This is a genomic window from Leeuwenhoekiella sp. LLG6367-2.1 (assembly GCF_045055775.1).
GTDB lineage: Bacteria > Bacteroidota > Bacteroidia > Flavobacteriales > Flavobacteriaceae > Leeuwenhoekiella > Leeuwenhoekiella aequorea.
The window spans coordinates 827,699-885,369 of record NZ_CP159331.1 but is presented as its reverse complement, the minus strand read 5'-3'; the positions used below and the strand labels follow the sequence as shown (position 1 = coordinate 885,369).

General features: G+C 35.4%; 49 protein-coding genes and 1 tRNA gene (2 of these 50 running past the window's edge). 26 read left to right on the top strand and 24 right to left on the bottom strand.

What is annotated here, in order from left to right; all coding sequences use genetic code 11:
- Together ABVM53_RS04130 and ABVM53_RS04125 are read right to left on the bottom strand one after the other, a co-directional pair.
- Positions 1-431, bottom strand: the 5' portion of a protein-coding gene (locus tag ABVM53_RS04130; protein WP_405329781.1) for an EcsC family protein. It extends 421 nt beyond the left edge of the window; the window shows 431 of its 852 coding nt (coding positions 1-431); it begins with the start codon at positions 429-431; its stop codon lies beyond the left edge, outside the window.
- A 276-nt stretch (positions 432-707) separates the two neighbouring features.
- Positions 708-780, bottom strand: a tRNA-Phe gene (locus tag ABVM53_RS04125).
- A gap of 144 nt (positions 781-924) precedes the next feature.
- On the opposite strand from ABVM53_RS04125, the gene ABVM53_RS04120 reads away from it, so the two are divergent.
- From ABVM53_RS04120 to ABVM53_RS04095, 6 genes are all read left to right on the top strand, one after another.
- Entirely contained in the window at positions 925-1,656 is a 732-nt protein-coding gene (locus ABVM53_RS04120) for a type III pantothenate kinase (RefSeq protein WP_405329778.1), read from the top strand.
- Entirely contained in the window at positions 1,656-2,912 is a 1,257-nt protein-coding gene (locus ABVM53_RS04115; protein ID WP_371456840.1) for a hypothetical protein, read from the top strand. The genes ABVM53_RS04120 and ABVM53_RS04115 overlap by 1 nt, the downstream gene beginning before the upstream one ends.
- 32 nt (positions 2,913-2,944) lie before the next feature.
- Positions 2,945-4,318, top strand: coding sequence for a tetratricopeptide repeat protein (locus ABVM53_RS04110; protein WP_405329775.1), 1,374 nt, complete (start codon positions 2,945-2,947; stop codon positions 4,316-4,318).
- On the top strand, positions 4,319-4,909 hold the full coding sequence (gene lptC, locus ABVM53_RS04105) for an LPS export ABC transporter periplasmic protein LptC (protein ID WP_405329772.1): 591 nt from the start codon (positions 4,319-4,321) through the stop codon (positions 4,907-4,909).
- A 197-nt stretch (positions 4,910-5,106) separates the two neighbouring features.
- Complete coding sequence (locus tag ABVM53_RS04100) at positions 5,107-6,393, top strand: hemolysin family protein (RefSeq protein WP_405329769.1); 1,287 nt, start codon at positions 5,107-5,109, stop codon at positions 6,391-6,393.
- 95 nt (positions 6,394-6,488) lie between these two features.
- Positions 6,489-8,609, top strand: coding sequence for a peptidylprolyl isomerase (locus tag ABVM53_RS04095; RefSeq protein WP_405329760.1), 2,121 nt, complete (start codon positions 6,489-6,491; stop codon positions 8,607-8,609).
- A gap of 68 nt (positions 8,610-8,677) precedes the next feature.
- On the opposite strand, the gene ABVM53_RS04090 is transcribed toward ABVM53_RS04095, so the two are convergent.
- Genes ABVM53_RS04090 through ABVM53_RS04080 form a run of 3 tightly spaced genes read right to left on the bottom strand, consistent with a single transcriptional unit; the run spans position 8,678 to position 12,010 of the window.
- Positions 8,678-9,595 (bottom strand): GYDIA family GHMP kinase, encoded by a 918-nt coding sequence (locus tag ABVM53_RS04090; protein ID WP_405329757.1) that lies wholly within the window; start codon positions 9,593-9,595, stop codon positions 8,678-8,680.
- Position 9,596: 1 nt separating this feature from the next.
- Positions 9,597-10,685, bottom strand: a complete 1,089-nt coding sequence (locus tag ABVM53_RS04085) for a serine hydrolase domain-containing protein (protein ID WP_405329754.1) — start codon at positions 10,683-10,685, stop codon at positions 9,597-9,599.
- Positions 10,686-10,690: 5 nt separating this feature from the next.
- Positions 10,691-12,010 (bottom strand): hydroxymethylglutaryl-CoA reductase, degradative, encoded by a 1,320-nt coding sequence (locus tag ABVM53_RS04080; protein WP_405329751.1) that lies wholly within the window; start codon positions 12,008-12,010, stop codon positions 10,691-10,693.
- A gap of 238 nt (positions 12,011-12,248) precedes the next feature.
- Between ABVM53_RS04080 and ABVM53_RS04075 the strand changes: the two genes are divergently transcribed.
- From ABVM53_RS04075 to ABVM53_RS04060, 4 genes are read left to right on the top strand one after another with little or no spacing between them, the layout of a single operon-like run.
- Positions 12,249-14,420, top strand: coding sequence for a S9 family peptidase (locus tag ABVM53_RS04075; RefSeq protein WP_405329748.1), 2,172 nt, complete (start codon positions 12,249-12,251; stop codon positions 14,418-14,420).
- A gap of 9 nt (positions 14,421-14,429) precedes the next feature.
- Entirely contained in the window at positions 14,430-15,995 is a 1,566-nt protein-coding gene (locus ABVM53_RS04070) for a peptide MFS transporter (RefSeq protein ID WP_128757793.1), read from the top strand.
- 14 nt (positions 15,996-16,009) lie between these two features.
- Complete coding sequence (locus ABVM53_RS04065; RefSeq protein WP_405329745.1) at positions 16,010-17,752, top strand: peptide MFS transporter; 1,743 nt, start codon at positions 16,010-16,012, stop codon at positions 17,750-17,752.
- A 40-nt stretch (positions 17,753-17,792) separates the two neighbouring features.
- Positions 17,793-18,341, top strand: coding sequence for a thioredoxin family protein (locus tag ABVM53_RS04060; RefSeq protein WP_405329742.1), 549 nt, complete (start codon positions 17,793-17,795; stop codon positions 18,339-18,341).
- A 4-nt stretch (positions 18,342-18,345) separates the two neighbouring features.
- Here ABVM53_RS04060 and ABVM53_RS04055 read toward each other — a convergent pair whose 3' ends face one another.
- The 4 genes from ABVM53_RS04055 to surE form a co-directional block, all read right to left on the bottom strand.
- On the bottom strand, positions 18,346-20,382 hold the full coding sequence (locus tag ABVM53_RS04055; RefSeq protein WP_405329740.1) for a ComEC/Rec2 family competence protein: 2,037 nt from the start codon (positions 20,380-20,382) through the stop codon (positions 18,346-18,348).
- A 62-nt stretch (positions 20,383-20,444) separates the two neighbouring features.
- Positions 20,445-21,041 carry a C40 family peptidase gene (locus ABVM53_RS04050; protein ID WP_128757789.1) on the bottom strand — a complete coding sequence of 199 codons (597 nt, stop codon included), beginning with the start codon at positions 21,039-21,041 and terminating at the stop codon, positions 20,445-20,447.
- Positions 21,042-21,046: 5 nt separating this feature from the next.
- The gene (lpxB, locus tag ABVM53_RS04045) at positions 21,047-22,159 is read right to left on the bottom strand and encodes a lipid-A-disaccharide synthase (RefSeq protein WP_405329736.1); all 1,113 of its coding nucleotides are present in this window, start codon (positions 22,157-22,159) and stop codon (positions 21,047-21,049) included.
- Between the two features lie 33 nt (positions 22,160-22,192).
- Entirely contained in the window at positions 22,193-22,975 is a 783-nt protein-coding gene (gene surE, locus ABVM53_RS04040) for a 5'/3'-nucleotidase SurE (RefSeq protein WP_405329733.1), read from the bottom strand.
- A gap of 131 nt (positions 22,976-23,106) precedes the next feature.
- Between surE and ABVM53_RS04035 the strand changes: the two genes are divergently transcribed.
- Genes ABVM53_RS04035 through ABVM53_RS04025 form a run of 3 tightly spaced genes read left to right on the top strand, consistent with a single transcriptional unit; the run spans position 23,107 to position 27,185 of the window.
- Entirely contained in the window at positions 23,107-25,248 is a 2,142-nt protein-coding gene (locus tag ABVM53_RS04035; RefSeq protein WP_405329730.1) for a carboxy terminal-processing peptidase, read from the top strand.
- Positions 25,249-25,251: 3 nt separating this feature from the next.
- Positions 25,252-26,370, top strand: coding sequence for an ABC transporter permease (locus ABVM53_RS04030; RefSeq protein ID WP_405329727.1), 1,119 nt, complete (start codon positions 25,252-25,254; stop codon positions 26,368-26,370).
- 8 nt (positions 26,371-26,378) lie between these two features.
- Entirely contained in the window at positions 26,379-27,185 is an 807-nt protein-coding gene (locus ABVM53_RS04025; protein WP_405329724.1) for a DNA/RNA non-specific endonuclease, read from the top strand.
- 4 nt (positions 27,186-27,189) lie between these two features.
- Here ABVM53_RS04025 and rodA read toward each other — a convergent pair whose 3' ends face one another.
- The 6 genes from rodA to purH form a co-directional block, all read right to left on the bottom strand.
- Entirely contained in the window at positions 27,190-28,452 is a 1,263-nt protein-coding gene (rodA, locus tag ABVM53_RS04020) for a rod shape-determining protein RodA (protein WP_405329721.1), read from the bottom strand.
- Positions 28,452-30,365 carry a penicillin-binding protein 2 gene (mrdA, locus tag ABVM53_RS04015; RefSeq protein WP_405329719.1) on the bottom strand — a complete coding sequence of 638 codons (1,914 nt, stop codon included), beginning with the start codon at positions 30,363-30,365 and terminating at the stop codon, positions 28,452-28,454. The genes rodA and mrdA overlap by 1 nt, the downstream gene beginning before the upstream one ends.
- Positions 30,362-30,868, bottom strand: coding sequence for a rod shape-determining protein MreD (locus ABVM53_RS04010; protein ID WP_371456858.1), 507 nt, complete (start codon positions 30,866-30,868; stop codon positions 30,362-30,364). Before ABVM53_RS04010 ends, mrdA begins: the two co-directional genes overlap by 4 nt.
- Positions 30,858-31,682 carry a rod shape-determining protein MreC gene (gene mreC, locus ABVM53_RS04005; RefSeq protein ID WP_371456859.1) on the bottom strand — a complete coding sequence of 275 codons (825 nt, stop codon included), beginning with the start codon at positions 31,680-31,682 and terminating at the stop codon, positions 30,858-30,860. Before mreC ends, ABVM53_RS04010 begins: the two co-directional genes overlap by 11 nt.
- 14 nt (positions 31,683-31,696) lie before the next feature.
- Entirely contained in the window at positions 31,697-32,725 is a 1,029-nt protein-coding gene (locus tag ABVM53_RS04000; RefSeq protein WP_128757780.1) for a rod shape-determining protein, read from the bottom strand.
- A 67-nt stretch (positions 32,726-32,792) separates the two neighbouring features.
- Positions 32,793-34,319, bottom strand: coding sequence for a bifunctional phosphoribosylaminoimidazolecarboxamide formyltransferase/IMP cyclohydrolase (gene purH, locus ABVM53_RS03995; protein ID WP_405329714.1), 1,527 nt, complete (start codon positions 34,317-34,319; stop codon positions 32,793-32,795).
- 138 nt (positions 34,320-34,457) lie between these two features.
- Here purH and ABVM53_RS03990 point away from each other — a divergent pair, with 138 nt between their 5' ends.
- The gene (locus tag ABVM53_RS03990) at positions 34,458-35,711 is read left to right on the top strand and encodes an ABC transporter permease (RefSeq protein WP_128757778.1); all 1,254 of its coding nucleotides are present in this window, start codon (positions 34,458-34,460) and stop codon (positions 35,709-35,711) included.
- 85 nt (positions 35,712-35,796) lie between these two features.
- Here ABVM53_RS03990 and ABVM53_RS03985 read toward each other — a convergent pair whose 3' ends face one another.
- Positions 35,797-36,252: a GAF domain-containing protein gene (locus ABVM53_RS03985; protein WP_128757777.1), complete on the bottom strand. Its 456-nt coding sequence runs from the start codon at positions 36,250-36,252 to the stop codon at positions 35,797-35,799.
- Between the two features lie 39 nt (positions 36,253-36,291).
- On the opposite strand from ABVM53_RS03985, the gene xrtF reads away from it, so the two are divergent.
- From xrtF to ABVM53_RS03970, 3 genes are read left to right on the top strand one after another with little or no spacing between them, the layout of a single operon-like run.
- Positions 36,292-36,834 (top strand): exosortase family protein XrtF, encoded by a 543-nt coding sequence (xrtF, locus tag ABVM53_RS03980; protein ID WP_405329710.1) that lies wholly within the window; start codon positions 36,292-36,294, stop codon positions 36,832-36,834.
- A complete protein-coding gene (locus ABVM53_RS03975; RefSeq protein WP_405329707.1) occupies positions 36,831-37,265 on the top strand; it encodes an exosortase F system-associated membrane protein in 435 nt (144 codons plus the stop codon). The genes xrtF and ABVM53_RS03975 overlap by 4 nt, the downstream gene beginning before the upstream one ends.
- A 37-nt stretch (positions 37,266-37,302) precedes the next feature.
- Positions 37,303-37,842: a DUF3347 domain-containing protein gene (locus ABVM53_RS03970; protein ID WP_405329705.1), complete on the top strand. Its 540-nt coding sequence runs from the start codon at positions 37,303-37,305 to the stop codon at positions 37,840-37,842.
- A gap of 79 nt (positions 37,843-37,921) precedes the next feature.
- Here ABVM53_RS03970 and groL read toward each other — a convergent pair whose 3' ends face one another.
- From groL to miaB, 7 genes are all read right to left on the bottom strand, one after another.
- A complete protein-coding gene (gene groL / locus ABVM53_RS03965) occupies positions 37,922-39,559 on the bottom strand; it encodes a chaperonin GroEL (RefSeq protein ID WP_128757773.1) in 1,638 nt (545 codons plus the stop codon).
- A 79-nt stretch (positions 39,560-39,638) separates the two neighbouring features.
- Positions 39,639-39,914, bottom strand: coding sequence for a co-chaperone GroES (groES, locus tag ABVM53_RS03960; protein ID WP_128757772.1), 276 nt, complete (start codon positions 39,912-39,914; stop codon positions 39,639-39,641).
- Positions 39,915-40,058: 144 nt separating this feature from the next.
- On the bottom strand, positions 40,059-40,406 hold the full coding sequence (gene secG / locus ABVM53_RS03955) for a preprotein translocase subunit SecG (RefSeq protein WP_371456867.1): 348 nt from the start codon (positions 40,404-40,406) through the stop codon (positions 40,059-40,061).
- A gap of 51 nt (positions 40,407-40,457) precedes the next feature.
- A complete protein-coding gene (locus tag ABVM53_RS03950) occupies positions 40,458-41,393 on the bottom strand; it encodes a hypothetical protein (RefSeq protein WP_405329700.1) in 936 nt (311 codons plus the stop codon).
- On the bottom strand, positions 41,394-41,912 hold the full coding sequence (locus ABVM53_RS03945; RefSeq protein WP_128757769.1) for an LptE family protein: 519 nt from the start codon (positions 41,910-41,912) through the stop codon (positions 41,394-41,396).
- 19 nt (positions 41,913-41,931) lie between these two features.
- A complete protein-coding gene (locus ABVM53_RS03940; RefSeq protein ID WP_371456869.1) occupies positions 41,932-43,185 on the bottom strand; it encodes a sigma-54 interaction domain-containing protein in 1,254 nt (417 codons plus the stop codon).
- 7 nt (positions 43,186-43,192) lie between these two features.
- Complete coding sequence (gene miaB, locus ABVM53_RS03935) at positions 43,193-44,638, bottom strand: tRNA (N6-isopentenyl adenosine(37)-C2)-methylthiotransferase MiaB (protein WP_405329696.1); 1,446 nt, start codon at positions 44,636-44,638, stop codon at positions 43,193-43,195.
- Positions 44,639-44,912: 274 nt separating this feature from the next.
- Between miaB and topA the strand changes: the two genes are divergently transcribed.
- From topA to ABVM53_RS03900, 7 genes are all read left to right on the top strand, one after another.
- Complete coding sequence (gene topA / locus ABVM53_RS03930) at positions 44,913-47,462, top strand: type I DNA topoisomerase (RefSeq protein ID WP_371456871.1); 2,550 nt, start codon at positions 44,913-44,915, stop codon at positions 47,460-47,462.
- Positions 47,463-48,629, top strand: coding sequence for a formimidoylglutamase (locus ABVM53_RS03925; RefSeq protein ID WP_405329692.1), 1,167 nt, complete (start codon positions 47,463-47,465; stop codon positions 48,627-48,629). It begins immediately after the preceding gene.
- Positions 48,630-48,736: 107 nt separating this feature from the next.
- Positions 48,737-50,110 carry a gliding motility lipoprotein GldK gene (gldK, locus tag ABVM53_RS03920; protein ID WP_371456873.1) on the top strand — a complete coding sequence of 458 codons (1,374 nt, stop codon included), beginning with the start codon at positions 48,737-48,739 and terminating at the stop codon, positions 50,108-50,110.
- Positions 50,111-50,172: 62 nt separating this feature from the next.
- Positions 50,173-50,808, top strand: a complete 636-nt coding sequence (gldL, locus tag ABVM53_RS03915) for a gliding motility protein GldL (protein ID WP_405329688.1) — start codon at positions 50,173-50,175, stop codon at positions 50,806-50,808.
- Between the two features lie 43 nt (positions 50,809-50,851).
- Positions 50,852-52,384 (top strand): gliding motility protein GldM, encoded by a 1,533-nt coding sequence (gene gldM, locus ABVM53_RS03910; protein WP_405329685.1) that lies wholly within the window; start codon positions 50,852-50,854, stop codon positions 52,382-52,384.
- 12 nt (positions 52,385-52,396) lie between these two features.
- Positions 52,397-53,284 (top strand): gliding motility protein GldN, encoded by an 888-nt coding sequence (gldN, locus tag ABVM53_RS03905; RefSeq protein ID WP_128757761.1) that lies wholly within the window; start codon positions 52,397-52,399, stop codon positions 53,282-53,284.
- A gap of 69 nt (positions 53,285-53,353) precedes the next feature.
- Positions 53,354-54,412 carry an NAD(P)/FAD-dependent oxidoreductase gene (locus ABVM53_RS03900; RefSeq protein ID WP_405329682.1) on the top strand — a complete coding sequence of 353 codons (1,059 nt, stop codon included), beginning with the start codon at positions 53,354-53,356 and terminating at the stop codon, positions 54,410-54,412.
- On the opposite strand, the gene ABVM53_RS03895 is transcribed toward ABVM53_RS03900, so the two are convergent.
- Positions 54,396-54,800: a DUF983 domain-containing protein gene (locus ABVM53_RS03895; RefSeq protein ID WP_405329680.1), complete on the bottom strand. Its 405-nt coding sequence runs from the start codon at positions 54,798-54,800 to the stop codon at positions 54,396-54,398. The two genes, ABVM53_RS03900 and ABVM53_RS03895, sit on opposite strands and share 17 nt — an antisense overlap.
- A 118-nt stretch (positions 54,801-54,918) precedes the next feature.
- Here ABVM53_RS03895 and ABVM53_RS03890 point away from each other — a divergent pair, with 118 nt between their 5' ends.
- Positions 54,919-56,826: an ABC-F family ATP-binding cassette domain-containing protein gene (locus ABVM53_RS03890; RefSeq protein WP_405329677.1), complete on the top strand. Its 1,908-nt coding sequence runs from the start codon at positions 54,919-54,921 to the stop codon at positions 56,824-56,826.
- Positions 56,827-56,911: 85 nt separating this feature from the next.
- A protein-coding gene (locus ABVM53_RS03885) for an efflux RND transporter periplasmic adaptor subunit (protein ID WP_405329674.1) crosses the window boundary here: on the top strand, positions 56,912-57,671 show its 5' portion. 377 nt of this gene lie beyond the right edge of the window; 760 of the gene's 1,137 nt are visible here — the first part of the coding sequence; the start codon lies at positions 56,912-56,914; its stop codon lies off the right edge, out of view.

Below are 57,671 nucleotides of genomic sequence, written 5' to 3'. Positions count from 1 at the left end.
CAAGAAAGCTGTGTATTAATATCATGAATATCTTCACCTTGGCTGCGTGCTATATCCATTATAGAACGCATCATAAATTTAGTAGATAGTAGTAAATCTGCAGTAAAGCCTGCAACTCCAAAAAAACCTCCGGTTGCACCAGAAAGGCCGGTGACCACTTTATAAGTAATATTTGACGAAGGTGTAAATTGTTTTTCTTTATCCAGTGTTTTCAAATTAGCTTTTACAGATAATTGCAAGGCTTTTTGAATTGTACTACTAATTTTTCCTTGATATTTTTCTGGAAGTAATTCTAACCCGCTATCTATAGGTGTACCAATACTATTTAGAGCTCGCATTAAAAATGAGACTTCATCAAGATTTTTTTTAGATTTCTTGATGAGGGCTAGATCTTCTAATGAGATCTTATCTAATTGAACTAAATGTGTCATTGGTAATTTTAATTAATCTTGAATTAATACAAATTTAAAAATCTTTAAACGGTAATAGCTTTTCTATTGATTTACTTGTAACGTTTAATCTATTTCTTTGTTTTCTTCAGGATTGAATTTCTATAAATTATGATTTATAGTTAATTTAAATCGTTGAAAAATAGGTGGATATTCTTTCTGAAGAATTGAAATATGCACCGAAAAGAGATTTGAATATTTATAAGGAAAGGTTATAAAAACAAAAAACCCCGAAACGAAAGTTTCAGGGTTTTTTTGTGGTACCTCCAGGAATCGAACCAGGGACACACGGATTTTCAGTCCGTTGCTCTACCAACTGAGCTAAGGTACCTCGCCTAAGCGGCTGCAAATATAAAATCAATTTTTAGATTGCACAACATAAATTGAGGAAAATTATTGAATATTTTTTCAAGCTTTTGCTAAATACGTGAGCACGAGGCATTGAGTATTTGTATTATTGCAAAAAAAAATTCAAATGATAAATCTGGTAATAGATTTAGGAAATACACGGCTCAAATTTGGAGTCTATGAGAAAAATATACTGAGAAGCAATTGGGCAGGTGATATTGAATTAGCAAAAGATAAGCTAGAAGACTATCTCAAAGAATATCCTATAAATCATATTACAATTTGTGCGACAGGCAATTCAAAAGATTTTGTCACGTTTATAGAAAAAAAAGGTCTTTCATATGAACTAATAACATCAGATACCCCGATGCCTTTTATCAATGGTTATAAAACACCGCAGACATTAGGAATAGATAGAATGGTTCTTGTTGCAGCTAGTCAATTTTTATTCCCTAAAGAAAATGTTTTAGTTATTGATGCAGGTACTTGTATAACTTATGATTTTAAAGATTGTAAAGAGGTCTATCAAGGAGGTTCCATATCACCCGGCTTACAAATGCGTTACAAGGCTATGCATGAATTTACCGCAAAATTGCCTCATTTAAAAGCTATTGAAACTGAAGCTGCTGTTATAGGAAAAGACACAGAAGGAGCTATGCATTCTGGGGTTATTAATGGTATTACTCAAGAAATTGATGGTCTTATAGACTGGTATAAATCTGAATTTGAAGATTTAAAGATTATTTTAACAGGAGGAGACGGGCAATTTTTGTCTGGTAGGTTAAAAAATGGCATCTTTGCCAACTCAAATTTTCTTCTGGAAGGACTGAATTATATAACAGTATTTAATAAAAGTTAATGATAAAAAGATTTTTAGTAGTTGTTTTGGTTTTTATATCGGCTTCTGCAATTGCTCAGGAAGGTAACTCTTCACCTTATTCATTTTATGGTTTAGGTATTTCAAGCTTTAAGGGTTCGATCGAAAATCAAGCAATGGGTGGGTTGAGTATTTTAGGTGACAGTACGCATATCAATTTTAGAAATGCTGCAGGATATGGATCTTTAAAACTAACTAACTTCACAATCGCGGCAAGTCACAATGAGATTGATTTATCTGCAGATGGTAGAGAAGGGCATAATACTTCAACAACCATAGATTATTTAGCTCTTGCATTTCCTGTGTCAAAAAAAGTAGGTGTGGGTTTTGGTTTAATACCAGAAACATCTGTGGATTATGAAATTTTAAATGCTGGAGAAACAAGCTTAACTCAGTATTCAGGTAGAGGAGGGGTAAATCGAGCATTTTTAGCTGCAGGTGTTGAGTTGTTCAAAGGGTTTAGAATAGGAGCAGAGGGAAGTTATAATTTCGGAAATATCAGAAATGAGGTTATACAAGTTGATTCAGATCAACAATACAGTGTGAGAGAAATTGACAGATCTGATATAAAAGGACTTACCTATAATTTTGGAGCTCAGTTTGAAAAGGCTTTTGCTAAAAAATATAAATTATACTCTTCAGTAAGTTTTCAGCCAGAAAGAAGTTTAACATTAGAAAATGACAGGTCTTTACAATCTGTGGTTTATTCTCAAACAGATAATGCGGTTGTTAGTGTTATAGATTCTCAAGACTTTAGCCTAGAAGATACAGAGACAATTGTACCCAATATGTATTCGTTTGGATTAGGCTTAGGAGAGGTAAATAAATGGTTTGCAGGTGGGCAAGTAGAATATCTTGAAAGTAGTAAAATGACTAACCGAGCTTTTGTGACACCAGACGCTACCTACGATGATTCTTTTAAATATCGTCTAGGAGGATATTTTGTTCCCGATTATAATTCTATAACAAGCTATTGGAGTAGAGTAACTTATAGGTTAGGAGCTCGATTTGAAGAAACAGGTTTAATGATACAAAATGAATCAATTGATGAGTTTGGCATATCTTTTGGTCTTGGTTTACCGTTAGGACGTGGATTTAGTAATGCCAACATAACTTTTGAATATGGGCAGCGTGGTACAACCAATGCAGGCCTTGTAAAAGAAGATATTTTCAAAGTTGGTCTTAGTTTATCTTTAAACCCACTTAGACCGTGGTTTGTTCCTAACAAATACAACTAAAATTCTTAATATTGCTTTAAAACCATTTAATGATGAAAACTAAATTAACATTACTTTTTATAGCCCTTGTAGGAGCAGTAAATTTCGTTAGCGCACAAGCTACCGAAGAATGTGTTACCACAATGTCTATATTTTCTGAGCACGCTAAAGTAAAAAATTACGATGCAGCTTATGAACCATTTATGAAATTACGTAAAGAATGTCCTACTACATCTTTTGCTCTTTATCAATATGGTGAGCGTATCTTAAAACATAAGATCGATAATTCTACTGGAGCTGAGCAAGTGGCTTTTCTTGAAGATTTGAAAAAAATGTACCAAGAAAAGAAAACTCATTTTGCGGCTAAAACTAATGAAGGTGAAGATATCGCAGATGTTGCAACTATAATGTATGACAGCAAAATAGGAACTGCGTCAGAGCAATACGCGGAGTTTAATAAAGCTTGGGATACAGATAGAGCAACGTTTACAAATGCAAAAGGTTTATATGAGTATTTTGTAGTTGCCGTAGAATTACAAGAAGCTGGCGAAATTGAACTTCAAGAAGTTTTTGATATGTACGATAAAGTACAAGAAAAAATTACTGAAGAGCAAGATGGTTATGCTAAGCGTATGGAAACTATCTTAGAAAAGAAAGAAGCTGGTACAGATTTAACTGCTCAAGAAAAGAGATTAGAGCAAGTAGCAGAAGTTAACTTAGACAACTATTCTAAAGTTTCTGCTGGTATTAATCAAAAATTAGGAGTTTTAGCAGATTGTGATCGTTTAGTTCCTTTTTATGAGTCTGCTTGGGAAGCTAAGAAAAGTGATGTTGCTTGGGTAAAAGGTGCTGCAGGTCGTTTAGTTTCTAAAGAATGTACAGATAGTCCTTTATTTGTAAAACTAGTTGAGCAATTAAACACATTAGAACCATCTGCAGAGACCTCTTATTACTTAGGTCGTCTTGCTGAACAACGTGGTGAAAATGCAAATGCTTTAAAATATTACGAAGAGTCTGCAAATCGTCAAACAGATCCTGCAAAAAAAGCAAAGGTTTTCTATCAATTAGCTGAAAACTTTAGAAAAAAAGGAAGTTTAAGCAATGCACGTAGCTATTACCAAAAAGCAGTAGCTGCAAAACCATCTATGGGTATTGTGTACTTAAAAATAGCAGATATGTATGCAAGTAGCGCAAACAGCTGTGGAGATAGTGTATTCAACAAACGTGCGGTATACTGGTTAGCTGCAGATATGGCTTCTCGTGCAGGAAGAATAGACCCTTCATTATCTGGAGTAGCAGATAAAACTGCTGCAGCTTACAGAGGTTTAGCTCCAGATCGTACAATGATATTTAATGCAGGTAACGCTGGACAACGTATAAGCTTTAATTGCTGGATAGGTGGTAGTGTTACGGTACCTAATTTGTAAGTGAGTAAATCACATCAACATATAATTTTAAACGTAGTCACAGCAGTAGCTGTGACTTTGTTTTTTAGCTGTGGTAACAGTTCAGAAGATCTGCAGAAATTCACACAGCGCACAGATGGGCCTTCGGCAGAAGGAGAGGGCGTGCTTTTAAAATATACAGATTCTGGTAAAGTGGTGGCGACTTTAAAAACACCATTGCTTATTGATTACGGGTTGTTGAATTTTCCGTATCAAGAATTTCCTAATGGAGTCGAAGTTACTTTTATAGATGATGACCAAAAGGAAAACTACATAACTGCAGATTATGCAATTAGATATACACGCACAAGTCTTATCGATATGCGTAAAAATGTAGTTTTAATAACAAGTGATTCTACACGATTAGACGCATCTCAATTATTTTGGGATCAAAAAAATAAGTGGGTCTTCACAGATAAACCTTATACTATCAAATTTCCTGATAATTCTTTTAATGGAGGAGATTTATTTGATAGCAGTGAGGACTTCAAAAATTTTATATCTTTAGATAACCAAAGCCGAATGTACGTTAAAGAAAAACCGAATTCAGCACAAAACGATAGCATACAATAATGTCCAAATACTTTAAATACTTCGAATACGCTTACTTAATATTTGCTGCACTTTTTTTATTTGAAGCATATAGAATCTGGTCTGTAGAGCCAAGTAAGGCCTATGTTTTTTTATTTTTTGTAGTTATCGCTGTCGGAATGTACTTTTTTAAACGTCGTTTTAGGAAAAAGTATGAACAGCGCAATCAGAAATAATCTATGGAAACAGATATTCTGATAATTATAGCTTCCTTAATACTTTCCGCTTTTTTCTCAGGTATGGAGATCGCCTATGTATCTTCAAACAAGATTCATATAGAAATTGAAAAAAAACAAAATGACCTTATAGCAAAGGTTCTAACAAAACTTACCGAAAAACCTTCAAAATTTATAGCTACTATGCTGGTGGGTAATAATCTGGCTTTAGTAATTTATGCCTATTTTATGGGTGATTTACTTCAGACCTGGTTAGAAGGTGCAGATTTTGGATATCTCTGGTTAACTAATTTTTTTATAGAATTTAGCTTGCTTACACAAACTGTGATTTCTACACTTCTTGTGTTGTTTACTGCGGAATTTTTACCCAAAGTGTTTTTTCAGATTTATGCAAATTCGCTACTTAAGATTTTTGCGGTACCTGCTTATCTTTTTTATGTTGTTTTTAGTTTTCTTTCCTCGTTTATAATATGGATTTCCGATCTATTACTTAAGAAATTTTTTAAGACGGAAGGAGATGAAGTTCAATTGGCCTTCACTAAAGTTGAATTAGGAAATTATATAAATGAGCAAATAGACTCGTTTGAAACTAATGAAGAATTAGATTCAGAAATTCAGATTTTTCAAAATGCATTAGAATTTTCAGAAGTAAAATCCCGAGAAGTGATGATCCCACGTACCGAGATTGTAGCTGTTGAGAAAAATCAATCTCCATCAGATTTAAATAAGCAATTTACAGAAACCGGCCTCTCAAAAATTTTAGTGTATCAGGATTCTATAGATGACATCATTGGGTATGTGCATTCTTTTGAACTTTTTAAAAAGCCTGCTACAATTACAGATGTTTTAATGCCGGTAATATTTGTTCCAGAAACTATGCTTGTAAAAGATGTTTTAAGCATCTTGATAAAAAAGCGCAAAAGTATGGCAGTCGTAATTGATGAATATGGCGGTACCAGTGGTATGATGACGGTAGAAGATATTGTTGAAGAGCTTTTTGGGGAGATAGAAGATGAGCATGATAGTGTTGTTCTTATTGAAGAAAAGTTAGAAGAAGACACCTATAAATTTTCGGCACGACTAGAAGTTGACTACTTAAATGAAACTTATAAGCTCGAACTACCCGAAGACGAAAATTATGAAACATTAGGAGGTCTTATTGTGAATCATACAGAAGGTATCCCCGAAGAAGGCGATATCGTTGATATTGATGGATATCAATTTCATATTTTACAGACTTCAACTACTAAAATTGAGTTGGTAAAAGTTCGGGTTGTTGAAAACGATTAATACCTAACTTACTAAGCAGTTTTATTTTACATATTACATTTTATTTTTTCATTTAAAATGGTATTTTCGCCCACTATTTGACAAAAACATAAACAATGGCAGTTTTAAACAAGATTAGACAACGCTCGGTATTTTTAATTGCAATTATAGCTTTAGCTTTATTTGCATTTGTACTGGCAGACGTACTAAAAAATGGTGGTTTTTCTACAGAAAAGTCACAGCGTATCCTAGGTTCTGTAAATGATGAGGATATTGAGCAGCAAGAATTTGCTGGATTGGTAGATAGCCAGACTGCACGATATGGCGCAGGTATCACAACTACTCAGGCTGTAAATGCTGCTTGGGAACAAGAAGTGCGCCGTATTTTATTAGAAGAGCAATATGATGATTTAGGAATCACTGTAGAGCAGGATCGTATAAATGATCTTTTAAAAGAAGCTTTGCAGAACGATCCAAACTTCCAGAATGATGGTGTTTTTAGTGAACAAAAGTTACGCGAGTATGTAGCGACTCTTAAATCTACAAACCCTACGATGTATGCACAATGGGTAGATTATGAAAAGCAGTTAGCTAATAACGAGCAACAGCAGATCTATTTTAGTCTTGTTAAAGCTGGTTTAAATACAAGCTTTAAAGAAGGTCAAATGGCGTATGAGTTAGAAAATAATCTTAGAGATTTAGAATACGTTCAAATTCCTTATGCATCCATTTCAGATGATAAAGTGAGTGTTTCTAAAGAAGATATTTCTAACTACATTGAAAAGCATAAAGCAGATTTTAAATCTGAAGCAAGTAGAAATTTACGTTACGTTATGTTTTCAGAATCTGCATCTGCAACAGATGAAGATGCTTTAAAAGGAAGTGTTGCTTCTTTACTTAATAAACGAGTAGAATACACAGCAGCGACTAAAACTAATGATACAGTAAGCGGACTTGCAGCGACTACAAATCCTGAAGAGTTTGTGAATGAATATTCAGATATACGATTTACAGATTCTTATTTATTTAAGAATGAGTTGCCTGTAGCTGTTGCCGATTCACTTTTTGGACTTAATGAGGGAGCTATTTTTGGTCCTTATAAAGATAACGGTTACTATAAAATTTCAAAAGTTATAGGTGTAAGTCAAATTCCAGATTCAGTTAAAGCTTCTCATATTTTGCTTACCTATGAAGGTCTTGCAAATGCTGCAAGCCAAACCAGATCAAAAACTGAGGCAAAGAAATTGGCAGACAGTTTAGCTTCAGTTATTAAAGGAAGTGCTTCTAAACTTGCTGAATTAGCTCCAGAATTTTCAGCTGATGGCAGCAAAGAAAAAGGAGGAGATCTTGGCTACGCTACTAAAGGTAGATATGTAAAGCCTTTTAATGATTTCATATTTGACGGTAGTACGGGTGAAGTGGGAGTTGTTGAATCTCAATACGGCTACCACGTTATTAGAATTGATGATCAAAAAAATAAGCAACGTGCTATAAAATTAGCTACTGTTGCTAAAGGGATTGAGCCTTCTCAAGAAACAATTAATGAGGTTTTTAATGCGACTACCAAATTTCAAATGGCAGTTTCAGAAGACAAAAATTCATTTGAGAAAGTTGCAAAATCTGAAAACTATACAGTAAGACCTGTAAATAGTATTAAAGCTTTAGACGAGACTTTGCCAGGTCAAGGAAGTCAGCGTGAAATTATACGTTGGGCATTTAACGAAGACACTAAAACTGGAGATGTGCAGCGTTTTAATGTAGATGGTGGATATTTAGTAGTGCAACTTACTTCAAAAACTGAAAAAGGTTTAATGCCGGTAGATCAGGCATCACCACGTGTAACGCCAATTATACGTAACGAGAAAAAAGCAGAATTAATTAAAAAGCAAATCTCCGGAAAAGATTTAAATGCTATTGCTTCTGCAAACAATGTAAGTGTTCAAACTGCAAATGGTGTAAATCTTAAAAACCCAACATTAGCAGGTGCAGGGACAGAACCTAAAGTAATGGGTGTTGCTTTTGGTTTAGATAAAGGTGCTGTTTCAAACCCTATCGCCGGTGATAAAGGTGTATATGTGGTAAAAGTGACTAATGTTACTCCAGCACGTAAACTTGATAATTATGCAAGTTTTGCAATGCAAAAAAACAATGCAGATCGCGCAAATGTGAATGTAGTTTTACTACAAGCACTTAAAGATGCTGCAGATATTGAAGACAGACGTTCTGATTTTTATTAATCAGCATTCTTTATTAAAACAACAAAAGCCGCTAATAGCGGCTTTTATTGTTTTAAATCTATATTTTTCTAGTAAATCATTTCTGCAAAAGGGATGATCGTTGTATATCCTTTATTTGTAAAATAATCAAGATCATTAGTATTTGCCGCAGTAACCATTATAAAGTCTCCTCCCCAACCTCCAAGACTTTTTATACTACCAGAATAATCAGAAAATAATTCCTGTTTGATTGTACGTCTGTTTAATACGGAAGCTACAATACGCTCGTGGGCATCTAGGAGTGCTTTAAAGCTCATGATATCTTCACACGTGAGCAATGTTTCACTTATCCCAGAAACCTTCTCAATCGCGTTCTGTATATGCTCTGTGGGTTGCTCTCGATAATTAGCAATAGCATCTCGACTATTTTGCTTTTTATTGAGATGAACGAAGTATAGTTGATCTTTAAAAACCGGATCAAACTGAGTTTGTAAGATACGCGGTTTCTGATTTTTTAATTGATATAATATAGGTGTGTGATTACTTGCACACGCAATATCATATCCACTTCCTCCAAAGGTTATTTCTAAAAGTGCATATGCATCTACATCGGCCCATTTTGCCAAATTATAAATTAATGTAGATGAAGATCCAAGTCCCCAGTTGCTTTCAAATTCTAGAGTTGTTGTAACCTTAAGGGGATCTTCTTGTTCTAGGAAATGCGGGTTTAATTGCTGCGCTGCATTAATTAATTGAATCAATCTGTCCTTAGGATCTTTAGGTTGCTTAGGGAGCTCTTTTTTTAAATCATTGTAAGAAAGATGTGTCGAAAACCAGTTGGCACCATCCGATTTTAAACTCAGCCAGGAAATTCCTTGCTTTTCAGATTTTTCAACGACCAGACTTTGTCCTTTTTGAGTAGGTATAGCCAAAGCTAAAGCACCATCAAGAACCAGATATTCTCCGGTAATAAGAAGTTTGCCATGACCATAAAAACGTTGGCTCATATTAGTTTTTGATTTTTTGTGGCTGAGCTGTCATTGTTTTTTGAAGCTCATAAATAGCTTCTACAGCATTTGTAGATGCGGTATTCATCATAATCACAACTGCAATATTTTTAAGTGGTAGTATTACAGTGTGACAGTAATAGGTTCCTGCACTACCATCGTGAAAACTCATTTTATTTTTTTCCTTAATAACATTTCCCCAACCGTATGCGTACGGACTTTGACCAAAATGCAACCAATTATAATCATCTGCATTTAAGTAATTCGTTTTGCCTAGAAGCCCATTGAGGTGCAATTGTATAAATGTACTATAGTCTGTTATATTCATCGATATATCACCGGCACTTACCATATAATCTGGTAGTTTGTAATCGTGATCTGGCGATAAAGCTTCTAAAGCCCCTTTTTGATCCCAGTGTCCCCAGGGGAAGGTTAAATTTTCTTTATTCGGAAAACCTATAGCATAATCTAAATCTAGCGCGTTCATAGTTTGAGCTACTAGTTCACGGTAAGTTTTTCCCGATGCGCGTTCTAACATTAAAGCAGCTAAGACGTAACCTGCATTTGAGTAGGTGCCTTTTTTCACTGGTTTTTCAGCTAAAACACTTTTTGAAAATGCATACCCGTTTTCGCTTATTGTACCTTTTAAATTATTGAATTTTGAAAGTTCTATTCCAGTTGTGTAGGGGCGTATTTGTGCACTATGAGATAATAAATCACCTAATGTTATGTCGTGATATGTATTTCTACTATCGGAAATTAATTCAGGAAAAAGTCTAAAAAATTTTGTGCCCCAGTTTATCTCTCTTTCTTCTGTAAGACGCATCGCAATAAAAGAAGTGATTGCCTTTGTATTTGAGCCTAAATGAAATTTAGCATTTTGCGGTATAGGTTCTTTTTTATTGAATCTTGACTTACCGTTTACATAGCTAAATATAGAATCTGGTGTAATCAAACTCACAGCAATTGCAGGGATTTGATGTTCTTGCTGAAGTTGTCTTATTTTGTTTTTAAATTCTTCTGAAATTTGTTGTGCATTGCACCAAGAGCCAAATAACAATGAAATACTAAGAAATAGTAGCGCTCTCATATCGTTTAATTTTGACGCAAATTCTTAATAAATGAATCTACTGCACTATGGGTAACCTTATTAGATTTAAAGAAGTGTATAGCTTTACTTTTTTCTGTATCTGTAGCCTCTAATTGATTTAGCATATTCATTAAATGCATTTTCATATGCCCTTTTTGAATACCGGTTGTAGTAAGCGATTTTAAAGCTCCGAAGTTTTGAGCAAGACCAGCGACCGCTATTATTTCCATGAGTTGTGGTGCACTAGGGTTGCCTAGTATTTCAAGATTGAGTTTTACAAGTGGATGTAATTTAGTCAATCCACCTACTGTTCCCAATGCAAGAGGTATTTCAATCCAAAATCTAAATATTCCGTTCTCAATAGTTGCGTGTGTGAGGCTGGAGTAACTCCCGTTTCTGGCAGCATAAGCGTGAGCGCCTGCTTCTACAGCTCTAAAATCGTTGCCGGTAGCGAGAACTACCGCATCAATGCCATTCATAATCCCTTTGTTATGGGTTACCGCACGATAGGGTTCGACTTCAGCTATACATACAGCTTGTACAAATTTTGTGGCAAAAACTTCAGGATCAATACCATCTGCTTCTGTAAGTTCGCTTACGGCACAACAAACTTCAGCTCTTACTACACATTGCGGAACATAATTAGATAGGATGCTCATAATTACCACCATTTCTGCATTACTTTCAGAAAATACAGGGTAATTAGTATATTCTCGTTGCCAGCTTTCAGCAAGTTGCTCCAAACAAGAATTTATGAAATTTGCTCCCATTGCATCGAGCGTTTCAAAAGTTACATGTAGCTGAAAGTAATTTGCTAGTTGGTCATTTTTATTAATAAGTTCAATACTTGTGATCCCACCACCTCGCTTTTCCATCGAAGCGGTAAGGGTTTTGAGGTCGTTAAGCAAAATAGGTTTAGTTAACTCAAAAAATGATGAAAGTTTTTGAGCATCACCGGTGTAGCTAAAATGAACCTGACCTATTTTTTGAGTGCCTAAAATTTCAGCCTTAAAGCCACCACGGGACATCCAAAATTTTGCAGCTTTACTTGCTGCAGCAACTACAGAACTTTCTTCTATAGTCATAGGTATGGCAAACGTCTTGTTATTAATCACAAAATTGGGAGCGATGCCTAATGGTAAGTAATAATTTGTAACGGTATTCTCTATAAACTCATCGTGCAATTGCTGCAACTTCGCATCTGAATTCCAGTATTGTTTAAGTATAGAAGTAGCATTTTTAGAATCTGATAGAAAATTTGATGTAAGCCAGTCTATTTTTTCTTCTTTATTTAATCTGGAAAACCCTTGAATTGTTTGAGGCATAATTGATTCAAAATATTGAAAAGTAAAGATACTATTTTGGTGCATGTTAGCCAGCTCTTTGAAGAGCCTTCTGTTGTGTTATAGGGTAATTCTAATTTAAGGTTTGTTTTAAAGTATGAGTTTATTACAATGATACTAGCGTATTTAGCTAAAAGACTGCGTATTTAACAACGATAAGCAGTGTTTTTTGATTAATTTTTAGTAAAATTGGCGGTTCATTTTTAAGTTAAATTTCACAATGATTATAAAAAAAGTACTGGTTTTATTTCTGCTAATTGCTACTGCAGTAACAAATGCCCAACAAAAAAATATTAGTGTTGAAGAGATTTATAACGGCACATTTAGGATGCAATATCTTGATAGATTGCACCCTATGCAAAATGGAAAGGAATATGCGGTACTAAATACAAACCGTGAATCTGGCGTAAAAACACTTGATGTTTATAGCTATGAAACAGGTGAAAATGTAAGCACCTTAATTAACTCAAGTGAAATTGAAGGTCTCGATTATTTTATAGGATATACTTTAAGTAAAGATGAACGTAAAGTTTTATTGAGTACAAATTTACGTTCTATCTATCGTCGTTCTAGTTTAGGCGTTTACTATGTATATGATTTAGATACAAAAAAACTTACTCAAGTTTCAGAAAAATCTATTCAAGAACCCACCTTTTCACCAGACGCTTCTAAAGTAGCATATGGATTAGATAATAATTTATATATAAAAGATTTAGCTTCTGGAGCAACCACGCAACTTACTAGTGATGGAGAAACTAATAAAATTATTAATGGTATTACAGACTGGGTTTATGAAGAAGAATTTTCTTTTGTAAGAGCGTTTGACTGGAATGCTGATGGAACTAAAATTGCCTTCATACGATTTGATGAGACTAATGTTCCAGAATTTAGTATGGATGTATTTGGGAGTGAGTTATACCCTTCAAAAGATACTTTTAAATACCCAAAAGCTGGTGAGAATAATGCATCGGTAGGTCTTCATATTTACGATCTGGCAACTGCCGAAACTAAAGCTGTAGATTTAAGCGGTTTTCAAAATTATTACATTCCTAGACTAGAGTGGACGCCAGACGCTAATGTCTTGGCAGTACAAACTACAAGTCGTAAGCAGAACGATATAAATTTAATTTTTGTAGACGGTGTTTCTGGTAAAGCAAAACTAATCCTATCAGATAAGGATGATGCTTATGTAGATGTAACCGATAACTTGACATTTTTAGATAATAACGAGTTTTTATGGACCAGCGAAAAAGACGGTTGGAATCATATTTATCACTATGATAAAACGGGTAAATTAAAAAATCAAGTAACTAAAGGGGATTGGGAAGTAACAAGCTACTACGGCTATGATGCAAAAAACAAGCGTGTTTTTTATCAAAGCACCGAGAATGGCTCAATTAACCGCGGTGTTTATTCAGTTAAAATAGATGGAAAAAGTAAGAAGGAACTTTCAGTAAATGAGGGAACGAATTCTGCAGATTTTAGTGCAGATTTCACCTATTACATAAATAGTTTTTCTGACGCATCAACTCCATATGTATTTACATTGCATAGTGCAAAAGACGGAAAGCTAATACGTAAGATTAAGGACAATCAAGAGCTTAAAGATCAATTTTCTAATTATGTAATTTCAGAAAAAGAATTCTTTACACTTCCAGTTAATGGTGAAGAACTTAATGCGTACATGATCAAACCAAAGAATTTTGATGCATCTAAAAAATATCCTGTTTTTATGACGCAATACTCTGGGCCTGGTTCTCAAAGTGTGGCTAATAGTTGGGATGGTGGTAATGGATATTGGTTTCAAATGCTAGCTCAAGAAGGCTATATCATAGTTTGTGTAGATCCTCGGGGCACTGGTCTTAAGGGTAGGGATTTCAAAAAAATGACTCAAAAAGAATTGGGTAAATATGAAGTAGAAGATCAAATAGCTGCAGCACAAGCTTTAGGAGCTCGTGACTATGTAGATGCAGATCGTATAGGTATTTGGGGTTGGAGTTATGGAGGCTTTATGGCGTCTAACTGTATTTTTCAGGGTGCAGATACATTTAAAATGGCAATTGCAGTTGCTCCTGTTACAAGTTGGAGATTTTATGACTCCATATATACTGAGCGTTATATGACCACACCTCAGGAAAATGCAAGTGGCTACGATATGAATTCACCATTATCTCACGTAGATAAATTAAAAGGTAAATTCTTACTTGTACACGGTAGTGCAGATGATAATGTACACGTACAAAATACAATGCGATTAATAGAAGCATTAGTACAAGCTAACAAGCAATTTGATTGGGCTATTTATCCAGATAAAAACCACGGTATTTATGGTGGTAATACCCGATTACACTTGTACACTAAGATGACAAACTTCATTAAAGAAAATTTATAAAATAACCTAATGGCACAATCAGCACAGTTTACCAAACAGAAAGAATTGTTTGGACATCCGGTAGGACTATACATTTTATTTTTCACAGAGATGTGGGAGCGTTTTTCCTATTATGGGATGCGTGCACTTCTAGTACTTTATATGACTGCTTCCACTATTCAGGGAACAGATGCTAGAGGAACTGGTTTAGGCTGGACCGATCAAGAGGCATTAGCATTATATGGCTGGTACACTATGCTAGTTTACATCGCTTCTATACCCGGTGGAATGATAGCAGATAAACTAATAGGTCAGAAAAAGGCTGTTCTTTTAGGAGCTGTAATTTTATGTATAGGACATGGAGTTTTAGTACTTACTGATGTCTGGGCGTTTTACACCGGTCTGGGTCTTGTAATTGCAGGAGTAGGGTTATTAAAGCCTAATATATCTACCATGGTAGGTGGACTTTACAAAGAGGGAGACATTAGAAGAGATAAAGGATTTAGTATTTTTTATATAGGGATTAATACCGGTTCTTTAATTGCAACTTTAGTAATAGGTTTTGTAGTAGCAGAATATGGCTGGCACGCAGGATTTGGTCTTGCGGGTATTGCAATGGTTCTAGGATTAATTGTGTATTTATATGGTCAAAAGTATTTAAAGAATGTAGGTAGCTTATTGAAAGCTGAAAATAAAGACGATGAGATTTCCTACGGAAAACTTTATGGAGAATTATTTAGATCACCTATGCAACTTGCGGTTACAGGTATTTTAATAATACTTTCTATTGTAGGATGGTATTTTATGGACTGGGGATTTGGTCTGTTATTTTTATTTATAACAGCGATAGCCGCTTTAATGATGATGATCTACAAAGATCTTCCATCACGTATTTTTAAAGATCGCTTTATGGTTTTATTGCTTTCTTTCATTATGACAATTATATTCTGGGGAGCTTTTGAGCAAGCTGGAGGTCTAATGAATCTTTACACAGATTCTAAAACAGACCGAATGTTATTTGGATGGGAAGTGCCTACTGTAATGTTCCAGAGTTTAAATGCAGGATTTATTATAATTTTTGCAACGATAGTGGCGAATTTCTGGGCAAAGCGCAAACTTAAAGGAAAAGAGGCGAGTTCAATTTTAAAGATGGCTATGGGTATAATTATAATGGGCTTTGGCTTCTTATTTATGGTATTTGCTGTGATGGAGTTTGAGAAGTCTGGTACCTCGAGTATGCTGTGGTTAGTATTTGCTTATCTATTTCATACTATAGGTGAGCTATGTATTTCGCCGGTAACGCTTTCATTTATTACAAAGCTTGCTCCGGTAAAATATGCATCACTTTTAATGGGTGTTTATTTTGCTGCAACCGGCCTGGGGAATAAAGTTGCAGGTCTTATTGGAGAGTCGGCAAGTGAATTTGGTGAGTATTCGGTTTTCTTAGGAATTTTAATTTTTACAAGTGCAATTGGTATTGTCTTTATTTTGGCTTTAAAGCCACTAAAAAGATTAACTCATGGTGCAGAAGATAATGAGCGTGAAATTCTAGAGCAAGAAGACTACGAACTAGCAGATCCTAAGATTAATAATTAATGATATAGATTAAGATGGCTATATCTTCTACAGATCAATTTTTCAAAAATCCGGTGTTGGGACATCCCGCCGGATTATTTGTTTTATTTTTTACTGAAATGTGGGAGCGCTTTTCCTATTACGGAATGCGTGCACTTTTAGTATTATTTCTTACCTCATCTCTCTTTGATGAAGGCTGGGCTTGGCCCAGAGAACACGCGCTGGCTCTTTACGGTACGTATACCTCATTAGTCTATCTTACACCAATTTTAGGAGGTTACATAGCAGATAAGATTATTGGCTATAGAAAAGCAGTAGTTATTGGTGCTTTATTAATGACTTTAGGTCACGCTGCAATGGCGGTAGATACTAGTTTTGCATTATATCTAGGTTTATTTTTTCTAGTGATTGGGAATGGTTTTTTCAAGCCAACTATGACTTCTATTATTTCTCAAATGTATGAGAATCATCCTCATAAAAAAGATGGTGCTTATACCATTTATTATATGGGAGTAAATGCAGGTGCATTTCTGGGTATACTTCTCTGTGGATATACTGGAGAGCAGTGGGGATGGCATTGGGGCTTTGGTCTCGCCGGTGTTTTTATGTTTGCGGGAATGCTTCAGTTTTATTTTGCTCAAAATATATTTGGTGATGTAGGTAAGAAACCTTTAAAAAATGCAGAAAGTGATTTAAGTGATGATCCCACAATAAAATTAAATCCTTTTTTAACAATAGATAAAGTCTTTATTGCCATTAGTGCATTGATAGGATTAGTTTGGATTATTAATGACCCTATGTCTAAGATTGGCGGATCAGATTTATTTGATTTTGAAGTAGGTCCTCTTTCCGGCAGCAACTTTATGATCATATTTGCACTTATTGTATTTATCGTTTTACTTGTATCTAGGATTATAAGATATGCTCCCGTGGTACGAGATCGTATGATTGCGGTATCAATTTTTGCTTTCTTTACTGTATTCTTTTGGGCAGCCTTTGAGCAGGCTGGAGGGTCGATGACTATTTTTGCAAATGATTATACAGACCGTGTCTTAGAAGGTAGTGCGGGAACTATGTTTAGAATTGCAAATACACTTATTACAATTATTCCGCTGTGCGTAATAACCTGGGTTTTATGGATGCTCTTCAAACAAACATTTGGAAAATATAAATTAGCAAATCTTATTCTTGGAGGTAGTTTTGTTATTATTTGGGCTTTAGTAATCACTATGCTTTATGAGCAATATACAGCAGAAGCTCCAGAGGTACCTGCCTCTTGGTTTAGTGTTTTAAATTCTTTATTCATTATCATATTTGCTCCATTGTTTTCAAAATTATGGGAGAGTAAATACAATCCTAGTGTAGCGGTTAAATATGGTATAGGTCTTATTTTACTTGGAGTAGGTTTTGCTGCTCTGGCATATGGTGCCAGCGATATACCACAAGGCGCTAAAGTGGCTGCTGTGAGTATAATCTGGTTAGTTCTCGCTTATTTCTTTCATACAATGGGAGAACTTTGCTTGTCACCCGTAGGATTATCTTATGTAAGTAAATTGGTTCCGGGAAGAATGATTGCCATGATGTATGGAGTATGGTATCTGGCCATTGCGATAGGAAATAAATTAGCGGGAAGTAGCGGTGGTATGATCGATCAAATCACTGCAGAATATTCGTTATCTACTTTTTTTCTGTTGTTCTTTTTTATACCTGGGGGAGCAGGTATTCTTATAATACTCTTACACCCATTATTGAAAAAATTAATGCACGGAATTCATTAGAATGGCCTATTTTTTGAATTCCTTACTTAAAATTACAAGCATGCAAAAGTTACTTTTAGTCCTATTCCTATTTTTCATAGGATCAACAACTTTATTAAGTCAAGAAACTATAAAATGGATGTCTTTTAATGAAGCTTTAAAAGCTCAAAAAAAAGAACCTCGTAAAATTTTTATGGATGTTTATACAGATTGGTGCGGACCGTGTAAGCTGCTGGATAAAAATACATTTCAGAATAAAGATGTTGCAGCATATGTAAACGCAAATTATTACGCTGTGAAATTTAATGCTGAAGGAACAGAATCTATAAAGTATAAAGATTTCACGTATACAAATCCAGATTTTGACCCTAAGAGAGAAGGACGCAATAGTCAGCATCTATTTGCACACGCACTTAAAATCAATGCATATCCCAGTGTTGTGTTTTTTGATGAAAAAGGCAATTTAATTCAACCGTTACCGGGTTATAAAACTCCGCAGCAATTGGAAATATTTTTGAAAATGATTAAGACAGATGCTTATAAAAATATTACTACAGCTGAAGCTTGGCAAAAGTATCAGTCAGAATTTGAAAGTACTTTCAAAGGTTAATACTTTAATTAATCATATAAAATCCCTTTTCATATGTATTATGAAAAGGGATTTTTTGTTTAATGCAGGTAGCTTTCCATCGTGCGGTGTAACTCTTATAGTTTGTAGCATCAGAAATTATTTGAACATTGGGATATGTACTAATTAGCCGATCTAAATTGATTTTTGGCGAGTGAGTTAATAAAATATAATCAGGATTTAATTGAGGAAGATCGTAAAGTCCTAAACTGTCAACACGTAAAACTCTCCTCCCGTCGATGTGGTAGTAATCTTCAATTTCATCTTGACAAACAGTATTTACAAGCTGATTTTCTTTAAAATTGGCTACAATTGATTGAGGTATTACAGCGTCTTTTTCTGATTGAATGATGAGGTTTTGATTACGATCTTGTATAGCGATTAGACTTGAATTGTAGTTGTGAAGTATGTATAATCTATTTTTTGACTGATTGGATCTCGATATGATTAATGATAAAGGCAAAGCAATTAGTGCAAGTAGAAAAAAACAAAGTTTACTGTAATTCCATTTTTGAAGAAGACTGCCCCATGATATGATTATAGCATATCCTATAAATACGAGTGCGGCTGAGAAATAGATATTAGTAATTAGGAGTGATTCATATTGTGCTAAATAACGTATACAGTTGTTTAGCGTAATTAATATTGAATCGTAAATTGATATTATAAATAACGGAAGTATGTCTAGGCTTGCTAAGATGAGTATTATAATCCCTAATATTAAGAGTACACCTAATGCGGGTATGATAATCATATTTGCAATGAGAAAAATACCCGGAAATTGATGAAAATAATACAGGCTTAAGGGTAAAACGCCTACTTGAGCAGTAAAGCTTATTACTACTAGCTGCCAGTAGTATTTTAATATTTTGTTACGTGGTTGCCATACCTTTTCTAGTATGGGGTAGAGCCACATTATAAAAAATACAGCTGCATAGCTTAATTGAAAACCAACTTCAAAAATAATATTTGGATTAAATAAGGTTAGGAAAAATGCAGAAATAATTAATGCATTTATTGAGGCTTGGCGCTGGTTTAAAAGAATGCCAACTTGAATAAAGCTAAACATGGTTGCAGCTCGTAGAACTGAAGCAGATGAGCCTGTTAAAATTGCAAATAGCCATATACAAATAATTACGATTAACCCTCTTAGAATGCGACTTCGTTGATAATTACCAAGAGGTTTTAGAATCAATTGAAGTATAAGCATTAGAATCCCTACGTGTAAACCAGAGACAGCAAGTATATGTATAACACCTGCATTAATATAACTTTCTTGAAGTTCACTAGATAGATCATTTCTCTGACCAAGTAATAGGGCATTCATAACCGCTTTTGAATCTCTATGAAAGGGATAATTGTCTAGTTTATTTTTTAAATAATTTCTTGAATGGTGAGCATATCCCGATAAAGACTTTTTGTTTATTGAAAGCTTGAGAATTTGCACGTTGCGTGCTGTGATCTGAGCATAAATTTTCTGGCTTTTAAGGTATGCTGCATAATCAAATTGATACGGATTTTTGGCTTTTTTTAAATCTTCTATAGACTGATTTGTAAATAGGCGATCTCCAATTTGAAGTTTTAACTGAGAAGAATTAGAGGTGTCTTTTAAAATATTAAGTAAAACCAGACCATTAACAGAATGCGAATCTATTTGAGAAATTTGCGCAATATATTTTTGATCATAAAATCCAGGTTTTAATTCGTCTTTGATTGTCAGTATTAAATTCTTTGAATTCTTAGACTGGTTAACGTTTGAAAAGTGATCTGAACTTAATAATGGATCATTAAGGTTTGCGATGACAATCCCTAATCCTATAAATATTAAAAAAGGTAGAACTCCACTGAATATACTTTGGCTTCTTTTATAATAAAGTATACCGTGTATAAAAATGAAAATACATAGAGTTGTGAAAAGGAGTAGGTAGCCGCTAAACAGATTTATTGAAAAATAGCGGTAACACATAATACCGGCAATTAAGCCAGCAAGAAGTATAAGAATAGTGCTATTAAAACCTTTCACAAAACAAAAAATTCCTCATTAATATAAGGAATTTTTTACATAGTATACAGATATACAGTTTTTTACATATATTTTCTGGCTTCTTTGAAAGCGTTGTTCCAGTAGCCTTCATTTAATGAAGAAACAATTACTCCTTGTGATGTAGAAGAGTGTATAAATAGAACTTGCCCGGGTAATACGTCTACCACAAGACCTACATGATTAATGTGTTTGCTTTTTCTTCCTGTAACAAAAAATAATAAATCTCCGGGAGTCACATTATCTGCTGCCACACGTTCTCCTTCCTGAGCCATAGATCTGCTCACTCTTGGGATACTTACAGACTCTTGTAGAAATGCGGTATAAACTAGCCCGCTACAATCCATACCACTATCAGTTGTACCACCATACTTGTAGGGAGTACCTTCAAATTGTCTAGCGTTGTTTATGATGTTATAACGAAGTCTGTTTTCATCTGCAACTTCAATTTCAGAAAGATAAATTAATTCTCGTTTTTGCTTAGTTTCGGGACTACTTATTATAGGTTTTGTGTCCTGCTGTACGTAGCGTGTTTTTTTGTTTGTTTTTGAAATAGTACTAGTTGTAGTAATACTTTTGTGACTGCTTCCGCAGCTAATAAGTGCTAGACTTAACAATAGGGCAAAAAAGACTCTGATCATAAAGCTTAAGAAATACTGTTAAAAATTAATTTGGCTGTCTTATCGCTGGCTCCTTTACCGCCTAGTTTCTTTTCTAATTCATGATACTGATTAAAAAGATTCTGGCGATTTTCTTCCTGCAAGATAGAGGTCAACGCTGTTTTTAAAGTTTTAGTATTGAACTCAGATTGAATTAGTTCTTTTACTACTTCTTTATCCATTATTAAATTAACTAAAGATATGTAATTCAGTTTAATAACGCGTTTAGCAATTTCATAAGAAATTTTACCTCCTTTGTAACAAACGACCTCAGGCACCTTAAATAATGCTGTTTCTAAGGTAGCCGTTCCAGATGTGACAAGTGCAGCTGTCGCAACATCCAGAAGATTATAAGTTTGATTCATTATAATATGAACTCTATTTTTTTGTAAAAAAGGTTCGTAAAATTCTAAATCCTGACTAGGCGCACCGCCTATGACAAACTGATAGTCTTTAAACTCTGGAGTAATACTTAGCATTATCTCCAGCATTTTCTGAATCTCCTGCTTGCGGCTACCCGGTAATAAAGCAATTATTGGTCTTTCGTCTAAATTGTGTTCTGCTCTAAATTTTTCTGGAGAAATTGATGATCTGGAGCTTATCTCATCTATAAGTGGATGACCTACAAAATGTACTGGAAAATTATGTTTGTCTTCATAAAATGTTTTCTCAAACGGAAGAATAACATACATCTCATCGATATCATTTTTTATTGCTTTAATTCGGTTTTCTTTCCAAGCCCATATTTGTGGAGAGATATAAAAATGATTTTTGTAGCCCTTTTTACGAGCCCAAGATGCAATACGTAGATTGAAACCGGGATAATCAACATAAATAATGACATCTGGTTTAAATCTACTTATATCTTTTTTACAAAAGGAGAGATTTTTTGCAATAGTGCGGAGATTTAGAATCACTTCTAGAAAACCCATAAATGCAAGCTCTCTGTAATGTTTGACAAGGGTTCCGCCTACATTTTTCATTAAATCGCCTCCCCAAAACCTGAATTCGGCATTAGGATCTTCGGCAAGAAGTGATTTCATCAAATTTGCGGCGTGTAAATCACCACTTGCTTCACCGGCTATAATATAATACTTCACAAATTTTCAGATTTAATGTTTAGCCTTTCAGATTTAAGAATTAAAACTCCAGCTATTTAATGTATTTATAAATTGATGGGCTGTAAGATCAAATTGTACGGGAACAACAGACACATAACCATTCGCGAGTGCCCATTCATCGGTATCTTCACCTTTATCTTCATTCACAAATTCTCCGCTTAACCAATAATAATCTCTGCCCATAGGATTTGTACGTTTATCAAAATCTTCAACCCATTGTGCTTTGGCTTGTCTTCCTACTTTGATTCCTGCAATTTCGCCGGCTTTCAATTTTGGAATATTTACATTTAGAACAACACCTTTAGGCAACCCGTTTTTTAAAACTTCTTGTGTTATAGATTTTACAAAGGTATCACAATGTGAAAAATCTGCGTCTATAGAATAGTCAAGTAATGAAAAGCCTATTGCGGGTATTCCTTCTACACCTGCTTCTACAGCTGCACTCATTGTTCCTGAATAAATTACGTTTATCGACGAATTAGATCCGTGATTTATGCCACTTACACAAATGTCTGGTTTGCGATGCATAATTTCTTGCACCGCTATTTTTACACAATCTGCTGGTGTACCAGAACAAGTGTACTCTTTATGATTTTCATCTTGAAATTCCTTCACAGGATCACAATAAATTGTGTCATTTACAGTTATAGCGTGACCCATTCCACTTTGAGGGCGATCTGGAGCGACAACAACCACATCTCCAATTTCCTGCATAATGCTTATTAATTTGCGTATGCCGGGAGCGGTAATGCCATCATCGTTAGTTACGAGTATTAAAGGTTTTCGTTGAGTCATATAAGTTTTGCTTTCTAGCGCTAAAATACTAAATTACCAAGCCATTGCTAGGGCTAACGTTTAACAAATTATTGGCTCAGACTTAAGGTCATGGCACGGTTTTTAATGTAGATTGCTAGTAAAAGAAGAAAATGCAACGAATTATGATAAAAAATGTGAAAGTTCTGGTGTTAGCATTATTGTTTGGAGCTGCCTCTTGCAGTTTCACTACAAATAATGATGATCCCGGGAAAGATAAAGTTCTCATTAGCTTAATATCATATGTTCTTGAAAAAGGGCATTATGATGCAAAAGAATTTAACGATGAGTTTTCAGAACAAGTTTTTAAAGATTTTGTGACAGCTCTTGATCCGCTTAAGCGCTATTTCTTACTTAGTGATATTAAAGAATTTGAAGCTTATAAATTTCAAATTGATGATCAGATTCGTAAAGAGGATATAACTTTTTTTGATCTTGCTTACACGCGTTTAAGACAACGTATGGAGGAGTCTAAGGATGTTTATGTTGATATACTTGATAAGCCTTTTGATTTTAGCGAGGATGAAACGATTGATACAGATTATGAAAATCTGGAGTATGCAAAAAACCGAAAGGAACTTAAAGATCGTTGGAGAAGTCAACTTAAGTTTAGTACAATAGGTGTTTATTATGACCGTATTGAAGAAGAAGCTAAAAAAGCAAAAGACTCAACAGGATATAAATCTCTAAGCAATGCTGAAATTGAAAAAGAGGCTAGAGAAACAACTCGTAAATCATATATAGAATATTCTGAATTTACAGATGATTTTGATCGTGAAGATTATTTTTCAGTATATGTGAATGCGATTGTTGAAGAATTTGATCCGCACACATCTTATTTTGCTCCTGTAGACAAAGATCGTTTTGACATGCAAATGAGCGGACAGTTTCAAGGTATCGGCGCACGTCTTCAGAAGAAAAGTAATGAAATAAGTATTACTGAAGTTATTTCAGGAGGTCCTGCTTGGAGAGCTGAAGAGCTGGAGGAAGGTGATATTATTCTTAAAGTAAAGCAAGAAAACGAAGAGGTAGCTACAAGTATTGTAGGTATGCGTTTAGATGATGCAGTAGAGTTAATAAAGGGACCTAAGGGAACAGTGGTTACTTTGAATGTAAAGAAAAAGGATGGTACCATTAAAAACATTGCCATTACCAGAGATGTTGTCGAGCTTGAAGAAACCTACGCAAAATCTACTACAGTTAAGAAAAACGACCGCACTTATGGTGTTATAAATCTTCCGAAGTTTTACTTCGATATGCAAAATACCGAAGAACGTAACGCAGCTACAGATGTAAAAAAAGAAATTATACGACTTAATGAAGAAGGAGCAGACGGTCTTGTAATTGATTTACGTAATAATGGTGGAGGATCATTATCTACAGTTGTAGATATTGCGGGTCTATTTATCAAAGAAGGTCCTGTTGTTCAGGTGAAATCTAATGGTGCAGAAAGCGAAATTCTAAAAGATAAAGATGCTGAAATTGTTTGGGATAAGCCTTTAGTAATTTTGGTAAATGAAATCTCTGCTTCTGCGAGCGAGATTCTTGCTGCAGCTATGCAAGATTATAAACGTGCAGTTATTTTAGGAAGTAAGCAAACTTATGGAAAAGGTACCGTTCAAAATGTTTATGATTTAAACCGCTGGTTGCGTCAGAATGATTTGGGTGATATGGGTGCTTTAAAGATTACTACTCAAAAGTTCTATCGTATTAACGGAGGTTCTACACAATTAGAAGGTGTGAAGAGTGATGTGGTTGTTCCAGATAAATATAGCTATATAGATATAGGCGAAAAAGATCTTGAGAATCCATTGCCTTGGGATAAGATTGCAGCAGCTGATTATAAAGTTTGGGATGGTTATATAGATTATGATCAAACTATAAGCAGTAGTAAAAAACGGATGGCTCAAAATGAATATTTGAAACTCGTTGAAGAGAATGCAAAATGGATAAAAAGTAAGCAGGACGACTCGGTATGGCCACTTAATTTTGAGGCTTATAAAGCTAAAATGGAAGTGAATATAGCAGAGGCTAAGCGTTTTGACGGTTTAAAAGAATATAATTCTAACCTTACTTTTAATTCACTGCCTTACGAAAAGCAATTATTTGAATCTGATACTACTTTAGCTCAAAAACGGGAACGTTGGCACACTGAATTAGCTAAAGATGTATATATGGAGGAAGCAATTAATGTACTTGAAGACTTGAAAGTTAACAATATTAGAAGAAGCAAATTAGCTGACGTTAGGGAATAACCTATGGCAGATAATTCTAGTTCTTTATCTCAATTAGCGCTCCAGAAATTTTCAAAGAATTTCTGGGGCGTTTTGAGTTTTATATATATTGGGCTATGTGGTCTTGTAGCTATTTTTGCCTATATATTAGCCCCAGATGATACTCAGAATGCAAATCAAATGCATCTATCCATTCATTCTAAAAAGCCGGGGTTTACGGTCACGGTTTTAAAGGTTCCGGGAGCTCAAAATATTCAGGAAAGCTATTTCACTACGTCATTTAATGGCAAATCAAATACAGATACTGAAATTCCAATTCTAAGTTATAAAGTATTGGATAATGAGGTAGAGTATATGCCTTATTCAGATGATGGAATTACAGAGTTAACTAAAGTGATTCCTTTGTCAGAATTTAATTTAGATGGAAATAGGCGTACAGAGTTTGAAGATACCTTTATAAGTGAGAAAACATTTATTCTAGGAACAGATAAATATGGTAGAGATTTATTAAGCAGAATGCTAATAGGAACACGAATTTCTTTTAGTATTGGTTTTATTGCTGTATTTATATCACTCCTAATAGGCGTTTCTTTAGGTGCTATTGCAGGTTACTTTGGTGGGAAACTTGATGCACTGATTATGTGGATTATTAATGTGACTTGGTCAATACCCACTTTACTTTTAGTAATAGCTATTACATTAGCATTAGGTAAGGGTTTCTGGCAAGTATTTATTGCTGTAGGTCTTACCATGTGGGTCGAAGTTGCCCGAGTGGTAAGAGGGCAAGTACTAAGCGTAAAAGAAGCGCAATATGTTACGGCTGCTAGGGCACTAGGATATGGTGATATGCGCATTCTATTTAAACATATCTTACCCAATATTCTCGCTCCTGTTATAGTGATTAGCGCTGCAAATTTTGCAGGTGCAATTCTAATAGAAAGTGGTCTTAGTTTTTTAGGTATAGGAGCTCAACCACCTATACCCAGCTGGGGAGCTATGATTAAAGATCATTATTCTTATATAATTTTAGGTAAGGCTTATCTTGCTATAATTCCTGGTATAGCTATTATGAGTCTTGTAATGGCTTTTATGCTTATGGGCAATGCGCTACGGGATGCTCTCGATGTTAAGGGAGTAAATTAATCTACTTTATGCAAAGAAAATATACATATCCATTATTGATGATGCTGGCCATTGCTGCAATTTATGTAGGTGAACAATACCTTGAAAAGAGAGAGCAGCAAACTCTAGTGAATGCAGGAAGAACTATCAAGACAGATCGTTTAGATTTTTATCTACCTTCTTCTTCAGAAAGTACAACAGTACATCATAATTATTACAGTTTGGATTATAATGAAGAGGCAGAGCAGGCCTCGTGGGTAGCATATACTCTAAGTAAGGAACAATTAAATACCATCGAGGTATCACGTCCTTATTTTGACATTGATGCGGCTGTAAGTACTGGAGCTGCAGACTGGCGGAATTATAAGAACAGTGGTTACGATCGCGGACATTTATGTGCAGCAGGTGATCGTAAATTTAGTACCCAGGCCTATAATGAAACATTTTTAACCAGTAATATAAGTCCGCAGTTACACGACTTTAATAGTGGGATCTGGAATCGTTTAGAAAATCAAGTGCGGGATTGGGTACATAACTATAATGAAATAACTATAATTTCAGCGGGAGTATTAACTAATCCTATTGATAAAATAGGAGAAGAACAGGTGTATGTGCCAAGCTCTTTTTATAAAATTCTGATTCGGAAAACTAACACAGGTTATACGTGCCTTGCTTTTTTAATTCCGCATCAGGCAACAAATAAAAATCTCACGGAATTTGTAGTAACTGTAGATAAAATTGAAGCAATTACAGGAATAGATTTTTTTCCGAAGTTAGAGGATAGCTTAGAAGATGCTATTGAGAAAAACAGGAATTTGAAAGCGTGGAGTTTTTAGACTCTTACCACTGATTTATTCGGTCTGAATCTAGTTTTACGAATATAAAAAGTAAAATTGTAAATCCCCATAAGCCCGATCCTCCATAACTAAAGAAGGGCAATGGTATTCCAACAGTAGGAAAAACGCCAGTAACCATACCTATATTAATCAGAAAATGTATAAATAGAATTCCTGCAATACTGTAGCCGTAAATTCTACTAAACTGACTTTTTTGACGTTCGGCTAAAACAATTATACGTAGCATTAAACCAACAAACAAAGCGATTACGAGCGTGCTGCCCAGAAACCCCCATTCTTCACCCACGGTGCTAAAAATATAATCTGTATGCTGCTCAGGCACAAAGTCACCTTTAGTTTGAGTGCCTTTAAGAAAACCTTTTCCTGCTAGGCCCCCATTGCCTATAGCTATTTCAGATTGATAGGTGTTGTAGCCTATACTTTTCATATCAACATCTTTGCCTAAAACAACATTAAAGCGATCTCGGTGGCGCTGTTCAAAAACATTTTCAAAAATATAATTAACAGAAAAAACGAACAAAATGGATACAATAGGGAGAATGTAGTATAAACGCTTCCCAAACCTTTTTTTTCTATTTCTTATAAGTAAAGCAATTGCAATGATGACTATACCTGCAATTATATAGAGTGGACCAAAAGCTAGTGTAAGTACAAATAATGCAATTGTAACAGTCCCTATGATGAGGTAAACACCAGAAAGGCCTTCCCTATATAAAGGAAAGAAAAAAGCTGCATATACCAGCGCGCTTCCAGGATCTGGTTGAGGTACGATACAAATTGCCGGGAGTGCTATAATTACAAATGCTCGCAACTGATGCGTTAGAGACTTAACATCTGTTTGAATATCACTCAGATATTTTGCTAGGGCGAGGGCTGTCGCTGCTTTTGCAAATTCACTCGGCTGAATACCAAAACTTCCAAAAGAGTACCAGCTAGTCGCACCAGAGATATTTTTTCCGAATACAAAGAGACCCAGTAAGGATACTATAGATATTACATAAATAATACTTGCAAAACGCTCAAAAAACTTTGCGTCTAATGAAAGAATAAATATGACTATGAGAAAGCTTAACGCAATAAAAAGTAGCTGTCTGGTAAAAAGATTATCAAAATCAAAAAACTCAGCAACTCCGGTAGGATCAACAGAAGCGGAGTAAATATTTATCCATCCAATTGATACTAGCGCTAGAAATAGCGCAATTATTACCCAGTCAAAATTCCCGTAGGCTTTAGAAAAACTACTCATTAAAGCTCAGTCTTTTTAGGTACGCCACTTATTTTCTTACCATCATTAATCGGAAACGGTTTTCCGCTTAGAGGCTTAGCGTATTCATTTTCCAGGCTATTTGATAAAATATAATCTTCAATATCTGTACGGGTCACTTCTCCTTTAATATATTTTTCAATCATTAAACTGGCGATTTTACCGGCATAACGCGATCCCCAATATCCGTTTTCTACAAATACAGCAATGGCAATTTTAGGGTTGTCTTTTGGTGCAAATGCAACAAATATGGAGTGATCTGTTAATTGTGCTCTGTGTCCATCTATTCGGGTGTAGTTTTCGGCTGTTCCCGTTTTACCACAAATATCAATTCCAGGTATTTTTATACCAGCAGCAGTCCCATAATTATAGGCACCAAACATACCTTCAACCACAGGTTCAAAATTAGCTGGTGAAATTGTGGTTACGTTTCTTGTGCGATATTCTTCGGGAATTAGATCAGTTTGATTTTCTATACTTTTTAATATGTGTGGCGTATAAAACCAGCCTCTGTTTGCAATTGCGGCAGTAACATTTGCAAGTTGAATAGGTGTAAGACTTACTTCTCCCTGACCAATAGAATTAGAAATTGTAGCTGTGCTAAACCACTTGTACTTTGGATACTCGTACGCCCTGTTATAATATTTACTATCTGGGATAAATCCTGGTTGTCCTGTAGGTAAATCTGTACCCATATAACCGCCCAGTCCAAAACTTTCAAGATGATTTTTCCATACATCCATACCTTCTTGCGGTGAATTATACTTTTCAATAACCCTACGATAAACATTCGCAAAATAAGCATTACAAGAATTAGCAATCCCGGGAATCATACTCAACGGACTCGGATGATGGTGACATCCTAATTTGCGACCGTGAGATCCATAATAGTAACCACCGTGGCAGGCGAAAGCTTCTTCTGAGTCAACAACATTTTCTTCAAGTGCGATAAGGGCATTTAAAGTTTTAAATGGTGATCCTGGAGGATATTGAGCTTGAAGACCGCGATCAAATAATGGCTTTGCAATCGAATCGTAATACAACTTTGTGAAATTGCGGGAGCGTTCTCTACCTACTAAAAGAGCAGGATCAAAATTAGGTGCAGATATTAGCGCTAGTATCTCACCGGTTGCTGGCTCAAGTGCGACAATACCTCCGCGTTTGTTTACCATTAACTCTTCACCATATTTTTGTAATTCTGAATCTATAGTGAGTGTGAGATCTTTACCGGGCACGGGTAATGTGTCTAGCGTTCCATTTTTATAAGGACCAATGTCTCTGTTAAATCTATCTTTCTGAATGTATTTTACACCTTTGATACCTCGTAAAGTTTTCTCATACTGAGTCTCTACGCCTGTTCTCCCTTTTAAATCTCCAGATTGATAATAAGGATTGTCTTCAATATCTTTATAATTAACTTCGGCAATATACCCTAAGAAGTTAGCCCCAAAATCTATTTGATAATCCCGAAGCGATCGTTTTTGTATAAAAAATCCTTCATACTTACGCATCTTTTCTTGAAGGTAAGCATATTCAGATTTTGTAAGCTGTGGTATTACAATAGAAGGTAATCGAGGAGAATAAACCCGTGCTTTTTTTAATCTGTTAATGAGCATCTCTTTATCCATTTTAAGTAAGCCACAAAATTCTAACGTGTCAAATGGCTTTACCTCACGCGGAATTACCATAACATCGTAAGAAGGCTGGTTACTTACCAGTAGATTGCCATTACGATCATAAATATGACCTCGCTGCGGATAGTCAAAGAAGCGTTTAATGGCATTATTTTCAGATAAGCTGGCGTATGAAGTATCTAGTATTTGGAGATAAAATAAGCGTCCCGTGAGCAGGACACCAGATATAAGTACAATAGAAAAAAGTAAAATTCTTCTCATTTTCGCTTTAAGCTAAATAGAGTTATGAAGAGCATGCAGAGTAGCACACTAAATATACCACTAAACAACGTCTTCTTTAGTATATAGATTATATCTGAGAAGTTAAAACTTTCGGCAAAAAATAAGATTAGATGATGCGTAAAGACTAAAATTGATATATAAAGTAAACGTTCTCCAAAATCGGCTTTTGCTACTTTAATGGCATTATATTCATAGGCTATACCAAAAATTGATTGCAATATCCAAGGTCTTAAGTAAGCAATTGTAACACTAGCTGCAGCATGCATTCCTCCACTATTACTAAACATATCTAAAGTAAGACCTAGTAAAAAACTCGTAAAAATTAAAAGAGCTCTGTTGTCGCCAACGGGAAATAATAAGATGAATAGAATGTAGGGATATGGATTTATATAACCCAGAAAATTGATATTATTAAAAATGGCAACCTGTAGCAGAATCAAAAGTACAAATCGCAGGATGTTTTTGAATATACTACTGTTCATCTACGGTTTGTTGTTCTAGAGTTTTTATTTCATCGCCATTCATATTCTCAATAACATACACATAACCTACATTGGTCATATCATTAAAGAGCTTGATTTTAATCGTATAAAAATTTTCACTTGGATCAAGTTTAAAATTATTGATCGTTCCTATTCCTATACCTTCTGGAAATATTGTTGATTTACCGCCTGTAACTATAGTATCACCTAAAGCAACTGGTGCTTTTGATTGTACATCTACGAGATCAACGATATTAGGATCTCCTCCTTTCCAAACTAAAATTCCGAAGTGATTACTTTTTTTAAGCTTTGCATTTATTTGAGAATTACTATTTAAAATGCTTAGCACCGTAGCATAATTTGTAGAAACACGATCTACAATTCCTACCAGCCCTTTGCTGGTAATAACACCAAGGTCTTGTTTAATTCCTTTTTTTGAACCACCCCGCAACGTGATAAAATTGTCTTTGAGGTTATAATTATTATTAATCACTTTAGCTGTAGTAAATCTATAAAGTGAATTAAATGCCAGTGTATCTAATTTTTGATCCTTTTTATCGGTAAGATTGTATAAACGCGATCTTAACCTATTGTTCTCTTCAACAAGTTGCGCATTATGAATTTTTAGATCAAAATACTCTGAAATATCATCAAGACCACCATAAATCCCTCCGCTTAAAAAGTTGGCCGAATTTACAAACTTACTGCGATGATACGAATGTGACTGAATGGTAAAGACTAATGACAAAAACAGCAAAAACGCAAATAATAGAAAGTTTCTATGCTTTATTAGAAAATTTACAATTTGCTGCATGAATCAAAACCTAATTATTTTACAAAAATACTCTTGAACTTCGCTAAGTTCTTTAGGGTAATACCAGTACCTCGTACCACAGCACGCAAAGGATCTTCAGCGATATAAACAGGTAAATCTGTTTTTTGAGATAAACGCTTGTCTAATCCACGTAACATACTACCTCCACCGGCTAAGTAAATACCCGTATTATAAATATCTGCTGCTAATTCTGGAGGCGTTTGTGATAACGTTTCCATTACAGCATCTTCAATACGCAAAATAGATTTATCTAAAGCTTTTGCAATTTCACGATAAGAAATAGAAACCTGTTTAGGCTTTCCTGTAAGCAAATCACGACCTTGAACGCTCATATCATCTGGCGGAACTTCTAAATCTTCGGTTGCGGCTCCTATTTGAATTTTAATTTTTTCAGCACTACGTTCTCCTACATATAGGTTATGCTGTGTGCGCATATAATAAATGATATCATTAGTAAAGACATCACCAGCAATTTTAACGGACTTATCACATACAATACCTCCAAGAGCAATAACTGCGATTTCGGTAGTACCACCACCTATATCTACAATCATATTTCCTTTAGGCTGCATAATGTCAACTCCAATTCCTATAGCAGCAGCCATAGGTTCGTGAATAAGAAATACTTCTTTACCATTTACACGCTCACAACTTTCTTTTACTGCACGCATCTCAACTTCAGTAATGCCAGAAGGAATACAAACCACCATGCGGAGAGCAGGGGCAAACATTCTTTTCTTAAGTGCAGGAATCTCTTTGATAAACATACTTATCATCTGCTCACTAGCATCAAAATCTGCAATAACACCATCTTTTAAAGGACGTATTGTTTTAATGTTTTCGTGAGTTTTACCCTGCATCATAGCAGCCTCTTTTCCGGCAGCGATAATTTTATTAGTAACGCGATCTCTTGCTACAATAGATGGGCTGTCAACAACAACCTTGTCATTATGTATTATAAGAGTATTTGCGGTACCGAGGTCGATCGCTATCTCTTCTGTTAGAAAATCAAAAAAGCCCATAGATTGTAAAGTGAGAGTGAAATATGATAATCAGGTTATTCTTAAATGTACTGAAAATTATTCTTTATTAGTGTTTAAAATGTCTGGTTCCGGTCATCACCATAGCAATGTTATTTGCATTGCAATAATCAATACTTAACTGGTCTTTAATAGAACCACCTGGTTGAATAACGGCAGTAATACCAGCCTTGTCTGCTATTTCAACACAATCTGGAAACGGGAAAAAAGCATCACTTGCCATTACCGCACCTTTTAAGTCAAATCCAAATGCTACTGCTTTATCTATAGCCTGGCGTAAGGCATCTACACGAGAAGTTTGACCTGTACCACTCGCATAAAGCTGATTTCCTTTTGCAAATACTATTGTATTTGATTTTGTGTGTTTACAGATTTTAGAAGCAAAGATTAGATCACTTAACTCCTCATCTGTAGGTTTATTGTCTGTTGCTACAGAAAGATCATCTAGACTATCTGTAATAGCATCTTTATCTTGAACAAGCACCCCATTTAAACAGCTTCTTACCTGATCATTAGGTAAGGTAATAGGTTTTTGAACTAATAAAACTCTATTTTTTTTACCTTTTAAAATTTCTAGAGCTTCAGTTGAAAAAGAAGGAGCTATTACTACTTCACAAAAAAGTGAGTGAATTTCTTCTGCCGTAGCTTTATCTATTTCAGAATTCGATATTAATATTCCGCCAAATGCAGATACAGGATCCCCTGCTAGTGCATCTACATAAGCCTGATGTATGGTTTCTCTTTGAGCTAATCCGCAAGCATTGTTATGTTTTAAAATTGCAAATGTGGGATTCTCATCTTTAAATTCGCTCATTAGGTTCACAGCAGCATCAACATCCAGCAGGTTGTTGTAAGAAAGCTCTTTACCGTGTAGTTTATCAAACATAGCATCAAAGTCTCCAAAAAAGGTTCCTTTTTGATGCGGGTTTTCACCGTAGCGTAAGGTTTTACCTTCAGTAAAACTTTGTTTATAAACAACCTCTTCTTCATTAAAATAGTTAAAGATTGCCGTATCGTAATGTGAAGATACATTAAAGGCTTTGGCAGCAAAACGCTTGCGATCTGTTAATGTAGTTACACCATCATTAGCACTTATAAGATCAAGAACTTCTTGATAATCGGCAACAGACGACACACACAAGGTGTCTTTAAAGTTTTTAGCAGCAGCGCGTATAAGAGAAATTCCACCTATATCTATTTTCTCAACAATATCTTGCTCAGAAGCTCCTGATGCTACCGTTTTTCCAAAAGGATATAAATCAACAATTACAATATCTAATTGCGGGATGTTGTATTCTTTCATTTCTGAAATGTCACCCTCGTGATCCTGACGGTTTAATATTCCACCAAAAATTTTAGGGTGTAATGTTTTAACTCTTCCGCCTAAAATTGAAGGGTAAGAGGTCACATCTTCAACAGGTATTACTGGTACACCAAGATCTTGAATGAATTTTTCTGTACCTCCCGTAGAATAAAGGGTGATACCAAGTTCATTAAATTTTTTTATAAGAGGTTCAAGACCTTCTTTACTAAAAACAGAAATTAATGCAGCTTTAGCTTTTATACCTGTGCTCATGAATATTTTTTTTATTAGGCTGCAAAAGTATGAATTAAACCCTTAAATGGGGTTGATAAATGTTGTATTTTCTTAGCATAAATTTGTAACATAAAGTATACTTCTACGTCCTATGGTCGTTCATGTTAATACACGTCTATGCTCATCTATTTTAGGGTATTAAAAGAAAGCCTTGCTTTTGCCATTAATGCTTTGCGCAACAATAAATTGCGCACACTGCTTTCATTGCTTGGAGTTACTATTGGGATATTTTCTATTATAGGAGTTCTTGCAGCAGTAGACTCATTAAAGCAAGAGATAAAAGGCAGTCTTTCATCGTTAGATAACAGTACCATTATCTTAATGCGCTTCTCATTTGGACCTACAGATATTCCGCAGTGGAAAAGAGAGCAATTTCCAGATGTTAGCTATGAAGAATATCAATACATAAAACGCAATGTTCCTGATGTGGAGGCTGCATCTTTTAGTCTCAATGTAGGTGCAGAATCTATAAAGTATGGTGATAAACTTGTAACCGGTGTAGGGATTGCTCCCGTTACTGAAGGCTATTATAATATTGAATCCTTAAAACTGAAAGAAGGTCGTTTTTTTAATGAATCTGAGTCTAATAGTGGATCTCCAGTAATTGTTTTAGGTAGCGAGATCGCAGACGGCTTGTTTGGTAACTTAAATCCTATAGGCAAAGAGGTTCGATTATACGGTCAACGATTTTCAGTAATTGGTGTGATCGAGAAGGAGGGAACAAGCATTTTTGGTCCATCAAAAGATGGCTCTGCAATTGTACCTGTAAACGTAGTTCGTCGTATCTACGGAAGTAATAATAAATCTGCATTCCCGTCGATAGTTATAAAACCAAAATCGGGAGTTGATATTCCAGAATTTAATGCAGTGTTAGGGCAACGCCTTAGACAGCTACGTGGTTTAAAACCAGATGACGTAGATAATTTCTTTATAAACCAACTTTCTGGATTTACAGATTTTGTAGATAACATTACCGGTACAATGTCAACTATAGGTGGTTTTATTGGGCTCTTCTCATTACTGGTGGGCGGTTTCGGAATTGCAAATATTATGTTTGTGAGTGTGAAAGAACGTACTAACCTAATAGGTATTCAAAAAGCTTTAGGAGCAAAAAATAGATTTATATTATTACAATTCTTGTTTGAATCTGTTATTCTTGCCACAATAGGCGGACTTATAGGTCTGGCTCTTGTTTGGCTTATTACCGTTGTAGCATCGCAGTTTACGGGTAGTTTTGAGTTTGTGCTCTCTGCGTTTAATATTTTTGCAGGATTATCCAGTTCTGTAATAATAGGATTGATAGCAGGAATTGTACCTGCATTTATGGCATCAAGATTAGATCCTGTAGAGGCGATACGTACGGGAATGTAAAAGCCCACAAGTGCTACGCAAAAAAAACACCGCTCTGCTTTAAAGCAGAGCGGTGTTTTTTTTTTAATTCGTTTTGTTTTACAAATTATAGTATAACAGCAACTTGTTGATTAACCCATTCTAAAAAGCGCTCGTCTGCTTCAGTAAAAGGATCGGGAGTATTTGAGTCAATATCAATCTGTCCTATGTTTTTTCCATCTACAAAAAGTGGAACTACTATTTCTGCCTTAACGGTAATACTACAAGCAATATAATTGTCTTGAGCATTCACATCTGGCACTACAAAATTTTGATTTGAAACCGCAACCTGACCGCAAATACCTTTACCAAATGGGATAATAGTATGGTCTGTATGCGCACCTGCGTACGAACTTAATTTAAGTTCGTCTTTATCCCCATTTTTAAAGTAGAAACCAACCCAGTCATAATATTCGATCGTTTCTTTAAGTAAGTCACATACACCCTGCAGGCGTTCTTCCACAGATAGTGTTGCGGTATCTAATATTTGCGATACTTGTATTTTTAGTACATCAAAAGTCATTTTTCTTGTATTTTAGTCCGGCAAATAACCGTTAGCTGATTGTTAGATTTAATAAGCAAATATAAGTCGGTACTTCTATTTATCCTTACATTTTTAGGAGTGTATGTGATATTAAGCTTTGCGTATTCATTTTATTTAAATTTTGAATTTTCAAACGCATTTTACCCTGACTACGTGACCCATAAAGTTGCAAATCAAAGTAAATGGCTTGTGAATGCAATAGGGTATAACTGCACTACAGAACCCCATCCAGATGAAGCCTCTGTTAAATTATTTGTACAAAATAATTTTGTTGTGCGGGTAGTAGAGGGATGTAACGGAGTAAGCGTTCTTGTACTCTTTATTGCCTTTGTATTTTCATTTTTTCAAGGCTGGAAAAGGACGCTTCTTTTTTTAGTTATGGGCGGGATACTTATATATATTATAAATATTGTACGTATAGCAATTATAAGTATAGCACTCTTTGAAACCCCGCAGTACACTAAGGTATTGCATGATATTGTATTTCCTGGTGCAATTTATGGGACAGTAGTTATTCTTTGGCTCATTTGGGTAAACAGCTTCAAAAAGTATAAAGTTTGAAAAGGGTAGGAGCAATTATTTTGGTTTTCCTGCTGCTTATACTATTAGCTGCTCTACGATTTTATCAGGAAGAATTTTTCTACGATCCCTTGATTGACTTTTTTTACGGTGATTATTTAACCACAGAAAGCCTACCTGAAATAAATCTGGGGAAGTTGCTTTTGGCTACCAGCGGAAGATTTTGGTTAAACTCTTCAATTTCTTTATTGATACTAAAAGTAGTATTCAAAAAAGCTGAAATCTTAAAAATTTCCATTTTGATGTACGGGGCACTTTTTGTCGTCTTGATCATAGCCTTTACTTACTTGATTGCGGGCTATGAGCAAAACTACAATCTCGCTTTATTTTATATTAGAAGATTTTTAATTCAGCCTGTAATGCTTTTACTTTTATTGCCTGCATTTTATTATCAAAAGCTACGCAACAAATAGGCTATTTGTATATTTGATTGAAACTTAAGATTAACGTATGAGAAATATTACTATAATTTTTATTTCGGCACTTTTATTAGCCTGTGGCGAAAACAAATCTGGAGAGAAAACTGTAACTGTTTCAGAAGGTGATTCAGGAAAACACGAACTAGTTTATAACGGAGCAAAACGGGAAGCTCAGTTTAAAAATGAGGAGGTAACCAGTGTTTATGATGCTTATAACAAACTTAAAATTGCTCTTGTAAATACAGATGCTGAAGCTGCTCAAGATGCCGCTGAAGATATGATCTCAAAAATGGAAGCAGTAGAAGTGGAGGCAGATTTAAAACAGGTGGCTCAGTCAATTGCGAGTACTAAAGATATTAACAAGCAACGAGCAAACTTTGAAAAATTAACTGCAGGAATAAAAACTTTTGTAGAAGAGAATATTTCTGACGGAACGCTTTATTATCAATATTGCCCAATGGCCTTTGACGGTAAAGGCGCCTACTGGATTTCTAATGAGAAGAAAATATTTAATCCTTATTTTGGTGATGTAATGCTAAATTGTGGAACTGTAAGTGAAGAGATTAAATAGATACCAAACGATCCTTAATATAAAAGCCCTTCAGAAATTCTTCTGAAGGGCTTTTTTTATGATAAGTAAATGGGGATGATTACATCATTCCTGGCATACCGCCGCCCATACCACCTGGCATCGCACCACCAGCATTTTCTTCTGGGATGTCCGTTAATGCACATTCGGTAGTTAAGATCATTCCAGAAACAGAAGCAGCATTTTCAAGAGCTACTCGCGTTACTTTCTTAGGATCTATAATACCTGCAGCAAGCATATTTACATAGGTGTCTGTCTTAGCGTCATAGCCGTAATCTTCTTCACCTTCAATAACTTTTGCAATAACTACAGAACCTTCACCTCCGGCATTTGCAACGATTGTGCGTAATGGAGCTTCGATTGCTTTTGCAACAATTTTAATACCTGTTGCTTCATCAGCATTTAATGCTTCTAAGCTTTCTAAAGCGCGTTTTGCACGTACAAGAGCAACACCACCACCTGCTACAATACCTTCTTCTACAGCAGCACGCGTAGCGTGTAAAGCATCATCAACGCGGTCTTTTTTCTCTTTCATTTCAACTTCAGATGCAGCACCTACATATAGTACAGCTACACCACCTGCTAATTTAGCAAGACGCTCTTGAAGTTTTTCTTTGTCATAATCGCTGGTAGTAGACTCAATTTGAGCTTTTATCTGATTGATACGACCTTTAATTCCGTCTTTATCACCAGAACCATTTACGATTGTAGTGTTGTCTTTATCGATTGTTACATTCTCTGCTGTACCTAGCATATCGATTGTAGCATTCTCTAACGTAAAGCCACGCTCTTCGCTTATAACTGTACCTCCAGTTAAAATTGCAATATCTTCTAACATTGCTTTTCTACGATCTCCAAAACCTGGAGCTTTTACAGCAGCAATTTTAAGAGCACCTCTTAATTTGTTTACTACTAAAGTAGCAAGAGCTTCACCATCTACATCTTCTGCAATGATTAATAAAGGCTTACCTGACTGAGCAACTGGCTCAAGTACTGGTAACAAATCTTTCATAGAAGAAATCTTTTTATCAAATAATAAGATATAAGGATTCTCTAATTCAGTTTGCATTTTTTCACTGTCAGTCACAAAATATGGAGATAAGTATCCACGGTCAAATTGCATACCTTCAACAACGTCAACGTAAGTTTCAGTACCTTTTGCTTCTTCAACAGTAATTACACCTTCTTTACCAACTTTACCAAAAGCTTCAGCAATTAATTCACCAATAACATCATCGTTATTTGCTGAAATAGCAGCAATCTGCTTAATTTTTTCTGAAGAGTTTCCTACTTCTTTAGTTTGAGCTGCAAGATCTTTTGTGATTGCTTCAACAGCCTTGTCAATACCGCGTTTTAAATCCATCGGATTTGCTCCTGCAGCAACGTTTTTAAGGCCTTCTTGTACGATAGCTTGAGCAAGTACAGTTGCAGTTGTAGTACCGTCACCGGCAAGATCATTAGTTTTAGAAGCAACTTCTTTAACCATCTGAGCTCCCATATTCTCTAAAGGATCTTTAAGTTCAATTTCTTTTGCAACAGTTACACCATCTTTGGTTACTTGAGGAGCACCAAAAGATTTATTGATTATCACGTTACGTCCTTTAGGACCTAAAGTAACTTTTACAGCATTTGCTAATGCATCTACACCGCGTTTAATACCATCTCTTGCTGAGATGTCAAATGTTATCTCTTTTGCCATTGTATATATTTTTTTAAATTTCTCGCTTATGCGAAAAGTAAAATGTTATTATAATAATTAATAGAAGAACTTAAAGTTATTAGATAACTGCAAGGATATCCTCTTCACGCATAATTAAATAATCTGTTCCGTCTAATTTTAATTCGGTTCCAGAATATTTTCCGTAAAGAACTGTATCACCAACCTTAACGGTCATATCGTGATCTTTTTTTCCATTCCCTACCGCTATTACTTTACCTTGTTGAGGTTTTTCTTTAGCTGTATCTGGAATATATAGTCCAGATGCTGTTTTTGTTTCAGCGGCTGTAGGCTCTACTAAAACACGGTCTGAAAGTGGTTTAATGTTTACTCCCATTTTAATATAATTTTTTAGTTAATAAAGTTCTTGATATGATGCCTGTAAGGCAGAAATTATGCCAGCAGACTTTGGCTGACAAAAAGGCAAAAAAAAGACCGCATTTATGCGGTCTTCAGATTTTATATATGACTAAAATGTCATTTAGTTCGATTCTGTGTTGTCTCCTGAAGTAGCTTCTGCAGGAACAGTAGCGTCAGGTACAGGCATAATGTTTTCTACATCTTCTCCTTGAATCACTTTAGATTCTGAAGCATCGCCACCGCCAAAAATAGTTACATTAGATATTAATATAAGTACCAGTAAAACTGTAGCTAGTCCCCAGGTACTTTTATCTAAGAAATCACCGGTTTTTTTAACACCACCTATTTGTTGTGTTCCGCCTCCTCCAAAAGAAGAAGATAAACCACCACCTTTAGGGTTTTGTACCATAATTACTACAATAAGTAGAAATGCTACAATTACAATTAAAACTAAAAAAATTAAAAACATAGTTTAAGGCTTTACAAAGGCGGATTTCTATTTTAAAAGTGCCGCAGTTTATTATTTATTTTCTTGCAATTTTGCTATTGCCCGAATTTGGTCTGCAAAGAAACCACTTTTTTCCGGATATTTCAAACATAAAATTTTATATGCTTGCTTTGCTTTTTGATAATTCTTCTGCTCTACGTAAACACGAGCTAAAGTCTCCGTCATTAAGCTTTCATTAGGCTGAAAATCTCCAGATAGATCTGGTTTTTTAAACCCTTCTTCGGGAGTTCTAACTTTTATTTTAGGATTTGTCTCAATAAATTTATCGATTAACTCCAGACGACGGGTACGGTCAGGATCTTCTTCTTCATCTTCATCTATTGCTGAAAAGGATACGAGTTTTTGGGACTTTACTGCTAATTTAGGTTCTTCAGTACGTGATTCATTATCTTCTAAAGGCTGAGTATCTTCAGGTGAATTGCGGTCTATTTTATTAAAAGAAGTAATCTTAAGCCATTGGCTGAATGAATGAGTTTCATGTTGAGTAAACTCTAAAGGTTTTCCCAGTTCTAAGCTATCAGCAGAATCATCGCTATTTTGTGCTTCTTCTGACTCTTCTTTTGGGATAAAGAAGTCATTTGCTAGCACTTGATTCGCTTTAGCTAGTTCTTCTACTTCTAAATCTGAAGAAACATCTATAAGATCATGTACCGGCATATCTCTAAGTTGTTCTTCCTGTGCTTTTATTTGCTCACTAATTGCAGATTGATTAAAACTTTCTGAAGTGATATAGTCAAATAGAACGGTACGATCCTGAGTGTATGCAGCTGTTTTCTTTAGCTGATTATTGTATAAGAAACTATCTTGATTTTTTAAACCTTTTAAATTGAGGGCACGAGCTGCTTGAAAATAAGGATGCTTTTTTACAACCTCATTTAATTCAATTACATGTTCTGCTGTAATCGTATCGGGGTGTTCTAGAAGGTATGTAAAATCGTGTGTATTCATTTACCAGTTTGCCAGCGATTCATTAAATATATCTTGCGTTATACGCTCAAAAATTTCTGCGATAGCACTATCAAGTGCAGCACCTACTAATTGAGTTGTTCCCGGCGTGTCAACAAAAAATGAAAAGCGTTTTTCAAAATCATCACTGCCATCTTCCTTCTTAGTATTGGTAAATCTACATAAGACTACGATAGTTAACCTGTTTTGCGCAGCAAGGTTATCTGAGGTTGCAGTTTGTGGCGCAATATAATAATCTACAATCTCACCTTCATAGATTAAATCTGCATTTGCTGCATTTGTAGCTAAATTTAAACTGGTCTGGTTTTGAATCAAATCTGATAAAGCAAATGTGAAATCTCTATCAATTCCCGGTTCTACAATAGGAGCATTGTTCTGAAAATAATTCACATAAAAACTTTCGGTACCGGGTTCTATAGAAATTCCTGTAAACGAATAAAATCCGCAGCTGTTTAAACAGAGGCAGCTAAGTAAAAGAAAAGCAATTTTAAGTTTTCTCATAGGTGGTTTAATAAACTCTTTAAAGATCGTATTGTTTAATTTTTCTATATAAAGTACGCTCGCTAATTCCCAGTTCTTTTGCGGCTGCTTTACGTTTGCCGCTATGTCTTTCAAGAGATTTTTCAATAAGTTCTAATTCTTTTTCCTGAAGCGATAAGGTTTCTTCTTCCTCAACGTCTTCAGCAAAATGATATTTGTCTGCTATCGTTGTTTTTGCAGCAGATTCTTGTGGTAATTGCAGTACTTCAGTTATATCTTCTGCACTCTCGTATGCATCAGTTTCTTCTTCGCTGTAAATTTTCTTTATCAAGGATTTATTTTCCTCTTGAACACTGGCATTATTTCCTTTTTCCATGAGTTCCAAAGTGAGCTTCTTAAGGTCATTAAGATCACTTTTCATATCAAAAAGTACTTTATAAAGTATTTCACGTTCACTACTAAAATCACTCTCGCTCTTTTTTGAGCCTATTACAGCGGGTAGGTTTGATCCTGTATCTGGTAAATAATGACGCAGTTTTTCTAAGGAAATACTACGATTTTGCTCCAGTACTGAAATTTGCTCAGCTACATTGCGCAGTTGTCTTATGTTACCACTCCAGCGATATTTTAATAAGCTATTAATTGCATCATCATCAAGACGAATTGTAGGCATCTTGTATTTGTTTGCAAAATCTGAAGCAAATTTTCTAAACAGAAGATGAATGTCTTCTTTACGCTCTCGTAGTGGAGGTAGATTAATATCTACTGTACTTAATCTATAGTATAAATCTTCTCTAAAACGCTCTTGCTTAATAGCTTCAAACATCTTTACGTTTGTTGCAGCTACAATACGTACATCGGTTTTTTGTGTTTTTGAAGAACCTACTTTTAAAAATTCACCATTTTCTAATACACGTAACAGGCGCACTTGAGTGGGAAGTGGTAATTCACCTACCTCATCGAGAAATATGGTGCCACCATCTGCCTCCTCAAAATAACCACTACGTGTAGAGGATGCGCCGGTAAAGGCACCTTTTTCATGGCCAAAAAGTTCACTGTCTATGGTTCCTTCTGGTATAGCACCACAGTTCACAGCTATATATTTATTATGCTTACGGTGAGATAACGAGTGAATAATACGGGGTATACTTTCTTTACCCACACCGCTTTCTCCCGTTACTAATACTGAAATATCTGTAGGAGCTACCTGTATCGCTTTTTCTATGGCGCGATTGAGTTTTGGATCATCTCCAATAATACCAAAACGTTGCTTTATAGCGTGAACTGATTCCATTAGCTAATTAATTATTTGAAGAATAACCCACTGCTTTACCTTTAAGTGTTGAAGTAGTACAGCTGGTAATCTCAACATTTACAAAATCACCTACTTTATAATGTTCTTTTGGGAAAACAACAACCGTATTTTGCGAATTGCGACCAGACCATTCTGCGTCACTCTTTTTAGATTCCTTTTCAATTAGGACCTCAACTATCCGGCCTACTTGCTTTAATGTGTTAATATGAGAATGCTCTAATTGTAAAGCTATAACTTCTGCTAAGCGTCTTTTTTTAACCGCTAACGGAATGTCATCTTCAAGTTTACGAGCTGCCATTGTTCCTGGACGTTCGCTATACGCAAACATAAAACCGAAGTCATATTTTACATATTCTAGTAAACTCAATGTGTCTTGATGATCTTCTTCAGTTTCTGTAGGGAAGCCAGTTATCATATCTTGAGAAATACCACAATCTGGTATAATCTGGCGTATGTTGTCTATAAGATCAAAATATTTTTGTCTGGTATGAAGGCGATTCATCTCCTTTAAAATGCGGTCGCTTCCACTTTGTACGGGTAAATGGATGTAGTTGCAGATGTTATCATACTTAGCCATTGTGCGTATCACATCTAAAGTCATATCCTGCGGATTTGATGTAGAAAAACGAATTCGCATTTTGGGTTGTGCTTCAGCGACAAGAGCTAATAAATCTGAGAAATTTACAGCGGTCGCTTTTGCCATTTCGCTGGCTTTATCAAAGTCTTTTTTGAGACCACCACCATACCACAGAAAGCTGTCCACATTTTGTCCTAATAACGTAACTTCTTTATATCCCCGAGAAGCCAGATCATTAACTTCTTCAATGATACTTTGAGGATCTCGACTACGTTCACGACCCCGAGTGAATGGTACTACACAAAAAGTACACATATTATCGCAACCCCTTGTAATACTTACGAATGCCGTTACACCATTACTTTGTAAGCGTACAGGTGCAATGTCCCCATAGGTTTCTTCTTTAGAAAGAATCACATTTATAGCATCGCGTCCTTCTTCTACTTCTTCCAGAAGATTAGGTAAATCTTTGTAGGCATCAGGACCTACTACAAGATCAACGATTTTTTCTTCTTCCAGAAATTTGCTTTTTAAACGTTCTGCCATACAGCCTAAAACTCCCACTTTCATAGTAGGATTAATTTTCTTTACGGCATTGTATTTCTCTAAACGCTTACGAACCGTTTGTTCTGCGCGGTCTCTAATAGAACAGGTGTTAACAAGAACAAGATCTGCATCTTCAAGCCGAGTAGTGGTATTGTATCCTTGATCTGCAAGTATTGATGCTACAATCTCACTGTCGCTAAAGTTCATCTGGCATCCGTAGCTTTCTATAAAAAGCTTTTTTGTGTTTGCTTTCTGAGGCTCTAATACCAGTGTTTCTCCTTGTTTTGTTTCGTCTATAATCTTCTCCATAATACGGTCTGCTTCCTAAAAATAGTGGGCAAAGATACGATTAACTCAACTTGTGACAAAGTGTCATTACAACGAAATTTCAAATCAATTAAACTGAAGTTCATGATTATTTTAAACCTCTCGTTTTTCGAATTTCAAATAATGTATTTAAGGTATAGCTTAGGTTTCTGATCTCAATAATAAATTTTCTACTACTTTTGCGATTCTAAAGTCAAAAATATATTCAGCTAGAAAGGCTATTTATTTTTGATGAGAAAATTTTCAAAAGAGCATTATGGCAAAAAATCTTGTAATTGTTGAGTCACCCGCAAAGGCAAAAACTATCGAGAAATTTCTGGGGACAGATTATAAAGTAGAAAGTAGTTTTGGTCATATAGCAGATCTGCCAACAAAAGAATTGGGAGTAGATGTTGAAGGTGATTTTACGCCAAAGTATACTGTAAATAAAGATAAGAAAACAGTAGTAAAAAAATTACGAGACTTAGCAGACAAAGCAGAAATGGTTTGGTTAGCGAGTGATGAGGATCGAGAAGGAGAGGCGATTGCCTGGCATCTTGCTGAGGAGCTGAAGCTAGATAAAAATAAAACCAAGCGTATCGTTTTTTCTGAAATTACAAAGAAGGCTATCCTTAAGGCAATAGAAAATCCGAGAGATATTGATTATAATCTAGTGAATGCGCAGCAGGCAAGACGTGTCTTAGATCGTCTAGTAGGATATGAGATTTCGCCGGTACTATGGCGCAAAGTAAAAGGAGGTTTGTCTGCGGGAAGAGTACAATCTGTATCTGTACGTTTAATTGTAGAACGGGAACGGGAGATACAAGCTTTTAATACTGAAGATTACTTTAGAGTTGATGCAGAGTTTGCAAATGCAGATGGGAAAACGCTAAAGGCAAAACTTCCTAAAAACTTAGATACAAAGAAAGAAGCAGAAGCTTTTTTAGAAGCTAATGCTACTGCAACATTTAAAGTAGATGCGCTTACTACAAAGCCTGCGAGTAAATCTCCTGCACCTCCATTTACAACATCGACACTACAGCAGGAAGCTGCGCGTAAGTTGTATTTTTCGGTGAGTAAGACGATGAATATGGCGCAACGTCTTTATGAAGCAGGTCTTATTACCTATATGAGAACAGATAGCGTTAATCTTTCACAGGATGCTAAAGCGGCAGCTGCACAGGAGATTAATTCTGCTTACGGTACTAAGTATCACAAAGAGCGTAACTACAAAGGAAAGAGTAAAGGGGCTCAAGAAGCTCACGAAGCAATACGTCCTACAGATTTTAGCAAACATTCAGTAAATATTGATAGAGATCAAGCGCGTCTGTATGAATTAATATGGAAACGTGCGATTGCCTCCCAAATGAGTGAGGCAAAATTAGAGCGTACAAACGTACAGATTGCATCTTCAAATCATCCATCTAATTTTACAGCTAATGGAGAGGTAATAAAATTTGATGGGTTTCTAAAAGTATATCTTGAAGGCACAGATGATGAAGATCAAGAAGAAAGTGGAATTTTACCTCCGTTAAAAGAAGGAGAATCTTTAGATAACCACTGGATTACTGCGACAGAACGTTTTACAAGAGCACCTTACCGTTATACCGAAGCATCTTTAGTTAAAAAGCTAGAAGAGCTGGGGATAGGAAGACCTTCTACATACGCACCTACTATTACAACTATACAGAATAGAAAGTATATCGAAAAAGGAAATGTTGAGGGTGTGGAGCGTGAATATGACCTTATTACTTTAAAAAAGGGCGTTGTTAAAGCGAGTAAACTATCAGAGAAGGTAGGATCAGATAAGGGTAAACTTGTTCCTACGGATGTGGGAATGGTAGTTAATGATTTTCTGGTTATGCATTTTGAAAATATCCTGGATTATAACTTTACAGCCAAGGTTGAACAAGATTTTGATGAGATTGCTGAAGGCAATGAGGAGTGGACAAAAATGATGAAGGACTTCTATAAGGACTTTCATCCTCAAGTGAAACATGTAGCCGAAAATGCAGAGCGTGAAGTAGGGGAGCGTGTGCTGGGTAAAGATCCTAAAAGCGGCAAGCCGGTAAGTGTGAGACTTGGTAAATATGGTGCCATGGTTCAAATAGGTTCTGTGGAAGATGAAGAAAAACCATTATTCGCAGGTTTATTACCAGATCAACAGCTTGAGAGTATAACTTTTGAAGAAGCGATGGATCTCTTTAAACTTCCACGTGATTTAGGTGAATTTGAAGGGGAGCCAGTTGAGGTAAACAATGGACGTTTTGGACCCTATGTTAAATTCGGTAAAACTTATGTTTCGTTACCAAAAGGTAGAGACCCTTTAGAAGTAGAGTATGACGAAGCGGTAGAATACATAAAAGAGAAACAGAAAGCCGATGCTCCTATTTATACTTATGAAGATAAACCTGTTCAAAAAGGAGTAGGGCGTTTTGGACCTTATTTAAAATGGAATAGCATTTTTATCAATGTAAATAAAAAGTATGACTTTGATAATTTGACAGACAAGGATATTGTTGAATTAATTGAAGATAAGAAGCAAAAGGAGAAGGATAAAGTACTTCACGATTTTAAAGATGAGGGTATTCGTGTAGAAAAGGCACGATGGGGAAGATCTAATATTATCAAAGGAAAGGTTAAAATCGAATTGCCAAAAACAGTAGATGCAGCTGCCTTGACTTTGGAAGAAGTAAAAGATATAATAGAAAAACAAGGGCCGAAGAAAAAAGCAGCAAAGAAAACTACTGCAAAAAAGTCAACTACCAAGAAGACTACCGCAAAGAAAAGTACAGCAAAGAAAGCACCAGCAAAAAAGAAAAAATAGATGGCTTTTGAGAATTTATCTCCGGTTTCTGATTCGGTGATTGCACAAATAGATTTGTTGAATGAGCAATGTCTTGGACACGCGATTAAAGTTCATTCTCGTGAAAATGGATTGCCTGAATTAAAAGGTGTGAATATTGCTATTTTGGGTGTTAGAGAAAGTAGAGGCAGCGTAAATCACATTGAAAATAGCTTAGATTTTTCAGCAATAAGAAGGGCATTTTATAGTTTATATCCCGGGAATTGGCATACGATAATTAGTGATCTGGGAGACCTCCAACCTGGAGAAAGCAGTTCTGATACCTATTACGCATTAAAGGAAATTGTTACAGATCTTGTTAAGAAAAATGTAGTGCCTGTAATTCTTGGTGGAAGTCAAGATCTTACCTATGCGATTTATAGAGCTTATGATGGTTTAGATCAGATGGTGAATCTGGTTAATATTGATGGTCATTTTGATTTAGGAAATAGCAGTTTACCTATTACTAATAAATCGTTTGTAGGTAAAATTATTGTTGATCAGCCATATAACTTATTTAACTACTCGAACATAGGCTATCAAACCTATTATAACTCTCAAGAAGAAATTGATCTGATGGAGAAGTTGTACTTTGATTCTTTTCGTCTTGGAAGCTTAACTTCAGAACTAACGGCTGTTGAGCCGGTTATGAGAGATGCCGATGTTGTGAGTTTAGACCTTACCGCATTACAATCTGAAACTTTAGGATTTATGCACCCGGCACATGTAAATGGTTTTAATGGAAGAGAGATTTGTGCAATCGCTAGATATGCAGGACTTAGTGATCGCGTAAGCGTTTTTGGAATATTTGAGTATATTTTACAAGCAAAAAATGAAACGGGTGCCGCATTAATTGCGCAGTTAATTTGGTACTTTATTGAGGGTGTTAATTATAGAATGAACGAGCGTCTCGAAAACAGGGAAACAGACTTTTTGCATTACAGTGTACCTATTGATGATGAGCTGCTTAGCTTCTATAAAAGCACATTTTCTGAACGCTGGTGGATTGAGATACCATTTATAAAAGGCGTTAATAATAAATTGAAGCGTAACACGTTATTACCTTGCACTGAAGAGGACTACATCAATGCCTGTAATCAGGAAATACCTGAGCGCTGGTACAAGGCAAAACGTAAGAATGAAATATAATTAACAAAACTTTTAGTTTTGAAATGTAATTTTTATCAAAAAATTGTTTTTTAGCAATTTTATAGATAGGTTTACCGTCTCAAATCTAGATTTAACCTAATTTACCTATGAAGAAGTTTATTGCATTTATTGCGATTGTAAGCTTATTAGTTAGTTGTGGTCGTAACGATCGTGGTGAACTTGTGGGAGTCAAAGGAAAAAAATGGAATCCCGAAAAACCATACGGGATGACTCTTGTATCTGGAGGAGCCTTTATAATGGGTAAAAGTGATGATGACATTGCTGCTATCAAAAATGCTCCTACAAAAACGGTTACCGTTCGTTCTTTCTACATGGACGAGACCGAAATCACAAATACAGAATACCGACAGTTTGTAAAATGGGTGCGTGACTCTGTTACCCGCGCACGACTGGCTATTTTAGCAGATGAACTTGGGGAAACCCCAGGAAATAACGGTATTGGAGATTATGCATTTGTGGATTATGATCCAGAAAATATGACTCCCTATGAGCAATATATGTATGATAATTATTACAGCTTTAGTGATGATTACAGTGATCGTAAACTCAACTGGGATATTGATCTAATTACAGATCCTATGGATTATCCAGATGAATACTATGTTGAGGTAATGGATACTATGTATATTCCATTAGAGGAATCTTACAACGGCCAGCGTACTATTGATGTAGATAAATTAGTCTATAAATACAGATATCTTGATATGGAAGCTGCTGCTCGTCAAAATGGTGGGAAGCGTAAAGATTTCATTCGTACAGAAGAAACTAAAATTTATCCTGATACTACAGTATGGATAAAGGATTTTGCATATTCATATAACGAACCTATGCATAATGATTATTTCTGGCACAGTGCTTATGATGATTATCCTGTAGTAGGGGTTAGCTGGCAACAGGCTAAAGCTTTTTGTCAATGGCGTACAGATAATAAAAACTCATATAAGAAACAGAGAGGTCAGGAATTAGTTAATAGGTTCCGTTTACCTAGTGAAGCAGAATGGGAATATGCAGCCAGAGGTGGTTTAGAAGGTGCTACTTACCCTTGGGGTGGTCCTTACACTAAAAATGATAGAGGTTGTTTTATGGCTAATTTTAAACCTTTAAGAGGGGATTATGCTGCAGATCAGGCTTTATATACTGTTGAGGCAGATTCGTATGAGCCTAACGACTACGATTTGTACAATATGGCCGGTAATGTTTCGGAGTGGGTAGGTTCATCTTACGATCCTAATGCATACGAATACATTTCAACTATGAATCCAAATGTAAGTGACTCAAAAAATCAACGTAAAGTTGTAAGAGGAGGATCTTGGAAAGATGTGGCTTATATTATACAAGTAAGTACCCGTGATTATGAGTATGCAGATTCTGCGCGTAGTTATATCGGTTTTAGAACTGTCCAGGATTACTTGGGAGTTGACCAAGATGTAAATACAAGAAAAGGCCCTTCAAGACGTTAATTCAATATTTAATTTCCCCATACATTTAACCTAAATTCAAAATTTAAAATCTAAAAAATAAGATGGCAAAAAAAGGAAGTCTTTCTGTTACAAACATGATTTATGGTTTGGGAGCTGCTATAGTAATTGTAGGAGCTTTATTTAAAATTCAACACTGGCCATATGGGTCAGAGATTCTTACATTGGGGATGGTAGTCGAGGCTTTAGTATTTGCTTATTCAGCATTTGAAAGACCAGCTCAAGATTTAGATTGGTCATTAGTATATCCTGAATTAGCGGGTGATGCTCCAGCAATTCGTCCTAAAAAAACAGTTGAAGTAGTAGAGGAAAAAGGTCTTTTATCTCAAAAGCTTGACGCAATGCTTAAAGATGCACGTATAGATTCTGAGCTTATGACAAGTTTAAGTACTAGCATACGTAGCTTTGAAGGTGCAGCTAAGAATATGGCGCCTACAGCTGAAGCGATGAATTCTACTAAAAAATACAGCCAGGAAATGGCATTAGCAGCTGCTCAAATGGAGTCGCTTAACAGTCTCTACAAAGTACAGGTTGAAACAGCAGGACGTCAAGCAGAAATTAATAATGAAGTTGCTAATAACGCAGGTAAATTAAAAGAGCAAATGGAAAGTTTAGCGACTAACCTTTCATCTCTTAATGGAGTTTATGGTGGAATGTTATCTGCTATGAATAAAAGATAACTGAATTATTTATATAAATTAATTCAGTAGAAAATATACCATTATGGCAGGAGGAACACAGTCCCCAAGACAGAAAATGATTAATCTTATGTATCTGGTATTTATTGCGATGATAGCAATGAATGTAGATAAGGAGATTCTAAATGCGTTTAAAATATTTGACGTAAAATTTACAAGCTCAAATGCTCGATTAGCTGAAGATAATCAATTAGCTATGGCAGGTCTAGAGGCTAAGGCTGAGGAACAGCCTGCTAAATACAGACCGTTGTTAGGTAAAGCTGAAGAGGTTAAGAAAATATCTGATGATTTTTACACCTATTTAGCTAGTATCAAAGATACATTGACAGACGGTATTGATACGAGTAGTTATGCAAATCTTGATAAGACGGCAGTTCTTGATGAGCGCTGGTTTACAGGAGATCGATATACTAAAGAAGGAGATGCTTTCTTAGCTAAAATTGAAAGTTATAAAAGTCAGATGCAGGCTGTTCTTGGTGAAGAATTTGCCGATGTTAACAGAGTTGTTCAAAATACATTTGCTGTAGAACCGCAGACTAATAAGGATGGTAAAGAAATTGCGTGGTTGCGTTATAATTTTGAAGGTTACCCTTTAGCGGCGTCAATTACGCGTTTTACACAGATGCAGAACGATATTAGAACCGCAGAATCTGAAGTATATTCTTCTTTACTTCAAGGTCAATTAAGTAAAGATGTTTCGTTAAGTAATTATCAAGCCATTGTAGTTGCAGATAAAACTGCATTTTTCTCTGGTGAAAATTTTAAAGGTAAAGTAGTATTAGGCCGATTTGATAATTCACTGAATTTTGATAAGGTAGTTATTAATGGAAGCGAAGTAGAAAATTTACAATCTGGTCAGGTTGTATTAGATTTCCCAGCAGGAAATGTGGGAACACGTACTATTACCGGGGAATTAGTATATACTGAAGATGGTGAGCCAAAATCGATTCCTATTTCAAGTGAATACGCGGTTATTAATAGACCTAACTCTGCAACTATTTCTGCAGATAAGATGAATGTGGTATATCGTGGAGTTGCTAACCCTATGACTATTAGTTTTGCGGGAGTTCCAGATAATAGTGTAAGTGCTAGTGGAGCCGGTTTAACCAAACAATCAGGGAGTAGTTATATTATGAATCCAGGTGGAGGAAATGAAGTGACAATTAGTGTTTCTGGTACAATGGCTGATGGATCTAAAGTGAGTGATTCTAAGAGATTCAGAATAAAAGATATTCCAAGTCCAACAGGAACTTTGCGTGGAGAAGATGGGATACTAAAGATGCAACGTAATGCGTTAGAGATATCTACAGTAGGTGCAAAACTTTTAGATTTTGATTTTGATCTGAATCTTAATGTAACTGGTTTCAAATTTAATGTTCCTGGTGAGCCTACAGTGCAGGTTAACGGAAATAAATTAGATTCTAGAGCTAAAGATGTGCTAAGAAGAGCACAACGTGGGTCTACAGTGCAAATCTTTGACATTACTGCTCAGATTTCTGGAAACAGTGGTTACAGACTTAAAAAAGTAGCTCCGGTTCTTATTGAGCTAACAAATTAAAATTTTATTATTATGATCACCCAAAAACTAGCTTTAAGTGCTTTTTGTATGATGATTAGTCTGGCATCATTTGCACAGACTAATATTTTAAATGCAAAAATGCCTGCTCAAATGTTTGAAAAAACAGAAGGGCAAATACAGTTAGATAATGATAAACCCTTGCCTTATGGTTATGTAGATAGCAGGGACGTTCTTTGGGGTAAAAATACCTGGGAGATTGTTGATCTTGATGAGCGTATAAACTTCCCTCTTTATTACCCTGTAGATACAAACAATATTGGTTCTGATAGAAGATCTTTATATGATGTTTTAGTATCAAGTGTTAAAGCTGGTAAATTGGATATTTATGCAGATTCTTACTTTAATCAAAAAATTGAGCTGAATGACATTGCAGCTGCTATGTCACGAGTAGATACTACAGATTTAGGTATCGAGCAGATCAACGCTGGTTATGAAGTAGATGAGCAATATATAGATAGACGTGATATTAGCTCTGCAGATATTGAGCAGTACTGGATACGCGGATATTGGTATTTTGATAAAAGACAAGGGGAGTTAAAGTATCGTCTTATTGGTATAGCTCCTGTTGCACCAGATGTAAACTTTATAGATGATGAAGATCCTATAATGGTTCCATTATTTTGGGTTTGGTATCCTACAGCTCGCGAAATTTTACACGAGGCTAAGGTGTTTAATCCGCAAAACTCAGCTCAGCCTTTATCATTTGATCACTTGCTGAATTCCAGAAGATTTAATGGGGTAATTTATCAAGTAGATAACATTCAAGGAGATCGAGAGGTTAAGGATTATATAGCAGATAATGCTATGATGCAGCTGTTAGAGTCTCAACGTATCAAAGAACAAATACGTAACTTTGAAAGTGATATGTGGAACTACTAATTATATGTTCCTAGTAAATAAAAAAAACGCCTTTATTAAAGGCGTTTTTTTATGTCTTATTTTCACATTATGAAAGAGGTAGATTATATTATTGTAGGTTTTGGACTGGCAGGGATGGCCTTTTGTGATCAATTGAGTAGCACAAAACTTAAGTATGTGGTAATAGATGAGCAGCGGGATGCAGCAAGCAGAGTTGCTGCAGGTTTAATAAATCCTGTTACTCTCAAGCGCTATACAATGCCCTACAAAGGCGAAGAGCAATTTGATCTTGCATCTAGCTATTTTCAGCGGTTAGCAGCGAGCTACGACAAGGAAACTTTTGAAATTTTGCCTGTCCTTAAAATATTTTCTTCAATTGAAGATCAGAATAATTGGTTTGAAGCAAGTGATAAACCTGTATTGAGAAGATTTTTAAATGAAAAATTAGTTAAGAATACTTCAGAGTATGTAGAAGCTCCTTTACAGTTAGGGGAAGTGAATGAATCATTACGAATCAAAATCCCGCAATTGTTAGATGCTTACATCAATTCTTTAAAAAGTAAAGCGCTTTACTATTCTGAAAATTTTGATCACAGTGCAATTAAATTCAATACAGATTCCACAGTGACTTATAAAAATTTTATTGCGAAGCGTATCGTATTTGCAGAAGGATTTGGGATTAAGAATAATCCATTTTTCAATAAACTGCCGTTGGTAGGAAATAAGGGCGAATATTTAATTATTAAAGCTCCTGATTTAAACATATCGGAAGCATTAAAATCATCTTTTTTCATTATTCCTTTAGGAGGTGACTATTACAAAGTAGGAGCCACATTCAATTGGAAAGAAAAAGATACTATACCCACTACCGAAGCACGTGATGAATTACAAAGTAAGTTAGAGAAGGTAATTACATGCACTTATACCATTGAGAAACAAGAAGCAGGTATGCGGCCTACCACAGGTGATCGTCGACCTTTGATAGGCGTGCATCCAAAATATCCTCAATTAGCACTTCTCAACGGTCTTGGAACGCGTGGAACTATGATGTCTCCATACCTTGCACAGGTTTTGTTTGACTATCTTGAGAAAGGTATTCCGCTTGATGATGAAGTGTCTATACTTAGATTTCCTAAGAAGCTCGTGTAGTTCCTTTAGCTTTCTTTTCGTCGTAATTGAAAAAAAAGTTGATCCAGATATTGCGACTTAATCGCATAATCAACGGCGCAAATACCAGGAGCGTGGCAATTATAGAAATAAAACCTGCTACTAATCCTGCACCTATAAAGAAGTGTGTGATAACAAAAGCAGCCACTGCAAATGCAATACCTACCCCATAGCTTACATACATAGCGCCGTAGAAAAAGGAGGGCTCTATTTTAAACTTTGTATTGCAATGAAGGCAGCGCTCGTGCATTTTTAAAGTATCTGTAAGTATGTATGGATTGGGATTTTGATACATACTTTTTAGTTGACATACCGGGCAAGTACCAGTAAATATGCTATATAACGGATTTCCTTGGAGAAGTTTTTTCATAATATTAATGTACGGTACGTACCGTCTTTTTTGTGTATCTAAAGTTACAAAAATCGATAATGTTTAAGTGATGAAAGTCCGGCATTTAATAATAACTTTGCGCCTTAAAATTTAGAGCATGTTAAACATTCACAACCTCTCTGTATCTTTTCAGGGAGAATACCTATTTGAGGAAGTTACATTTAGACTTGGTGAGGGAGATCGAGTAGGATTAGTGGGTAAAAATGGAGCGGGTAAATCTACGATGTTGCGTATTATTTCACGTGAACAAGAGTATGATACGGGTCAGATAGCTACAGATAAAGACATACAGATAGGTTTTCTAAAACAAGATATTGATTTTGTTGAAGGGCGTACTGTTTTAGAAGAATCTTATGAAGCATTTGAGCTCATTAAGAAGCTCGAAATTCGTCTTGAAGAAATAAATATTGAATTAGCAGAGCGCACAGATTACGAGAGTGATTACTACCACGATTTAATGGTAGAACTTAATGAGGTGCAACATCAATACGAGATTCACGGAGGTTATAGCTATCAGGGAGAGACCGAGCGTATTCTTATGGGACTTGGTTTTAATCGTGAGGATTTCAATAAAATTACCGATACCTTCTCCGGAGGATGGCGTATGCGTATTGAATTAGCAAAATTACTACTTCAAAATAATGATGTCTTATTATTAGATGAGCCAACAAACCACTTGGACATCGAGTCAATAATATGGTTAGAAGGATTCTTACGTAATTATCAAGGAGCTGTTGTAATTGTATCTCACGATAAGATGTTCTTGGACAATGTTACAAATAGAACCATTGAAATATCACTGGGTAAAATTTATGATTATCCAAAACCTTATTCAACGTATCTCGTATTGCGTCAGGAAATGCGTGAGCAACAGATGGCGGCTCAAAAGAATCAGCAGAAAGAAATAGAACATACCGAGAAGTTAATTTCTAAATTTAAGGCAAAAGCTTCAAAAGCAACAATGGCGCAGTCTCTGGTTAAGAAGCTTAACCGAATGGATGTAATTGAAGTTGATGAAGACGATAATAGTGTAATGACTCTTAATTTTCCGGTTTCTGTTGTTCCTGGTAAAGTGGTAGTTGAAGCAGAAGGAATAAGAAAGAGTTATGGAGACAAGGCTGTTTTAAATGGGATTGATCTTCTTATAGAACGCGATAGCAAAACTGCATTTGTAGGTCAAAACGGTCAAGGTAAATCCACACTGGCAAAAATCATCGTTGATGAAATTAGCTATCAAGGAAAGCTTAAGTTGGGACACAATGTGCAAATAGGATATTTTGCACAAAATCAGGCAGATCACCTGGATGGTAGTAAAACTGTTTTAGATACTATGATCGATGCTGCAAATGAAAAGAACAGAAGTAAAGTTCGTGATATTTTAGGGTCTTTCCTCTTTAGAGGGGATGAAGCTGAAAAATATGTGCGTGTACTTTCAGGAGGTGAGCGTAACCGTTTAGCGCTGGCTAAGCTTATGTTACAACCCTTTAATGTTCTTGTGATGGATGAGCCTACCAATCACTTGGATATAAAATCCAAGAATGTTTTAAAAGAAGCTCTTAAAAATTTTGAAGGTACTTTATTGCTAGTTTCTCACGATAGAGATTTTTTACAAGGTCTTACTTCTACAGTTTACGAATTTAGAGATCATAAAATAAAGGAATATCTTGGAGACATTGACTATTACCTTGAAAAACGTGCAGTTGAAAATCTTAGGGATATTGAGAGAAAAGATCCTAAGGTTAAGGTAAAGGAAGCGGCTCCCAAGGTGGAATACAAAGACCAGAAAAAAGTAAAGTCTTTGAATAACCAACTTAGTAATATTGAATCTGATGTTAATAAGCTGGAACGTGAGATTAAGAAAATGGATGCTGACCTAGCGGCAGATTACGATAAAACAAGTGCGAAACCAGACTTCTTTGCTAAGTATGAGTCTAATAAGAAAAAGATTGAACAACTTATGGCTAAATGGGAGGAAGTATCTGAAGAATTAGATCTTTATAATTAGCACTTTATTTATATTAAATTTAACAAAATAGATAGTACAGTGCAGGTATTTTTGCTACTTATGGTAGTTTCTTAAAAAATACTTAATGCTTAAAGCTGTACGACTGATTATAGGTTTAGTAATACTTGCAATCGCTCTTGCGATTGGGTATTCAATTGCTAACAGAGATAAAGATATTCCTGTTAAAATCGACAAAGTAGTTAAAACTGTTTTTGTTGAAGAAGTTAAAAACGACACTGTTTCTATTGTAATTCCTGCAAATGGCAATCTAGTTGCAAAAAACCGACTAGAATTATATGCAGAGGTACAAGGAATATTTAGATCCAGTGCGCACGATTTTAAAGTTGGTCAAGCCTATAATAGAGGAGAAACCCTTCTCAATCTAGATTCATCAGAATACTACGCATCTGTACAAGCTGCAAAAAGCGAGTTGTATAATCTGGCAACTTCTATAATGCCAGATTTACGACTGGATTATCCTGAAATTTTTCAGAAATGGCAAACCTATCTTGACGGTTTTGACATTAATAAATCTACACCACAATTACCCGAAACTTCATCTCAAAAAGAGCGCTACTTTATAACAGGTCGCGGATTGTATTCAGCGTACTACAATGTGAAAAATTTAGAACAGCGATTAGGGAAGTATCGTATTACGGCTCCGTTTTCAGGAATTCTAACCGAAGCGCTAGTTAATAAAGGAACTCTTGTAAGATCGGGACAGAAACTAGGTGAATTTATAGACACGTCTGTATATGAACTCGAAGTTTCTATAGGTAAAAAATTTAGTGATCTTCTGAGTATAGGTGAGAACGTTAATCTTACAACTGTTGATGGCACTAAAG

What these genes read in the sequence shown, in the direction of transcription:
- ABVM53_RS04110 (WP_405329775.1), top strand. Translation starts at nt 2,945, where the DNA reads ATGAAAACTAAATTAACATTACTTTTTATAGCCCTTGTAGGAGCAGTA.
- ABVM53_RS03970 (WP_405329705.1), top strand. Translation starts at nt 37,303, where the DNA reads ATGAGAAATATTACTATAATTTTTATTTCGGCACTTTTATTAGCCTGT.
- ABVM53_RS03900 (WP_405329682.1), top strand. Translation starts at nt 53,354, where the DNA reads ATGAAAGAGGTAGATTATATTATTGTAGGTTTTGGACTGGCAGGGATG.
- ABVM53_RS03940 (WP_371456869.1), bottom strand. Translation starts at nt 43,185, where the DNA reads ATGGAATCAGTTCACGCTATAAAGCAACGTTTTGGTATTATTGGAGAT.
- ABVM53_RS04000 (WP_128757780.1), bottom strand. Translation starts at nt 32,725, where the DNA reads ATGGGCTTTTTTGATTTTCTAACAGAAGAGATAGCGATCGACCTCGGT.
- ABVM53_RS03950 (WP_405329700.1), bottom strand. Translation starts at nt 41,393, where the DNA reads ATGAATACACACGATTTTACATACCTTCTAGAACACCCCGATACGATT.
- ABVM53_RS04030 (WP_405329727.1), top strand. Translation starts at nt 25,252, where the DNA reads ATGGCAGATAATTCTAGTTCTTTATCTCAATTAGCGCTCCAGAAATTT.
- ABVM53_RS03945 (WP_128757769.1), bottom strand. Translation starts at nt 41,912, where the DNA reads ATGAGAAAACTTAAAATTGCTTTTCTTTTACTTAGCTGCCTCTGTTTA.
- ABVM53_RS04035 (WP_405329730.1), top strand. Translation starts at nt 23,107, where the DNA reads ATGCAACGAATTATGATAAAAAATGTGAAAGTTCTGGTGTTAGCATTA.
- gldK (WP_371456873.1), top strand. Translation starts at nt 48,737, where the DNA reads ATGAAGAAGTTTATTGCATTTATTGCGATTGTAAGCTTATTAGTTAGT.
- ABVM53_RS04060 (WP_405329742.1), top strand. Translation starts at nt 17,793, where the DNA reads ATGCAAAAGTTACTTTTAGTCCTATTCCTATTTTTCATAGGATCAACA.
- ABVM53_RS04025 (WP_405329724.1), top strand. Translation starts at nt 26,379, where the DNA reads ATGCAAAGAAAATATACATATCCATTATTGATGATGCTGGCCATTGCT.
- ABVM53_RS04075 (WP_405329748.1), top strand. Translation starts at nt 12,249, where the DNA reads ATGATTATAAAAAAAGTACTGGTTTTATTTCTGCTAATTGCTACTGCA.
- ABVM53_RS03925 (WP_405329692.1), top strand. Translation starts at nt 47,463, where the DNA reads ATGGCTTTTGAGAATTTATCTCCGGTTTCTGATTCGGTGATTGCACAA.
- rodA (WP_405329721.1), bottom strand. Translation starts at nt 28,452, where the DNA reads ATGAGTAGTTTTTCTAAAGCCTACGGGAATTTTGACTGGGTAATAATT.
- ABVM53_RS04095 (WP_405329760.1), top strand. Translation starts at nt 6,489, where the DNA reads ATGGCAGTTTTAAACAAGATTAGACAACGCTCGGTATTTTTAATTGCA.
- miaB (WP_405329696.1), bottom strand. Translation starts at nt 44,638, where the DNA reads ATGGAGAAGATTATAGACGAAACAAAACAAGGAGAAACACTGGTATTA.
- ABVM53_RS04080 (WP_405329751.1), bottom strand. Translation starts at nt 12,010, where the DNA reads ATGCCTCAAACAATTCAAGGGTTTTCCAGATTAAATAAAGAAGAAAAA.
- surE (WP_405329733.1), bottom strand. Translation starts at nt 22,975, where the DNA reads ATGACTCAACGAAAACCTTTAATACTCGTAACTAACGATGATGGCATT.
- ABVM53_RS03895 (WP_405329680.1), bottom strand. Translation starts at nt 54,800, where the DNA reads ATGAAAAAACTTCTCCAAGGAAATCCGTTATATAGCATATTTACTGGT.
- ABVM53_RS04010 (WP_371456858.1), bottom strand. Translation starts at nt 30,868, where the DNA reads ATGAACAGTAGTATATTCAAAAACATCCTGCGATTTGTACTTTTGATT.
- mreC (WP_371456859.1), bottom strand. Translation starts at nt 31,682, where the DNA reads ATGCAGCAAATTGTAAATTTTCTAATAAAGCATAGAAACTTTCTATTA.
- ABVM53_RS03890 (WP_405329677.1), top strand. Translation starts at nt 54,919, where the DNA reads ATGTTAAACATTCACAACCTCTCTGTATCTTTTCAGGGAGAATACCTA.
- gldL (WP_405329688.1), top strand. Translation starts at nt 50,173, where the DNA reads ATGGCAAAAAAAGGAAGTCTTTCTGTTACAAACATGATTTATGGTTTG.
- ABVM53_RS04090 (WP_405329757.1), bottom strand. Translation starts at nt 9,595, where the DNA reads ATGAGCCAACGTTTTTATGGTCATGGCAAACTTCTTATTACCGGAGAA.
- ABVM53_RS04065 (WP_405329745.1), top strand. Translation starts at nt 16,010, where the DNA reads ATGGCTATATCTTCTACAGATCAATTTTTCAAAAATCCGGTGTTGGGA.
- groES (WP_128757772.1), bottom strand. Translation starts at nt 39,914, where the DNA reads ATGGGAGTAAACATTAAACCACTTTCAGACCGTGTTTTAGTAGAGCCT.
- ABVM53_RS04070 (WP_128757793.1), top strand. Translation starts at nt 14,430, where the DNA reads ATGGCACAATCAGCACAGTTTACCAAACAGAAAGAATTGTTTGGACAT.
- gldM (WP_405329685.1), top strand. Translation starts at nt 50,852, where the DNA reads ATGGCAGGAGGAACACAGTCCCCAAGACAGAAAATGATTAATCTTATG.
- topA (WP_371456871.1), top strand. Translation starts at nt 44,913, where the DNA reads ATGGCAAAAAATCTTGTAATTGTTGAGTCACCCGCAAAGGCAAAAACT.
- mrdA (WP_405329719.1), bottom strand. Translation starts at nt 30,365, where the DNA reads ATGAGAAGAATTTTACTTTTTTCTATTGTACTTATATCTGGTGTCCTG.
- secG (WP_371456867.1), bottom strand. Translation starts at nt 40,406, where the DNA reads ATGTTTTTAATTTTTTTAGTTTTAATTGTAATTGTAGCATTTCTACTT.
- ABVM53_RS03990 (WP_128757778.1), top strand. Translation starts at nt 34,458, where the DNA reads ATGCTCATCTATTTTAGGGTATTAAAAGAAAGCCTTGCTTTTGCCATT.
- groL (WP_128757773.1), bottom strand. Translation starts at nt 39,559, where the DNA reads ATGGCAAAAGAGATAACATTTGACATCTCAGCAAGAGATGGTATTAAA.
- ABVM53_RS04120 (WP_405329778.1), top strand. Translation starts at nt 925, where the DNA reads ATGATAAATCTGGTAATAGATTTAGGAAATACACGGCTCAAATTTGGA.
- purH (WP_405329714.1), bottom strand. Translation starts at nt 34,319, where the DNA reads ATGAGCACAGGTATAAAAGCTAAAGCTGCATTAATTTCTGTTTTTAGT.
- ABVM53_RS03985 (WP_128757777.1), bottom strand. Translation starts at nt 36,252, where the DNA reads ATGACTTTTGATGTACTAAAAATACAAGTATCGCAAATATTAGATACC.
- ABVM53_RS04085 (WP_405329754.1), bottom strand. Translation starts at nt 10,685, where the DNA reads ATGAGAGCGCTACTATTTCTTAGTATTTCATTGTTATTTGGCTCTTGG.
- ABVM53_RS04100 (WP_405329769.1), top strand. Translation starts at nt 5,107, where the DNA reads ATGGAAACAGATATTCTGATAATTATAGCTTCCTTAATACTTTCCGCT.
- gldN (WP_128757761.1), top strand. Translation starts at nt 52,397, where the DNA reads ATGATCACCCAAAAACTAGCTTTAAGTGCTTTTTGTATGATGATTAGT.
- ABVM53_RS04050 (WP_128757789.1), bottom strand. Translation starts at nt 21,041, where the DNA reads ATGATCAGAGTCTTTTTTGCCCTATTGTTAAGTCTAGCACTTATTAGC.
- ABVM53_RS04115 (WP_371456840.1), top strand. Translation starts at nt 1,656, where the DNA reads ATGATAAAAAGATTTTTAGTAGTTGTTTTGGTTTTTATATCGGCTTCT.